We start from the raw sequence: 56,602 nt of genomic DNA, 5'->3' as shown, positions 1-56,602 counted from the left end.
CATGAGTGAATATGCCTACGGCCTCGGCGCTTCGCTCTTCTTCATCGGCTACTTTCTTTTCGAGGTGCCGAGCAACCTTTTTCTCGACAGGTTCGGCGCACGCGTCTGGTTCGCGCGTATTCTCGTCTCCTGGGGCATCGTCACCATTCTGCTTTCCTATACGCAGAATGCGACGATGTTCTACATCCTACGGTTTTTGCTCGGCGTCTGCGAGGCAGGGTTCTTCCCCGGCGTTCTGTATCTTTTGACGCTCTGGTTTCCCTCGGCCTATCGCGGCCGCATGGTCGGGCTCTTCATGATCTTCAGTGCACTTGCCAATGCGGTCGGCGCACCTGTTGGAGGCATGCTTCTCGATCTCGATGGGCTCTACGGCCATGCCGGCTGGCAGTGGGTCTTCCTGGCAACGGGTATTCCAGCCGTCATCGCTGGCATCGTCACCTTCTTCTATCTCTATGACCGGCCGGAAACAGCAGGTTTCCTCAGCAACGAGGAGAAGCGCTGGCTGGCGAACCGCCTCGCGTCCGAAAATGCCGGCATGGACCGGAACGCGGAAAATGGCTTCAAGGCGCTTCTGGATCCTCGCGTGCTGCTAATGGCGCTGTGCTACATCGCTTTTCCGCTTGCTGCCTATGGCCTCAGCTATTGGCTGCCGACGATCGTCCATGCCTTCGGCGTTAGTAACACGGTGAACGGCCTGATTAACATCATCCCATGGGTGGTTGTCGCAATTGCGCTTTGGGCGGTGCCGGCGGCAGCCGACAAAGCCAAATCGAAGACGCCTTATATCGTCATCCCGGCTTTCATCGGTGCGGCCTGCCTGCTCTTATCCGCACTCGTTCCGAACCATGTGTTGCAGTTCGCCTTCCTCTGCATTGCTGCTGCCGGTATTTTTGCGCCTCAGCCGGTCTTCTGGAGCCTGCCGTCACGCTTCCTGAAGGGCGCAGGGGCTGCCGCCGGCCTCGCCGGCATCAATTCCGTCGGCAATCTCGGCGGCTTCGTCGCCCAAAACGTCGTGCCCTGGATCAAGGACGAGACCGGAAGCACGATTGCGCCGATGTTCTTTCTGGCGGCGTGTCTCGCTATCGGTGGCCTGCTCGTCTTCGTCGTTGCCTTCATGATGGCCCGCAAGGAGCAGGCGGCAGTGCCGCACGGCGCGTGATCCTCTCAAAAACAAGGGACCCCTTTCCACGTGCGCTATCAAGCGGGGGCGCTGCGCCTAGGAGGAAATTTCCTCGAGCTTGCGTCCACCGGTCTCGATCATCTGCGTTTCGGCCAGTGCACCGATGACGGCGACGATCCCGAGCATGATGAAGACGGAATTGATATCCTGCGCGCCAGCCATATAGCCGACTATCGTCCGACCAACGCGTCGTTATTTCAATGTTGAAAACTAGCCAATGAATCCGCCCTATCGGCCGCGTCCTCCAACCCCGCGTAGGGCATCCTGTTTCCTGGACGGCCTTCTGTGGCGGTTCCATTGAGCGAGTTGGCATGCCAGGCGATTCCGGAAGCTTTCATCGCGCATAGCGAAAGCCGGGAGCTGTACCCGCCTTGGCCCTCAAGAAAGAGACCGATGGATTGGATGTGCGCGGTTGAAGCGCGAGCTCCTTATGTACCGAGGCTGCTTGCAATATTCCGCTTCAAGTTGAGCGCAGCGAAAGCGTAGCCACCGGAAGCACCATCAACGACATGCACGTGATTAGCTTGGGTGGGCAATGGCACAAAGCACGTAAGATTTGCGGCCGACTGTCGATGCGTTCCAAAAAAGCATGCGCCTCGTCGCCGGCCTCTTCCAACCGTGCGTTTATGACGTCGGCGAGTTCAGATGAGCAATCCACTGTCATGCGTAGGCCGTCATCGAATTTCGCGCTAAACAGACTCTGCGCGGTTACGAGGCCGATCTCGATCCTCCTCCCTCAAACCCCCATCGCGAACTGCGCGCAGCAGCCATGGAGACATGGCGTCAAATCGCCCGCCTGCACGCCTGACCAAGCTGCCGCCCACAGAAATTGATTTCGGTCCGTTAAGTTTACGGTTCCAACCGCGCTCCTCGACTGCCGCACACATTATTACCGCATCGTTCAAACTCGAAAGGATGGCTTCCGCTTCAAGCACAGCTCCCCGCGTTTCATATTCCAAATTTATATAGAAACATAATTGACATAATTGGTATACCAACGGTATGGTACCACCATGCCAGTCACCCCAGCCATTCAACCAGATACGACAACCGCCTACGATCGCCTCAAGCTTCTGATCCTTGATGGCCAGATCGCATTGGGCGAATCTCTCGTCGAAAGAACCATCGCAGCACGCCTGGGGGTAAGCAGGACGCCCATTCGGGAAGCGATCATGCGGCTTGAGCGGGAAGGGCTGGTCCGGATCGTTGACGGGCGTGGTGCTTATGTCGCCTCGTATACGGTCGAGGACGTTATCGAAATCTACCATGTACGAATGGGGTTGGAGCCGCTGGCCGCTCGGTTGAGTTGTCCGGTGATATCGCTGCAGGCGCTTGACGATTTTGAGCACGAGCTGAAGCGGTTTCATCGCGATCCAGACAGCCGGAAGGACGATCCGGACGCATGGAGGCGTGTCGGACGCGATTTCCACGAGTTGTTCATTCGGGCTTCAGGGAGCGGTCGCCTGATCCAGATACTGGAGGGGATGCACTATCAGATCGAACTGGTTCGCGGTCTCGGTCGGATTGTGAATCCGGATGCGGGGCACCGCAGCACGATAGAGGAGCATCTTGAGATTCTCTATGCGTTGCGCGAACGGGATGCCGACCGTGCGGAGGCGGCGGTACGAATTCATTTGCAGAATGGTCTGCGATACCGCTTGAGCGGATTGCAGATACATCGATAGCTTTTCGTTTTCAGGCGGAATTCTGAAAGCGGATAAATAGCCCGGACTCCAGGAGTCGGGGTGTTTTCTCGCATTTGTGAGGGCGAGTGAAATCTCCGGGAGGGCATGCTTCCCGGAGCGTGAGGAGATGTGCGCAAGCGCAGGGTGTGGGTCGATTTGGAGGTCGACCAATACCTGGATTTCAGATGATTCAGATCAATCGGCCCGAGCTTGCGAAAGCTCGGGGAGGGCAGTCGTTTGCCTTGCTTAGACGACGTGGAGGAAATTATGAAATTCAATTGGATTGGCATCTTTGTCGGTGCGGCTGCTGCCGCCCTGACGGCGTTTTCGTCGGCCGCTGCGGAGGATTTCGCCCCGAATACGACCGTGTCCATCGTTACGCAGTCCGGACCGGGCGGTGGCAACGACGTCTTCGGGCGTGCACTGATCGCGGCTATGGAGAAGGAAAAGCTCGCGACAGTTCGCTACCTCATTCTAAACAAGGTTGGCGGCGGCAGCACGAACGCGATGAACTACATCAAGGAAAAAGCCGGGGATTCTCATACCCTCGGCCTGTTCGCGAGCGTGTTTGTCAGCGACCCCCTGGTGCAGAAGGAAGCCACTACCTCCCTGCAGGATTTGACCCCCATCGCCAACCTCATTCTTGAGCCGGCGCTGATCGTGGTCAATGCAGACTCGCCCTACAAGACCCTGAAGGATTTCATCGACGCGGCCAAGGCCGACCCGAATAAATTCAAACAGTCCGGCGGTTCTCCGCTCGCTCGCGACGCAGTCGTCCGCCATGTGTTGATGTCCGCTACGAACGCGCAGTGGTCGCTGATTTCCTTTGCCACGGGCGGCGAGCGCATCTCCGCGGTACTCGGCGGTCATACCGACCTGATGATCATCGAGGCCAGTGAAGCCGGCCAACTCATTCAGGCCGGCAAGTTGCGGCCCCTCGCTGCGGTTTCCGACACGCACATTGATGGCTTTACGGACGTGCCGACCATCAAGGAAGCTGGTTACGACGTGAAGCTGCCGCCGCAGGCTCGTGGCATCGTCGGTCCTCCCGGTATGCCCAAGGAGGCGGTCGCCTACTATCAGGATCTTCTTCAGAGGACCACGCAGACCCCGACATGGAAGCAGTATCTCGCCGACAACCATCTGCAGGATGCCTTCCTGCCCGCTGACAAGCTGGGCCCGTTCCTGAAGGATTATGCCGACCTGATGCGTCAGATCTTCATCGACGCCGGTATCGAAGTGGTCCGTTGATCGGGCTGATTTTCTGAAAATGCGGATCTCGGGAGGAGTATCCATGACTATCAGGTTCAAGACATTTTCGATCGCCGCCATGCTGGTTGCCTTGGCAACCGGCGCGGTCGCCGAGGACTTCAAGCCAACCGGCCTCGTATCGGTCGTTGTCCACGCAGGCGCAGGCGGAGGCAATGATACATTCGGGCGCGCCCTGCTGGCCGTCATGGAGAAGGAAAATCTTCTGCCGGTGCGGTTCCAGGTCATTAACAAGGTTGGCGGCGGAAGCGCCAACGCAATGAATTACATGGCCGAAAAAGCGGGCGACAATAATACGATCGGCTTGTTCACCAGCGTCTACATGATCAATCCGCTCGTCCAGGAAGAAGCGACGACGACGATGGGCGATCTCACGCCGATCGCCAACCTCATATTCGAGCCGGCGCTTGTCGTCGTCCGTACGGACTCGCCCTTCAAGACGCTGAAGGAGTTCATCGACGCGGCGAAAGCCGAGCCGAACAAGTACTCCCAATCCGGCGGATCTGTCCTCTCGCGGGAAGCCATCGTGCGCCAGTTGATCATGTCGAAGACGGGCGCCCAGTGGTCGTTCATCTCCTTTCCGACGGCAGGAGAGCGAATCTCCGCCGTTCTCGGCGGCCATACCGATCTCATGATGATCGAGCCCAGTGAAGAAGCAGGTCTCGTCAAGGGAGGGAAACTGCGTGTGCTTGCCCAGATCGCCACCAAGCGACTTGAGGATTATCCCGATGTGCCGACGCTCAAGGAGGCCGGCTACGACATCGTGGATGTACCTCAAGCCCGTGGAGTCATCGGCCCGCCCGGCATGTCGAAAGAGGCGATGGCCTATTATCAGGACCTCTTCGAACGGGCTTCAAAGTCTGAGGGCTGGAAGAAATACCTCCGGCAGATGCAGCTTGAAAGCGCCTACATGCCGGCGGGCGAGCTTGCCGATTTCGTCAAGACCTACACGAGCCAGATTCGCGAGATCCTCACGTCTCTCGATGTCAAGGTCGTCCGGTAAATCAAGACCGTTCGACGAATGCAGCAATAACCCGCTCCCCCGGTTCGGAGCGGGACCCATACATGTTGTTACAAGGAAATCAGAATGCAATCGAACATGCAAAAGACCCTGTTGCTCGTCGGTGATATCTTCGTCCAGCGAGATAATCCGCCGAGCGTATTCCAGCATGTCGGAGATACGTTGCGGAATGCTGATTTCACTTTCGGCAATCTCGAAGGCTCCACGTCCGATGCGGGCGAGCCCTGGTCCATCAAGGAAACGAACTGGAAAGCCGACGGACGACAGGTGGAAGCCGTTGGATCGGCCGGTTTCGACGCCCTAAACGTCGCCAACAATCACATGCTGGATTTCGGCCATGCGGCGATGTTCGAGACGCTTGGCCATCTCGACAGGCTTGGCATCGCCCACACGGGCGGTGGCCGCAACAAGGCCGAAGCGCACCAACCGGCAATCGTGGAGAAGGACGGATGCCGGATCGCAATGCTCGGCTACACATCCGTCTTCATTCCGGAATGGGCGGCAGGTGAAGATACGCCGGGTCTGGCGGTCATGCGGGCGCGCACGTCCTACGAGGCGCCGCCCCGTGTTTTCGAAGTGCCGGGAACGCCGCCTCTGATCCGCACCCAGCTTGTGCCGGAAGACAAGGCGCAGCTCGAACACGACATAAAGGTGGCGCGTGAGCGCGCCGATATCGTCGTCTGCGCCTTCCATTGGGGGGTCTCCCGCGGCTTCATGAAGATAGCAGAATACCAGACCGAGCTTGGCCGACATGCCATCGATGTCGGTGCGGACATCGTCTTCGGGCATCATCCGCACGTCATCCAGGGCGTCGAAGTCTACAAGAGCAAGGCAATCTTCTATTCCCTCGGGAACTTCACCTTCGCCCAGCACAATCCGGCGAAGGGTCATGAGGCCGAAACGATGATCGTTCGTTGCGGCATTGCGAATGGGCGGATCGAAACGGTCGAATATCTTCCCGTGCGCTGCGACGAGCAAATCGATCCGCACATTCTGGACCTGACGGAAGGTCAGGACGTCATCGACATGATCGCCCGGCGTTCGGCTTCCTTCAGTACGCGGTTCGAACCGGCGGAGGACGCAATCCGTCTGATCGATGCGTGTGTCGCTGCGCCGGCTTTCGAAGGGAACCGTAACTGATGACGATACTGATCCCACCAGATCGCAGATTGCCGGACAAGCAGATGGCATCCCTGCTTGATCTGGCGTGGGTTCATGGGAAAATCGGCTTGCTCAGCTTTGGGGGCGGCATGTCCGGCCTCGTCTACCAGGAAGTCGTCGTCAAGCGGCGCTGGATGGGTGAAGAGGAGTTCTTCAGCGGCCTCGCCGTCTGCCAGGTTCTGCCCGGCGTCAATGTCGGCAATCTCGCGGTCTATGTCGGCCAGAACCTTCGCGGCGCTCCGGGGGCGGCAGTCGCGCTGGGGGGAATGTTGGCGGGGCCGTTCTTCATCGTGATCGCCATCGCCTCGATCTTCGATCGAATCTCCGGCATCGCCTGGATATCCGCAATGCTCGACGGCGTTGCGGCCGCCGCTGTCGGACTTTTGATCATGATCTCGATCAAGGGGGCAAAGCAGGCTGCCCGAACCGTCTTCGGATTGCCTGTTCTTCTGCTGACGGCGGTTGGCGTCGCTATCTTTCATTGGCCGATCATTCCCGTCGTCCTGGTGCTGACGCCGATCAGCGTCGCCCTTGCCTGGATCGGGATGCGGCGCGATGTCTGAAAATTCCTATCTCGCGCTGATCAAGGTGATCGTGCCGCTTTCGCTGGTGACGATCGGCGGCGGTGCCAGCATCTTCCCGGCCCTGCAGCATCAGACGGTCGATATCCGCCAATGGATGAGCGCCAGCGATTTTATCGATCTGTTCGCCATCGCCCGCAGCGCACCTGGCCCCGGCTCGATGCTTGTGACGCTGATCGGCTGGAAAGTCGCCGGTTGGAGTGGCGCATTGATCGCCACGATCGCGATGTTCCTGCCCTGCCTCATTCTCTGCATGGCGGTGTCGCGAACATGGATCCGGCACAAGGGAAGCCCATGGCATGCGGCGCTCGAAATGGGTCTCGCACCGATCGGGACGGGTCTGGTGACCGCCGGGATCATTTCGATTGTGGAGATTCTCGGCAGCGGATGGCTGTCGGGGACCGTAGCTGCGGCAACGGCTGCGCTGCTTCTCGTGAAGCCGAAAATGCAGCCGTTGATACCTCTTTTGCTGGCAGGCGGACTTTTCGCTTTTGTCAGCTTCCTGTGACGCGCCGGAACCGAGGAGCATGAGCGCGTGCCGTCAAGATCGAGACCAACAGCGCCGATCAGGCGCAGAACATCGAGGCTAACATGACAAGACAGTATTGGAAGGATGGCGAGTTGATCGCCGGTCTTACGCTGGCCGTCCTGGGCGGCTACGTCCTCCTGGAGGCGAGCAAATGGGTGATCTTCAACGTTGAAGGCCCAGGCCCGGGTTTCTTTCCCTTGGGATACGGCGTGCTGATGCTGGGGCTGGCGCTGGCACTGGTCTTTCAGCGTCTGACCGCCGAACCGCCCGCAGCTCCGGCAGAGCCGATCGATCCGGGCGAGAAGCGCGGTCTCATCGACGCCGCCCTGACCTGGATCGCCATTGCCCTCAGCATTCCGCTCATGTCGGCGCTGGGCTTCGTCGTAGGCTTCGGCCTTGCCGTGTTTTTCATCGTCAAGGTTGTTTTCCGGCGCTCATTCGTGACCAGCTTCGTGATGGCGGCAGCCATCGGCGGTGGGCTTCATTTCATTTTCCCCGTCATGCTGAGCGCGCCTCTGCCGGTCGGGAAGTTCTGGAGTTTCTAAGATGGATGCATTTTTCGGACTTGCGCATGGCTTCGGCGTAGCGCTTCAACCGATGAACATCGTGTGGTGCTTTGCTGGCTGCTTTCTCGGAACGGTCATTGGTATCCTGCCGGGCCTCGGGCCGGCCGCGACGATCGCGATCCTCCTGCCAGTGACCTACAACATGGATCCGGTCGGCGGTATCATCATGCTGTCGGGGATCTATTACGGCGCAAAATATGGTGGTTCCACGACATCGATCCTGCTCAATATGCCCGGCGAAGCCTCGTCGGTCGTAAGCTGCATCGACGGCTACCAGATGGCCCGCAAGGGCCGAGCCGGCCCCGCTCTGGGCATCGCGGCCATCGCCTCCTTCATCGCGGGAACAATCGGTGTCGTCGCGCTTTCGCTGATCGCACCGCCGATCGCACAGTTTGCGCTGTCGTTCAGTTCGCCGGAATATTTCGCGCTGATGATCCTCGGCCTGTCGCTCGTGGTGCTTCTCGGTGGCAATTCCATCGTGAAGGCAATGCTGTCGCTTGTCCTGGGACTATCGCTGGCAAGCATCGGCACGGACCTTTTCACCGCACAATCGCGCTTTACCTTTGGACAAAGCTCGCTGCTTGACGGCATCGATTTCATGACCGTCGCGATCGGTCTCTTTGCGATCACCGAAATTCTCCTGAGCATCGCGGCGCGGGAGAAAAGCGAACTTCTCGACGTTCCCAAAGGAATCCGCAACCTTCTGCCAAGCTGGGAAGAGCTGAAGGCATGCCGTTTTGCCTTCATCAACGGTTCCATCACAGGATTCTTCATCGGTCTGCTTCCCGGCGCCGGTTCGTCTATCGCCTCATTCGTCTCCTACGGTATCGAGAAGGCTGTATCGAAACACCCCGAACGCTTCGGTCATGGCGCGCCGGAAGGTCTTGCCGCGCCGGAAGGCGCTAACAATGCCGACACGGGCGGGGCACTTCTGCCGCTGCTCACCCTGGGCATTCCCGGAGGCACGTCGACAGCCATCCTGCTTTCGGCGCTCGTCCTCTGGGGTGTCAAGCCAGGCCCGCTCATGATGCAGGAATCTCCGGATATCTTCTGGGGGCTCGTGGCCAGCATGTATGTCGGCAACGTCGTGCTGCTCATCATGAATCTGCCGCTGGTTGGCGTCTTCGCCCAGATACTGCGCGTTCCGATCTTCGTCCTTCATCCGGTCATCCTCGGCGTTTCGATCGCCGGCGCCTACGGGATTTCCGGAAGCCTGTTCGACGTCGGCCTGCTCGTCGGCTTCGGTCTGCTCGGCTGGGTGATGTCGAAGCTTTCCTTCCCGACAGCCCCGCTCATCCTGGGCTTCGTGTTGGGCGACGCGCTCGAGCGGGCGCTGCGGCAATCCCTCACCATGTCGAACGGCGATGTGAAGATCCTCTTTGACCGGCCAATTTCCGCCGTCCTGCTCATCCTCGCCGCCCTGATCCTCGTTTCGCCGCTGCTGCGCCGGTTCAACACCTTCAGGATGCAAGCGCTCAAGGAAGACGGCGTGTGATCATTCGCCGCCCTGATCATGAATCAATTGAAAGGAAGTAAAATGACGTCGCCGACCCGCACACTTGCCGCCTTCGGCCGGGATCTTTCGTTCGGGCAAATCCCCGAGGCCGTTATAGAACAGGCACGCAAGGCGATTCTCGATACCGTTGGCGTATCTATATTCGGTGCGGATCTTCCGTGGAGCCGCATGATCATCGACTATGCGACCCATTACGGAAGCGGTGGCACAAGCACGATCATCGGCACCGAACACCGCGTCGCAGCGCCATTGGCCGCCCTTGCCAATGGCGCGCTGGCACACGGGTTCGAAATGGACAACCTCCGTCAGCCGAGCGCGGGCGTCCATCACGGCTCCACTCTCATGCCGGCGGCATTCGCCGTCGGCGAAGAAGTCGGGGCCAGCGGTCGTGATGTCCTCGCGGCCTTCGTCGCAGGCTCTGAAGTCATGTCGCGGATCGGTCTTGCGGCGGATAACACCGCCGAGAAGCTCGGCTTCCACTCGCCTGGCGTCACCGGAACGTTCGGAGCCACCGTCGTCGCGGGCCGGTTGCTAGGCCTGAATTCGGAGCAGATGGTCAATGCCTTCGGCATTGCCGGCTCGCTCTGCTCCGGCCTTCTTGCCTTTACCAAGGCCGGGAACGGCGGCATGGTCAAGCGCCTTCACATGGGCCGGGCATCCGAAGGAGGCGTGCTCGCCGCCCGTCTCGCCAAGAGCGGTTTTGCCGGCCCCGATGTTATCTTGGAGGGCAAATACGGCGTCTTCCAGAGCTTCACCCGCGAGCCGAAAATGGACAGGCTGCTTCATGGCCTCGGAAGCCACTGGGAAACGCTGCGGATATGCGTTAAGTGCTATGCTTGCCACATCACCGCCCATACGCCGGTCAATTTGCTCGAAGGCCTGAAGAAAGAGCATGGCTTCACGAGTGCTGACATAGCCGAGATCCATGTCGCGACCAGCGAGAAGGTGTTGAGCCACCACGACAACACGGAACCGAACGACATCGCGTCGGCACAATACAGCCTTCCCTTCTGCCTCGCCATCGCCGCAAGCCGCGATCCGAGAGAGCCGCGCTCCTTCCGTGACAACCCTCACGAAGATGTCGCAATCAGAAATCTTGCGAAGAAGGTGCACATGACGCTCAACGAGGAGAGCGTGGCGCCCGGCAAGGCCTGGGCGACGCGCATGACGGTTGTCCTCAGCGACGGCCGGACGTTGAACGCGGCCGGACACGACTTCCGCGGCGCGCCCAGCAATCCGATGAGCGCGGCCGAGCTCGACGGAAAGTTTTCTGCGCTTTCCTCCGGGTTTGGCAACGACAGAAGCGCAGCCTTGCTCGAAAAATTGCACCGGCTCGGCGAACTGGACGACATCCGCACGCTCTTCCTGTCCTGACGTCGTTTCTCGTCCTGAACCGCCAAGGCGGGTGCCGGTCATCGAACCGGCACCGCTCATCCATGCCGCATCGACGGAAAACATCCCCACGCCATGTCCCGGACCACTATGATCGTCGGACATGGGAGGCGCTCATGCGCTAAGCTCTTTGTGGAAGGGATTCGTCCGGCGACGACACTTCACGGATCCTATCGGAATGCCGAACGGGAAGGGGACATCATGAACACGCGCAAACGTCGCGAACACTTCCGCGGAATCCTTGAGGGCGACATCTGCGTCCATCCGGCCTCGGTCTTCGATGCCCTGTCGGCGCGGGCCGCGTCCGAGCTTGGCTTCGAATTGACGATGCTGGCAGGATCGATCGCCTCCATGGCCGTCTTGGGCGATCCCGATATCTGCCTAATTTCCATGACGGAATTCGTCGATCTCGCGAACCGCATCTGCAGAGCAGCGGAAACCCCACTTCTCGTTGATGCGGATCACGGATATGGCAATGCGCTCAACGTCATGCGCACGGTAGAGGAGCTGGAAACGGCCGGTGTTGCGGCCCTCACGATCGAAGATACGGAATTACCCCGGGCCTTCGCTTGCGAAGGGGCCGCGCGTTTGATCTCGCGCGAAGAAGGCATTGGCAAGATGTGCGCTGCGCTGGAAGCTCGCCAAGACCCGGCACTTGCCATTATCGGACGTACGAGTGCGGTCGCGCTGAGCGGGTTGGACGATGCGATCCTCCGGCTCAAAGCCTATGAGCGCGCAGGGGTGGACGCGCTCTTTCTGACGGGGGTGAAACAACGGGCGCAAGTCGATGCCATTGCCGAAGCTGTCAGCATCCCGCTCATTCTTGGAGCCGCAGCGCCCGAACTGAAGGACAGCGCCTATCTCCGGGAACGGAGGGTCAAGATATCGCTTCAGGGACACCAGCCGTTTCTCGCGGCCGTCCAGGCGATGTATGGCTCGCTTCGAGCACTGCGTGAAGGAACACCGCCCTCCGAAATAACGGGTCTCCCGTCGGACGACCTGATGGCCGGCCTAACGCGGCGCCCGGCGTTCGAGCACTGGTTGACCGATTTCCTCTCATCGCCCCTGCCGGACCGCGATTGATGGACTACGCACGAGGAAACGGCTGCGTGGGAGGCGCTAACAGGCCCTCTATCGTTTCCAGAAAACAAACCTGGCTATATAAAGGGAAATGAAGATGCGGTATTTCTGTGCAGTTCTCGATGACTATCAGGATGTGTCGAGGCGGTTGGCAGACTGGTCCGCATGTGGTCCTGATGTCGATATCACAGTGTTCAATAACAGACTCGATGGCGACGAGGCGGTCTCGCGGGCGCTTGCCGATTTTCATATCGTCTGCCTCATGCGCGAACGCACGCCGTTTCCACGCACTGTCATCGAAGCCCTGCCGAACCTCCGACTGATCGTGACGACCGGTATGCGCAACGCGGCCATCGACCTTGTCGCAGCCAGGGATTGCGGAGTAATGGTCTGCGGTACGCAGACATCAGGCCAGGCCACAGCCGAGCTGGTTTTTGCCCATATGCTCGAATTCGCCCGCAAGGTCGGGTTTGAGAACGCGCAGCTCAAGAAGGGCCAGCCATGGCAGACGACAGTGGGGATCGACCTTGCCGGGAAAACGCTCGGAGTGGTCGGTCTCGGCCGTCTCGGTCGGCGGGTCGCCCAGATCGGCGCCGCCTTCGGCATGAACGTCATAGCCTGGAGCGAGAACCTCACCCGTGCCAAATGCGAGGGAACAGCGGCGAAATGCGTCAGCAAGGAAGAACTGCTGTCGACGGCGGACTTTGTCAGCATTCACCTGCAACTAAGCGACCGCACCCGCGGTCTGTTTCAGGCCGCAGACCTGGCGCTCCTGAAACCTGCCGCCTTCCTGATCAACACCTCGCGCGGGCCGATCATCGATGAGGCCGCGCTGATCGAAATCCTGCGTGATGGCCGCATCGCAGGCGCGGGGATCGATGTGTTCGACGCCGAGCCGCTTGCCCGCGACCACCCCTTCCGCAGCATCGCCCGCGCGCAGATCACGCCGCATCTCGGCTATGTAACGACGGACGGCTACCGCCTCGGCTACGGTCAAACCGTCGAGGATATAGCTGCTTTCATCGCCGGAAAACCTGTCAGGATCATCGAGGCATAGACGGCTTTCCAGCCAGGTATTCCTCACAGGCGCGACGTTTTATCCGGCAACAACACGTTGGAGGGAGGCGTCACGTTTTGGCTTAATGGCTTGACGTTAATTGATCGGGATGAGCACCCGGTCGTCAGCTACAAGAACACAAGAACCACCATTTTCCGCCACAGATCGTTTCTCGGGCAGTGTGGCTACCGCCGACAAGACGCCTGCGAAGTGTCGAAGTGCACCTGGCGATCGAAACCGTTGCATCGCACGCTCCCGCTTTCGCAGGGGCAGATGCGAGTTTTCGGCGCGGTTGTTCAAGCCCTTGTGCGATCGATGCTCAACCGTGGCATCACCTGACGCAGTGCTGCGCCGTAGGAACGAAGCTTGTCGCTGACGAAGCGCTTCGGCACGCATCCCTGCCTCTTCATTAGTCGGATCAGTGGATTGATGATATAGGGCGTCGGTGGTTTGTTCTCGCCGCGACCGGTTTGATCAATTACCGCTGAGCTCATAAACCACCGCCTCGTCCTGCTCTTCTCGCAACCCTTATAAGACGGATGCGCAGCTTTCCGTCGTGCGTCCAGGCGCGTATTCGATCTCAGCAATCAGCGTCGGCTCAACGAAAACCGCGTTCTTGCGCCTCTTGCCGGTGTCGACGCCTGGAGGTCGAGCGCTGGCCAGAAGAGAGTCAGAGAGACGGACCGGGCATTCTGCGCCTGGTCCGTCTGGGGAAATGATGCCAGAGTTATGCCTGGGCCAGCATCTGGACAACTTCTTCCGTCGTCCAAAGACCGTTAGCCATGTAGCGGAAATTGATCAGCGCCGAGAGGTAGCCGTCGCCCTCCGGGAGCTTCGGCGCGGCAACCGCGTCGCGAACCACGCCGACCTCGAATCCAAGTTCGAGGAAATCGCGGCAATGGGACTCGACGCACATGTTGGCGAGCATTCCTGCGAGGATGATCTGGTCAACGCGCTGCTTTCGCAATTGCATGGCAGGTCGTTGGCTGCGGGACTGTACAGCTTGTGCGGCGAGCAAATGATCGTCTTACCGTCCTCGATGTACTTTTTAAGGTCCGGAAGGCGCGGGCTTATCAGCATTTCGAATGCACGAGCCCAAGGTCGGATGATATAAGTGGCATGGTTGCGCTGAAACCTCTGCTTAACTTGCCGCCGGACCCTGCGATTTGCCCCGTATTCGGAAGGAGGGCGCCTTGCCGAAATCTCATTCACCCAGGGAAGCTACGTCGATGAAAAGGATTAGCTTTATTCTCCCAGCGCTCATGTTAGCTGTCGAGCCTGCCTTCGCAATCGAGCGGCTAAATACCGATTCAACGACCTGCGCTACCGCTCAGCAGATGATCGCTCGCGATGGAGCTGTCATCCTGCGTTATCCATCTCAGAGAGTACCTGGTCTGACGCTTTACAAACGTTATGTTCGCAATAAGTTCCAGTGTGACAGCGATGATCAAACCGCGATGACATCCGTCAAGACCGCTGACGAGCCACAATGCCGGCTGGCGCTTTGCCGATCATCGTCACACAATGAATCGCGAACGTCAGGTTCGCGTTGAAGGTATGAGAGAACCATCCGAACTTGGCGCGATTGACACCAACAACCTTTGTGCGACTGTGAGCGGATCGCAATCACCGGCCTACCCACATCATGACCCCAGAACGATTTTCCGAATGCCTCCTGCATATCCGACGGACGCCGATGCGATTAAGAGAGACGGATAGCCGGTATTTGCGTCGGATCTGGTGTGGTGGTGAGATATTTGCAAGCCTCTACCGCAACCACAGCGAACAAAGCAGCGCAAGCTGTCGAATAATCCTTGGCGATGACGCGTTTGACGTTGAATTCCATGCCTGAAAGCAATCGTAGTAACGGACTAGGCTGCGGGAACGGCCGGGATGAAGCTGACGGAGCGGCCCGAGCCGCAGGCAGCGATAAACGACGTCATCGTTCAGGTTCATGCGTGGGGATTCGTCCCGACCGAGCTGACGTGGCCCTCGACCTGGACCGATCGCCGCGGCCATGACCGGACACCGTCGATCCCCGGTCACGAGCTGGCCGGAGTGGTCACCGCCCTCGGCTATGGCACGACGGGACTGTCGGTGGGACAGCGGGTGTTCGGCCTCGCCGACTGGCATCGCGACGGCACCCTGGCCGAGTTTGTGGCGATCGAGGCACGCAACCTTGCGGCGCTGCCGGGCGACGTCGAGTTCACGGTGGGCGCCAGCCTGCCGATCTCGGGACTGACCGCCTGGCAGGGACTGTTCCAGCACGGCCGCCTTCAGGCGGGGCAGAGCGTCCTTGCGCACGGCGCGGCCGGCGCGGTCGGGACGATGGTGACGCAGCTCGCACGAGAGGCCGGTGCCTATGTCATCGGCACCGGGCGCGCCGCCGACCGTCAGAAGGTCCTCGACTTCGGCGCGCAGGAGCTCGTCGACCTCGACAGCGATGTCCTCGAAGACGTCGGCACAGCCGATCTGGTGTTCGATGTCATCGGCGGTGACATCCAGAAGCGGTCCGCGGGCTTGATTCGAGCCGGAGGAACGCTGGTGACCATCGTCGGGCCAGCCGAGGCGCGGCCTGCCGACGGCCTTGCGGTCGACTTCGTTGTCGAGTCGGCGTGCTCAACTGGGTGAGATCGTCCAGCGGGTGCGGGGTTGAATAAATTGCTCCCCGGTTCACGCTTCTCAGGCTTCCAGTATGTTGCGCCAGCTTGTTTCGGCAGAGCAAGGACTGCCGACATCCGTCTCAGGCATCGGGCTGTGACGCCCGGCGATTGTTCAATTCTGACTTCTGTCAAAGAGCTCTTTCATCCGCAGCGAGTGATGATGCTCTCGAAAATCAGCGTGAGTTCTTTGCCGGGCGCGTGACGCCGAGTAAAACACACAGCGAGCCTCGCGAAGAGCAGTGGCACTTTTCTTGTCGCGCTCACCCGGAAGATCGCTCGCATTGCCGATACCGCGCTGATTTGCGGTTTCGGGGACCAGCCCGGGTACGTGGCGCAGGAACAACTCAGATTGACAATCAGCGCGTTTGTTACGCGGGCTTGATCATATCCCGTGCATAGGCGGCCGATACCGTATCCGCCGCCGTGAGCCTCTATGATCGCTCGCGTCCCGTCATGGGTCTCATGCCGGGTCCAGTTGCGCTGGAGTTCCAGAAGGACCTCGATCCAGGACGTCGGCTTCGCCCCCGCCGCTTCCATCCGTCGCAGCCTCAGATCGTGACTGACCGGAGTGAGCTCGCCGCAAGCGTCGCCGACGACGTGTACCTCATACCCCGCCGCGAGAGCGGACAGCGCCGGAAAAGTCACGCACGCTTCCGTCAACAGTCCCGAGAAGATCAGCTTCTGTCGCCCGGTTGCCACGATTGCGCCGCGCGCCGCGTCGTCCTCCCAAATGTTCATATTGCGGCGGTCGATAGCGACCATTTCGTCATGATTTCGCTAGCTCCAGACATCGGGGATTTATCACCGCGGCTTCGCTTCCGCTCCCGACAACACAGCCTTGAAGGTGATTTCGATGAGCTGTTCAGGAAAAGCTAGTCTCGTCACACCAATCAGGTTGCTGGCGCACCGAGGTCTTTCCGTAACGTAAGCCTCCTTGCGCACTTTCCCCGCGGCGGCGAATGCGGCGTCGACATCGAGGACATAGAGCGTCTCCTCGACGACGTTGTCCAGCGTTGCCCCGAAGCGCGCTAAAAGCTTGACGGCATTGGCGTAGGTCGCCCGCATCTGCTGTTCCATCATCGAGAACTCGGTCGGCTTGCCGGATTCATCGAGAGAAGCAGGCGCGATCAGGTTCCCCTTCTCATCGTGGCTGAGCTGGCCGGAGACATGAATCGTGTCACCAACCTTGATTGCCTGTGCGTATCCGTAGGCATCTTCCCACGGCACACCGAAATAGGCGGCCTCTTTACCATTCACTGGGACCGCGTTTACGTCGTTGCTTTGCATATCGAGCCTCCTGGCTTCTTAATCTGGCGTCGCGTCTGGGTGGCGACCCTGAAAGTTTCGGTACGTCGATGCTTTGGAGAATGACCTTGCAACTCCGGCCAAGGAAATCACCTCTCGCCATAGAGTCGATAGACGATCGTTATCGCCGCTCACCGCGCGGCTTGATGCTGTCGCAGCCGGCACGACTCCGTGCAGGTCCAGGCCTACGCTGCTCGTGCGCGTGCGCTTTGGGGCGAGATTGACGGCTTCGTCAACAATGCTGGCATCAAGACCGCTGTCCGTCCGATCATCGAGTTTCCCGAAGAGGACTTTGACCGGTTGATGGCGATCAACGTCCGAGGCGTCTTCCTTGGCATGAAATATGCTTCCAATCATCCTGAACCGCGGTTCGGTCGTAAATATGTCCAGTTCACTTAGCGTCGTAGGCGGTGCGGGCATCGTTGCCTATGTCGGCTCCAAGCACGCCATCATCGGCATGACGAAGACCACTGCTGTCGAGGTCGGCGGACGTGGTATCCGGGTCAACGCTGCCGCCCCCGGGCCTATTGCTGGCACTACGACTTTTAAGCTTGCGGAGCAGGCTTCACGGGCGACGACAAGACGTTCGCGGAGACTGTTCCCCTCGGCCGCCATGAAACGTCTGACGATGTAGCTGGCCTCGTGGCTTTCTTGCTCTCGGATGACTCCCGCTATACGACCGGCACGGTGCATGCCGTCGACGGTGGCTTTACGACTGCGCAAATTTATCCATTGCCCATAGCCCCTGGCATGAAGTGTCAAACGGGCTTTCCAACCGGCAAGATCGCTCGCTGCGCGGCGTGATACCGTCGTGGCCTGAATGGCACTGAAGACGGTCGCGGCGTTATTCCCCACCGCTATGGAAACTATACGCACTCGCCATTAGAAAATTTCGTCGCGCGCTGCGATCAATCCCAACCACCGCGGCAGATTTCATCGAGTAACGCCCGGTGCAACGCGGGATGCGAGCCAGAGTCACAGTTTCCGTCATTCCTTGAAACACACCACCAAACGAGATGGCCAATGAAGCGTCGAGAGTTCTTGAAAGTATCAGGGGTTGGGTCCGCCGCTGCTGCGGTGACTTCGCCGGCCGTTGCCCAATCGTCGTCCGAGGTCAAGCGGGCTGAGCCAAGCAAAACGACGAGATTGGCGAAGTCATTTTTCACAACCGAGGACCAGACCACCATCTTCTACAAGGATTGGGGCCCGCTGGATGCCCAACCGATTTGCTTCCGCCACGGCTGGCCGACCAGTTCGGACGATTGGGACAACCAGATGTTGTTCTTCCTCAACCAGGGATTCCGCTGCATCGCCCACGATCGCCGGGGTCACGGCCGGTCGGGCGAGACGCAATACGGCAACGATATGGACTCCTATGTCGCCGACGTCATCGCACTTGCCGCCCATCTCGATCTGCGCAACGCGGTTCATATCGGCCATTCAACCGGTGGCGGCGAGGTCGCGCGCTATGCGGCGCCTACGGAGAAGGGACGCATCGCAAAAGCCGTGCTGATCGGGGCGGTACCGCCGATCATGCTCAAGACGGACAAGAATCCCGGCGGGCTGCCGATGGAGGCGTTCGACGATTTCCGCGAGCAATTCGCCGCCAATCGCGCCCAATTCCTACACGAATTCGCCTCTGGCCCCGTATACGGCTTCAACCGCCCGGGTGTGGCGCCAATTCAAGGCACCATCGACAATTGGTGGCGTCAGGGCATGATGGGCAGCGCCAAGGCGCAGTATGAGGGCATCAAGGCTTTTTCCGAGACCGATTTCACCGAAGATCTGAAGGCAATCACGGTCCCTGTCCTCATCATGCACAGCGACGACGACCAGGTCGTGCCGGTCGCGGATTCGGCCTTGCTGTAAGCCAAACTGGTGAAGAATGCCACGCTGAAGGTCTACAAGGGCTATTCGCACGGCATGGCGCTCACCCATGCTGACGTGATCAACGCCGATCTGCTCGCCTTCATCCGAAGCTGATCGCGCCTGGCGCATGAAGGGCGACTGATGCGGCAGCGGGTCGAAGAAGCGCGAGATCCCGTGGCGACTTCTTCGGCCGAGCGTTCTCACGCTCCAGACCCTTCGTCCGCCGGCCTGATCAACCTTTAAGCCTCCATAATCCTTGCGCGACCGAGAAAGCCCACGAATATCGGTTCAGGATTGGATAGCCGCAGCTATAGATCCAGTCTGATTGTTGCGCGGGCAGGTGACAGGACTGACAGTCCGTTACCGATAGGCGGTTCGATAGTCGAAAGGCACGCGCAGATTTCCTTTATCGTCGACAACGGTCGCGGCCGAACCCTCGTACTGTGAGCGCTTATCCATTTGCGCGTAAGCGGAGACGGCGCCGATCAGGGCCAATCCAGTCAAGGCGACGCGCAATGTATTGACGATTCTCATGCCGTTGCTCCTCATTTCAGCGAACCGGTAGTGTTCGTTGACCATTTCAGTCGTCCAGCAGCGGATAGAATTGGGTCCAGACGTCGTCTTTCTTGGCGCTCGCCATGTGGCAGAAGGCGCACTCGGATTTGGGCTGCAGTTTGGCTGTCGCTGCCTTCGGCTCATGGTGGTTGAAGTTGTAGTAACCCCAGCCTCCGGTTTCAGCATAGCGCTTGGTATCCTTGACCGTCACGTCGGCGCCGTTCAGCTTTCCGGGGAAGAAGCCTCGCCCAGAAAGCTCAGTGCGCGATCCGTCCGGGTTTTCCGCCGGGAGCGTCAGTTGCAGTTCCTTGAAGAACATCGTTCTCTCCGGAAACTCACCTGTCTTCTTGTAGATCTCGTATGAGCCTGGTTCGATGTAGACGTTGTGAAACTCAGGAAAATTAGCCTTCCCGTCGTTGAGCGCGTTGGGCGTGAGCGGTGAACCGACGAACACCCACTCATTGAAATTCTTCGGCAGGATCAGATCGCCGGATTCGGTGTATTCGGGGAGTTGGCGCTTGATCGTCGAGGCACCGCCGTCATTGGACGCGGATTGTGCGAATGCGGCTGTTACAGCAACCGCGCCGAAAACCACTCCGGTGATCAATAGGGTAGTACGCATGCCTTTTTTCTCCACGATCGTACCTTTTTCCCCCAGTGACTGATATCCGTCCCAGGTCACCCTCGGCCTTGCTCGATGAGGTCTGCGACAGTGGTACCTATTGAGCGCAGCCGGGGACGAAATTTTCCAATAGCCGGTTCGTATCATTTCAATAGCAGCGGGGAATATTGCCCCAACGGTCGTCTCTGCCATTCGTAAAGGAAGGCAAGAAATGCGGGCCGCGATGGCATTACGCCCGCAACGAGGGGTAATAACGATCGACCATCGACTCTATGGCGAGAGGTGATTTCCTAACCATTTCGTGCGCTCATTGAGCGTTATGCGCGGTCGTTAATCCTGTGGGGGGCGCAGCAGCGTATGGTGCGTCGCAGGAGACCGCGGGGCCGAAGCAAATCTACGGCCGAGCTAGGGAGGAGCTGCGATCACACATATGGAAACACAAATGCGCGGCACCGGCGTACATCCCGACGGTAATTGAACCTATCCTTGCGGCGAATTGGACAGCTTCGGATCAGGTCTCCATGCTCCTAGGCAAGAAGCGGTGCCGCTGGCTAGCAATCCAACGGCACCCGGCACAACGTCGCGAGCCACGAATGGAGGATTCATGGAGACGGGGATTATGGGCCTGCCTGCGCCACCGCTAGAGTGTGTCCGGTGGATCGATGAAAATGGCGACGAGCGTAGCCCTTTGACCTTGATCGAGCTGGGGCAGGGTTTCAGGATATTGTACTTCTTTCAGCATTGGTGTGCGGTCTGTCATAAACATGGCTTCCCCACATTCGTGACACTTGCTGAGGAACTTTGCGACAAGGGAGTTGGCTTGGCTGCCATCCAGACTGTGTTCGAGGGTTCGGAAGTCAACACCTTCGATCGTCTGCGGGAAAATCAACTGCGATATGGACTGCGTTTTCCCTTCGGGCACGCTGTCGCTGACTCGGCCTCCATGGAGGCCGTGCCCGCAATCATAAAGACATATCGCTCCGGCGGAGTTCCCTGGTTTGTCGTGATCGCGCCCGATGGTCGCGTGGTGTACGACGGGTTTCTGCTCGCGGCGGATGGCCTCATCCAGGCGCTCCGTCCGCTCGCCAGCTGACTGAAAGGGATACCTCGAGGCGGCTCTCCGGATCGCTGCAAATGACAACTTTCTAGTCCGGCAACGCCATGGCTCGCGCTGTTGGCTCGAGGACGAACAGGATCTTGTCGTGGCACAGCATCAGAGACTGAAAGCGTGCAGACTTCCGGCAGATGAAACGACACGTCGCAGGTGAGAACCGCCCTGGCTGACAAGATCGAAATGGTGCCAGGGCAATTGCCAGTGCACTTTGACATTAGCGTGCTTGAAACGGTCAAACAACGTTCAGCGCCGCTGCGCCAGGAAGCGAATGGCCCCGAGCCGATCTGATGTGGTGCCTTTCGAACCGAAACAGCCGAAAATCCAATATCCGCACGGCATCGGGCCCATTCCTCAAGGTGGCTAAGTCGTTAGCTTTTTAGCTTCTTAGCAAAACCGGTAAGAGGCACATCCGTCTGCATCTGCATGACTGCGGCGTTTGTGATCACAACATGCGCCAAACGTCCACGCGTGAACGCCGCAAGAAAACGTTGATACGTCTTCGTGTGACCAGCGATGATGATAGTGCACTGCGCGCCATTGTCAGCGAATTTGCATTCTTGAGTGGTCAGAAGGCGGGAAAGCAACGGGCTGGTACTTTTATCAATAGATACAGACAGTTTTGCACCCGGGTTTCCAACCCGGTGGGTGCTAATTCGAAGCGCGGATTTTCTTGGATTATCTGCGTTTTCGAACGAAAACAAAACGTGCCGATCTGGCGCGCTGCCGGCCATCACCTCGACCAGCTGTTTTGCCTCGGTAGCATGAGGCAACGTGCTCGACAGAGCTACGGCAAGCACGATGGGGAGAAGGAGTTTTAGCATTGTTGGGCTTCCTTTGGGCTTAAGCCGCCAAGGCGATTGCCTTGGCGGCATGTCGATGACCTCAGTTCACCCGATAGACGACTGGGCAGTTGACAACAAAGCCAACTGGCTTCGGTTTGCCTCCGGCGATGCTTTCAATGATCCCTCTTTCACCGGCATCTTCGATTGCAATCGCATCCGTCATCTTGGTGCGATAACCCTTTTCGATGGCATCGGCCGTCCACTTTACCGGGAAGACCCGCCACATCGGACTGTAGTCGAGATTGATAGTCGGGATTCCGCCGAGAACGTTCAGAGGACCATGACTTCCCTTGTCGGAGAGGGCGCTGTCGAGGCCCTGGCGGAAGGGATTGTCAATTCCGGTCGGCCCGTTGACGAACGCGTAAAGACGCTCGGCAGCCTCGCCTTGAGACGCATCCTCCAAGGCAAATGGAAGATCCTTCAGCGCGGGCGTATAAGTTGCCCCCTCCAAAGCTGCCAAGCCCTCATCGTTCGCTTCGGTTGAAAGATAGAAGATCGGCTTGCCGAACGTATAGCCAAGCGTCAGCTTCAGCGTCACCGTCCCGTCGCGCGGGCAAATTTTAACGACCTTGTCTTCCACCTTGCCGTAATTGAGATTGCCATCACACATTTTGTCGAGCTCGTCGGCCGAGACGTCGAAGGCGACCATCGGCATGTTGAAGACGACGCCCGGTGCGTTATCAAGGGCAACGAGAGGTGAATAGTCGGCATCGCCCACAGAGCCGGGCTTTGCAGATTTCGGTGGGAAGAAATCTGGCGCATCTCCGGGCATCACGACGTGTTCCGGAGAGAAATTGACCTTGCCAGCTTGAAAGACGATCGATCCGTCCTGTTCAACATGCCCCCTCCGCGTCGCTTTGCCGGTCATGCCGTAGGCAAGCTTTGGGGAAAACGGAACTCCGTGCAACTTCGCAAGATTTTCATCTGTGACGTCGGTCAGAATTGACCAGACTGTTTCACCGGATGCGAGCTTGCCCTTGCGAAGGGGCAGCGTTGCTGTACCCGTTTCAAGATCGACCACCGCCGACTTCATCAGCAGAACGGGGCCGAGAAACGCGGAGTCGACTTCCGATGGCGATGGCTGTGCTGTGATCGCGTATTGATCGGGATAGATCGACTTGGGAGCAGGGCGAATTTCGGAGAGGGGAGATCCCTCCGACCCGCGATTGATAACTTCGGCCGACACGACACTTGGGAGGATGCAAAGGCCGGCGAGAAAGAGTATGGAGGCAGGAATGGTGCTAATATGCAAATGATCTTTCATGGTATTTCTCCGTTGGAGAGATCGTCGCTATGGCAGGGGGTTGCCAGTAACGACGAAACACTGCCCCGGAAGAAGATTTATTAAAAATTCCGTCTAACCATGGTTTTGATAGCTGCGGGCTATGAAAGCAGCGGGAGCTTATTAGTCGCGGAGGACTGAAATATCTGACGGTGCGCTCAAGACTCGGCGGAATCCTACGAGGGGCTACTCCGACGAACACAGATCGAGCATTCTGAGGCCGGGCTGGACGCAACTCAATCACGATGCTCGGCCGTTTCCTTGAGCTGATACATGGTCCATGTCGTAACTGCGTGGACATCTCCGTCCTCGTCACGCATGAAATCGAGATCCGTCAAGGGGGACCGCGCCTGGCGTCGTTCCAATCCCAAGAAACCGTCAGATGTTTGCGGCGACGATGGAACAAGTTGGCGATCCAGCCATGACTTGAAACGAAGCGCTGGCATTGCCGTGCCCACCTGAGCTGCCTGAAGCCTCGTTCTCGTCGTGGTACGGCCAGATGCGAGTTTTCGGCTCGATTGTTCAGTCCTTGTGTGAACGATGCTCAACGCTTGGTATCAACTCAGCCGCTTGCATCGGTCAGGTGCGACATCCGGCGAAGAGTGCTTGGTCATGCCCGCAAATACCGCCGTAGCGAAAACGTACGCAGTCACTCGATCCAGATCACTCTGTCGTCCCAGCCCGCTGGCAGCGGCATCGGACGCTCGATTTTGACGCGCTCGAGCGCAAGGTCTGCAACGCCGTGAGCAAAGAGCCCCGGCATACCTCCGGGATAGTCGACAAGACCGATGATCTTCCCGTCCGCTCCACGCAGCCACGCATTGCCACGACCCTCCATCGCCATGGGTGGAGACAGATCGGCTTTCGTGGGGCGAAGATCATATTGCTTGGCTGTTCCCGGAGCTCCTTCCTGCATAGTTAGTTGCACATTGCAGAGGACTATTCCCGTGATCCCACCACTTCGCTCTGCGAAGAGATTTAAAGGACCGTGGCAACGGCCGGAAATGTTCTCAACGCTGACATTCCTGACGACACCGGCAGGCAGCTCCGGACGCCGGTCGAGTTGAGTGATCGTCAACGGTTCACCCGAACCCCAGAATCCGTCCGGCGTCTCGTGGCAGTCCAACTCTATGTCTGAGAAGACAACGTTCTCAATGATCCCGCCGTCGCGCGAGAAGATGCCGAGGCCCCGGTTCGAATCCCGGACCTTGGAACGCATGAAGCGAACATCGCGGATGTCGCCAAAACTCTCCGTGCCGATCTTCAATGCGCAACTATTGCTCTCGATGGTGCAATTCGAGACTTCTATCCTCTCGCAGCGTCCGATGCCCTTTTCGCTCCGGCTCGTCTTCAAGCAAATACCATCGTCAGCCGTGCTGATGGCGACATGGCTGACCGCGACGTCGGTGCAACTATCGATAACAATCCCGTCCGTATTCGGGAGCTGGCGATTGTTGAGCACCTTCGTGTCCTTGATGATCACGTCATGGCAGCGGACCAGGTGGATCGTCCACATGGGAGAATCCTCGATGGCAAAGCCTTCCAGCCTGACATTGCGGCAATCCTCGAGCACAAGGACTCTCGGGCGCCTCTCGCTTGGCGTATAGGTGCCCACCGTTGCATCAAAACCGGTGCTGAAGGCGCATCCCGCGGCAGCGATCTTTCCTTTGCCGACGACCGCGACGTCGTGCGCGTCTTGTGCGACGATATAGGCCCGGTCTGATCCCTCGGCGATCACACTGACCGAATTTGCGGCGTAGAGCCCGTAGTCGGGAACGAACTCGAGTGTGGCGCCCTCTGCGATTGATAGGGTTATGCCGCTCCCAAGCCGGATGGGCCCCGATACGTGTCGTCCCGCCCGCAGCAGAAGAGTTCCACCACCTCCGCCAACCAGCTTGTCGATCGATTGCTGCAGATCAGCGCCATTTGCTTCAACGGAAATGTCCACTTGCGTCCCTTTCGCTTTCCCGAGAGTTACGCCGCTCCTTTTTATTCGTCAACAGGACGAACTAATTGGATTTGCTCTGTCGGGTTTATATTGACACCCTCGAAAACTCGTATTTAATTCGTCATGGTTACGAACAATTGGTCGGCTTGAGGAGCATAGGGCCGACGTCAGCATCGTTCGAAAATGAGGAGCAAAAAGGGGAACCCTATGAAACCGCTCAAGACAATTATGATGGCTGCAACCGCCATGGCGATGACGATCTCGGTTGCTGCGGCATCCGAGCTCAAGATCGCGTGGTACGTCGACAATGATCAGGAAGAGACGAATACTCGCGCCCTTCTCGACCAGTACACCAAGCTGCACCCCGACACGACCTTTGACCTTGAGATCACGCCCTATGACGGAATGGTTCAGAAATTCCAGCAATATGCGGCGTCCGGGATCATGCCGGACCTGTCTCTGACGTCTTCGATGGAGCCAGTCATTCGTCCTTTCCTCGTCGATCTCGGCAAGGAGATCGGACCTGACTGGATTAACGACTTCGTCAAGGGTTGGGGCGACGGCGCCAAGCTTGGCGACAAGGTCATTGCTGCTCCCCTTCGTGTGACCTCAACAGGCATCTTTCTGAACGCCGACGCCTTCAAGAAGGCCGGGGTTACCATCCCGGATCAGACGACCGGCTGGACCTGGGAAGAATTCATCCCGAAGATCAAGGAAGTCGCCGAGAAGTCGGGTACCCGCTATCCGCTGGTCTGGGATGTGTCGGCGAGCCGCTGGATCGTCCACGAATATCAGTACGGCAACCACATCTACACCGAGAAGGAGCCGGTGAAGGTGGTCATGGACGAGGCGGCCTGGACGAGCACGCTCGACAAGTTCGTGGACATTACCAAGGCTGCGATGCCGCCCGGGCTGTGGTCTGGCGCGAGCTCGGACAACCCGAAGGAAATCTTCACCGCAGGCCAGGCTGTCGCCTATCTGTCGGGCAGCTGGCAGATCGCCGGACTGGCAGACAATGCACAGTTCGCGTGGCAGGCCGGCCCCACGCCGCGCGGCACCGTTGCGTCTTCTATCTACGGCGGCGACTATATTGTGGCCTTCAACACGAGTCAGCACCTTCCTGAAGCCGTCGACTTCATCAAGTGGATTACCTCGCCGGAGATCCAGGCCCAATATGCCAAGACCTTTGGTACGATCCCGGCCAATCTGAAAGCGCCGGCCGTCAAGTATGACAATCCTGCGGCGACCGAAGCGATCAAGGCCATGCAAAACGAGTTGAATGTCAGTCCCGTCTATGCGGCGACCGACCAGGCTTGGCCGCAGATGCAAGCTGTTTGGGGTACGGTCAAGACCGCAGTTACTCAGGCGGTGGCTGGCCAGATATCCTCGGCAGAAGCCATCTCCCAGATCAAGAAGGCGGCTGACGCCTCGCTTGAGGCTGGCAAGTGACGGCGCTCATGGTGGAAGAGGGGCGTTCGGCACTGGGTCCTCACCCGGTGCCGAAAGGCCGCCGGAGCAGCCTTACAAGCCTTGGCTGGCCCTATCTGCTGATGCTCCCCACGATGGCGCTACTCGTCACCTTTACGCTTTATCCGCTGTTCCAGGGCTTGCTCATGGCCTTCTTCAAGCGGGGCGTCGTTGTCGTTCCGCAGGTGCCGAGTACCCTGCCGCAATATGTGGGGCTGGAAAATTTCATAGGGCTCCTAAGCAATGCCGACTTTCAGACTTCCCTGCTCAAGACCGTCGTGTTCGTTGTCATCGCCGTTCCGCTGAACATCGTCGTCTCGCTGGCGCTGGCCCTTCTTCTGTCGCCCCAGACGAAGCTCTTTGCCGTGGTTCGCACGATCGTCTTCTTCCCCTCGATGATCAGCCTGCTGATCATCGGTGTTTCCTGGCGCTGGCTCTTCGGTCTTAATAACGGCCTGGTCAACTACCTGCTTTCGCTTGCAGGAATTGCGCCGGTACCCTGGCTGGAGCAGGACACGATGGCACAGATCGCCATGGTCATCGCATGGATATGGGCGCAAGCCGGTTTCAACATGATGATCTTCATTGCCGGGCTCACCGCAATCTCCACCGATTATTACGAGGCCGCATCGATTGATGGCACCAGCAAATGGCGGCAGTTCACCCACATCACGCTGCCGCTGTTGAGACCGACGATGGCCGTTGTTCTCGTGCTGTCGTCGATAGAAGCGTTCAAGGTCTACGAACTCGTCGTATCGCTGACCGGAGGGGGTCCAGGCAAGGCGACGGTCTACCTGATCCAGACAATCTACGATACCGCGTTCCAGAAGCCGATGCAGGCCGGCGTAGCCGCCGCGCAGTCGATGGTCCTTTTCGTCATTCTGCTGTTGCTGACGATCTTTCAGCTTCGTGTATCGCGGGGTGAAAGATGACACGAATCTACTCCCCCTGGCGACTGGCCCTTGTCGCACTGACGCTGTTCGTCTTCCTGATGCCCCCGGTATGGCTCTTCCTCTCGTCGTTGAAGTCGCAGCAGGAGATCTTCCAGTGGCCGCCAACGATTTTACCCGCGCAGCCCACCCTGCAGAACTTCATCGATACTGTCTCGCGCGCGAAGTTCCTTATTTTCTTCCGCAATTCAGCCGTGGTGTCCGTGCTCTCGGCGCTTCTTTCCGTGACGATCAGCGTGATGGCGGGCTATGCGCTGGCGAAATTCAGGTTCAAGGGTGACACGCTTTTCTTCCTGCTCATCATGTCGTCGCTGATGGTGCCGCTGCAGATCATCATGATCCCCGTCTTTCTGGTGCTGCGGGATCTCAATCTTCTCGACACGCTCGCAGGGATCATCATCGCGCCGGCTGCGACACCGACCGGTGTCTTCCTGATGCGACAGTACATCACCAACATTCCTGACAGCCTGCTAGAGGCGGCACGTCTCGACGGAACGCCGGAGTGGCGCATCCTGTGGCGGATCATCGTACCGCTCGCGATTCCGGCGATCGGCACCCTGCTTGCCTTTAATCTCGTTTGGCGCTGGAACGATTATCTCTGGCCGTTCTTGATCATCAACGATCAGGACAAATGGACTGTCCAGGTTGCCCTGGCGAATACCGTTGGGCGTTTCGGCATCAACTGGCCGCGGCTGCTGTCCATGTCGGTGCTTTCGGTGCTGCCTGTGCTGGTGATGTTCACCGCGCTGCAGCGCATGCTCATGAGCGGCCTGATGGCGGGCGCGACCAAGGAATAGAGCAGGGTGCCCCACCTGGACCGCAAAGCCGCCTTCCGACGGCCTTTTCGTTGACAGTAGTTCTGCAGGTGGCAGGAAAGGGCCGCTTGTTTGCGGCCAATCGGGGAAAACTCAGCGGATCGCCGCCGCCAGCTTATCCTTGAAGGCAAGGGCTGCGGCTGCCGGCATGCTGCTCCATCCCTGGAGCAGGCAACCACGCCCCCAGGGCGGCGAGAAATATTCGACCGCCCCCATCCAACCTTCTTCGAGACAGGACTTCCACCAGCGCAGGAGCGGATAGTCCGCGCCATCGAGCCCGTAGGCAAGGCGCTGCTCCGCATAAAGACCGGAAAGATACGGCCAGTCGGAGCCATTGTGGTAGCGGTAGGCAAAGTAGGATTTTTCGCGCGTGTCCTTGGGCCGCTTGAACGGCGGGAAGGCGCAGAGCACGCCCCAGTCGCCATAGGGCTGCGCGGCGTTGTTACGGCTTTCCAGAACCTTCTCCATTCTGGCAAGGACGGCCTTTGCCCTTTCCGCCGGCACCGCCTTGAAGCGAAGCAGGGTCAGGCTGTCCAGCGTCACGTGGTCCTCGACGAAATCGGTCTTTGTTCCGTAGTCGGCGTAGGTACCGCCCGGTTGCAGCAGCGCCTCGTCGAGCGATGTGCGCGCTTTGTGCGCTACCGCCGCCGCCTTTGATGCAACGGTTTGGTCGAGTGCCGCACCAAACTTCGCTATGATATCGAGCGCGCCGATCCACAGGCCGAGATCGTAGGCAACATAGCCATGGCGGTAGACGTTGTCGGCCCAGTCGCGGTCGTGGCGCGGCTTTACCGGCAATCCGTTTCCGGCCTCGTCGAACCCGCGATAGCGCTCGAAGATCGTCACGACCTTGTCCCAGTAAAGGGAGAGCGGAGAACTGTCGCCGGTTGCCCGGATGTAGTCGCCGATCGTCAGGATGAAGAAGAGCGGGCTGTCGAAGTGATCGCTCCACCAGTCGCCGGGGCGCAGGTGCTCCTCCTTGATCCGGGGGTGCGAACTGCGTACCTTTTCCCATTCCTCGGCCTGAGCCGGACCTGTGAGGATGACGCCGCTCGGCGCCTCTCCGTTCGGCTGGATGCCGCGTGCGAGGAGATCGATCTGCGAGCGTACGGCGCCCGGCTCCCGATCAAGCAGCGCCTGCAGCGTCCAATAGCCGTCGCGGTAGTAGGTCCGCGCCGGCGCGCTGTAGGCCTGGCCGGCGGCAAGGCCGGCGAAGGCGCCATGCTCATCCTGCCGGATACTGGAGAGGGCGGCATGAAGGCTCTGCGAGATCATGCTGCGCATCAGCGGAGCCGCCTCCGGCATCGCATCGCAGCGAGCCACATAGGCATTTGCCTCCGCGATCAGCTCCGCCTGGTCAAGGTCGAGGGCCGCCTGCGCTTCCTCGATCGTCGCGCCGGCGGTCACGAATATCCCGTCAGGTCGTTGTTCGGCGATCACCACTCCCCATGCTGTGCGGACAATCCGGCGACTGCCCTGCCGTTCGACCGGTTCGGGCTTGGTTGTGCTACCCCACCAGGCGCAGCGGCGAGCGGGGATAAGGGTACGCAATTTCGCGCCCTTCAAGAACAGCGCAGGAGACGATTGCCCGACATAGAGACCACCGCTATGCGCCTCCACCCGGTTCGGAGCATAGGTGAACGGAGCACTCCAGCCGGTGAAGGTCAGGTTTGCCAGCTTGCCTGAGCCCCAAAGCGAGAGCTCGATCTTGCCTTCCGGCCGGCAATCGCCCTGCAGGCGTGGCGCCATGAAGGGCATGAGGACCGGCTCCGCGGAACGAAGCTGCCCGTCTTCGAGTGGTGTCAGAACCTGTGGTTTCGGCTGTGGAGCGGTCATTGGGCGATCTCCTGCTCTCCGATAGCTTCGAAAGTTGAAAGCTCACTGAGCCCGAGCATCAGGGCTCCAACCATACCGGCTTCACGACCGATGCCGGTAGCCTCGATCCGAGCCGCAAAAGGCAGCAATGCTGACATGTGGCGTGTCACCGCATCGACGAATTCTTTCCGCGAGCCGATGCCGCCGCCGAGCACGATGAGAGCCGGGTCGAAAATCGTCTGAACGGAGGCTATGCCGACCGAGGCGGATCTTGCGAGCGTTTCGATCACGCCAGAGGCTTCCGCATCCCCTTTAGCGGCATGGGCGAAGATCTCGCTAACCGGCCACCTGCCATCGCCGTAGAGGCTGCGTACCGCAGGCGAGTCGACCTGGTCCTCAAACAAACCGGCACGAGCCCTCGGAGCGGTCCGATGCGGGTCGGCGCCAAGGGGCAGCAAGCCGAGTTCTCCCGCCCGGCCATGATGGCCGCGGAAGAGACGGCCGCCGATAACGAGCCCCATCCCGACGCCAGTCCCGAACGCAATGAATGCCAGGGAACCGAGGTTGCGGCCCTTGCCAAGGGTAGCCTCCGCAAATGCTGCGAGGTTCACGTCGTTTTCGACGACAACGGGGCAGGGCAGGCTCCGAGCGAGCAGCGCCGCAAGCGGCTGATCGGCGGGAACAGCCAGATGCGGAGAGAGGGAAGCCAGCCCCGTCGACGGCGAGACGGCGCTCGGTATGCCGATAACGGCCTTATGCAGCGGACCGCGGTCGTGATGTCGCTTAAGCAGCGACAGGACCATGCGCGGAATCTGCTTGAGGACGGGCGCGCCGGCGCCGTGTTCCGTGGGTTCCTCCACCGTTGCCAGAACCCGGCCCTGAAGGTCGGCTAGACCCGCAAGGACCTTGGTGCCGCCGAGGTCGACGCCAGCCACGATCCCTCGAGCGGCACTCGTCGGGTCTGCCCGGTAGCTGCGATTTGATCGTCGCAAGTCTGACGCAATGGTTGAAATATTTGACAAATGCAGTCCCTTGCGATATTTGTTCGGCAGGTTGACGAATTTATTATTGCCGCCTCCGCAAGCTGTCAACAACCAGTTTGAAATTGGCGGGCTTTCATGAAAAAGCAAAAACACCAGTGCAAGGAAAAGACAGATTCTGCGGGACAGTTCGAATATGGCCTTAACCGAAAATGCGCCTCCTGTATTGCGGCAGATATCCGTTCGCGCCGTCATGGATGTCCTGCTTCACGCTGGGCCCACCTCGCGTGCCGAGCTTTCGAAGTTGACCGGCCTGTCCAAGCAGACAATGTCCGAAGTCATCCGGACGCTTGAGGAAGGCGGCTGGGTTCGGGAAAAAGGCGTTACCAGCGGTCGCATTGGTCGCACAGCGATCACCTACGAGGTCAACGGCGATGCCGGCTTTGCGGTCGGTATCGATATGGGTGCGTCGACATCACGCATCGTGGTCGGCAATATTGTCGGAAGCATCGTTGCCGAAGTCGACTATCCGTCCGACCATCGCGGCGGATATCACCTGATCGACCAGGCAGAAGCCATGCTTTCGAAGACGCTTGCGGACATAGGCATCGCCCGGGAGCGTGTCCTTGTGACGGCGATAGCAACGCCAGGCGTCGTCGATCCAGCGACCGGTGCGCTTTCCATGGCGCCGAACCTCGATATCGGCGGGATCGATATCGGCAGCACACTCAGCGAACGGCTTGGTTGCCCTGTCGTCCTGGAAAACGATGTGAATGCAGCTGTGATCGGCGAGTCGTGGCAAGGATGTGCGATTGCTGTGGACAGCGTGGCCTTCATATCATTGGGGACCGGTATTGGCCTTGGCGTGCTGCAGGACGGCAAGCTGATGCGGGGCGCAAACGGGGCCGCCGGCGAAATTTCTTACATGCCGTTCGGCGCGGATCCCTATGCTGAGGACAGCCTCGAACGCGGGGCCCTGGAATGTGCAATCGGGGCCCAAGGGATAAGCGCGCTCTATGCCCGTTCGGGTGGAACAAAGCATATCTCCGTTCGAGACATTCTGGCGCTTGCCGAGAAGAACGACCCGGTTGCGATCGAAGTCATCGGCAAAATATCCGACATCGCCGCGCTCCTTGTCGTTTCCGTCAATGCGATCGTCGATCCGAAGACCGTCGTTCTGGGGGGCAGCATCGGGCGACATCCGCTCATTGCCGAACGTGTGCGGCAGGGCATTATGAAGGCAAGCCGCCGCGCCATCGACGTCAAGGCTACCGTTCTTGGCAGTCGGGCGACGCTGCTGGGGGCGCTTGCGATTGGCCTGAACCATGTTCACAATCTCCTCTTCTCCCCCCAGACGCTGCCAGAGCAGCGCCGACTCCCGCCGCCGCGCTTTGACTGTCAGACAGTTCCTACGGACGCAGCGCGACCCATGGGACAAGATGACCGGATGCGCATCAACGAGAGCAGAAAGTCACGTTCGTCATCTTGACGAACTAATTAGTTCCACGCAAACTGCCCCGATTGGAGGCACGGGCCGCACATTCGGCGAGACTACACTGCCTCTGAATTGCGACATTGAGGGAGTGGAGTCATGGCTGGTCTCAAGTTGAACGACATAAAAAAGAGCTTCGGCCATCATCAGATCCTCCACGGTGTTGATCTTGAAGTACGCGAGGGCGAGTTTGTTGTGCTCGTCGGCCCTTCCGGTTGCGGCAAGTCTACATTACTTCGCCTCATCGCTGGCCTTGAAAGCGCAAGTTCCGGACAAATCTTCATTGGCGAGGATGATGTCACGACCGCGCCCCCCGGCGATCGCGGGATCGCGATGGTGTTTCAGTCCTACGCGTTGTACCCTCACATGACGGTTGCGAAGAATCTCTCCTTCGGCCTCGAGAACCTCAAAATGAGCCGCGCCGAGATCGATCAACGCGTCTTGGAAGCTGCGCGGATGCTCGCGATCGAACTTCTTCTCGACCGACGTCCGAAACAGCTCTCGGGGGGCCAGAGGCAGCGTGTTGCGATCGGCCGCGCGATCGTCAGGAACCCGAAGCTGTTCCTGTTCGACGAGCCATTGTCAAATCTGGATGCTGCCCTTCGCGTGCAGACTCGCGGCGAGATCAGCCGCCTGCACAAGCGGCTGGGTGCGACGATGGTCTATGTGACGCATGACCAGATCGAGGCCATGACAATGGCCGACCGCATCGTCGTCCTCAATGCCGGCCGCGTCGAACAGATCGGTACCCCGCTGGAACTCTTCGAGGGGCCAGCCAACAAGTTCGTAGCGGGTTTCATCGGTTCACCCCAAATGAACTTCTTCGAGGGCACGCTGCTTCGCTCGGTGCCAGGCGGCGTTCTGGTGGAGGTATCAGGCTTTGGGATGGTAAATCTGCCGATCAAAGCGGCAAATGTGGCCCCTGGACAGGCCGTCATTCTCGGGGTGCGGCCGAGTCACTTCGAACTTGCCAAGGATGGTGTGGCAAGCGACTTTACGGTTCGTTTCAAGGTGGATTACGCCGAGAGCATTGGAACGGACACATATGTCTATGGCAAGCTCGAAGGTAGTGATATTCCGGCGATCGCCCATCTGCCGGATCATCTCGCGATCGAAGATCACTCGTCTGTCAACTTGGTCGTCCGGTCTCGGCGCGTTCACCTCTTCGATAGGAAGAGTGGCGCCAACATGGACAAGACGATTGTCAAAGACAGTGCTAAGGCGGCTTGATGGCGACGATCTCGCGGGCAGATGCCCGCAAGGATTCTCTCCCCTGATATTGCCTCGGAAGAGCTCTCTTCTCCGTGCCGTTACCGGCCAGCATCCGTTGTCGGCCGGCGGTGTCAGCTTCTACGATGTGAAACTGAACGGACTGCCGCCGTTTGCCCGCGCCAAGCAGGGCATCGGCTATGTGAAGATCGCTACGGCCGGCACGCGGTTTAACCGCTTCGAGCCTTTCTGCGGCGATAGCGTCGTCATTCACGGTGAGTGCTTGGTCGGTGCACGGCGACGTCTGTGACAATGTAGTCCATTGGAATATCGTGGTGCAGTGGATGGATCGTTTCTATTTTTTGCAGTTCAAACCCCACCCCGACAACTAGCGGGGAGGGCTGCAAGAGAGCGAGGGTCCGGTCGAAGAAACCGCCGCCATACCCGAGCCTGAATCCATCCGCGTCGAAGCCAACGACAGGAGCGATGACGATATCGGGTCGAACCTCCTTTCCCTGCGAAGGCACCGGGATATTCCACACACCACGTTCCAGCGGTTCCCCGAACCTCCAAGTCCGAAAGACGAGGGGCTGGCCCTTCCCGACAACTACTGGAAGCGAGCAGGTAGCGCCCCGCGTCGCCGCCGCGGACATCCAGCCGCGCAAGTCAGGCTCTCCCAGAAACGGCCAATACAGGCTGATGACCTTTCTCGTGACGTCGCCCAGTACATCATCAAGATTGAGAGCGATCGAACGGGACAAGTTCTCCCGGTTCACTGAAGAAAGGCACTTTCGCTCCTCGATAAGGCGCTTGCGTTCATTAAGTCGCCATGCGGCCACATCCGCAACAGGTCGATCGTCCGGCGAAAAGCCCATGTATGAGGGGTCGACCTCATGCATCAGACAAGCGGGCGAAGCAAAAGCGAGTCTGAATCTTGTTTCATCGACATGTGGCTGGTCCTTTCAAATAGCCACCGAGATTTTCCAAGGCGGCACATCCGGGCACGCTCCGGCGCTTCTAAAAGTTTAGCTGGATCGCACGGCGCCGGGCGACAATCGCGCGCTGAAGGAGGGCGCTGAAAATGAAGCCTTGCCGCTTGGTCCCATCATAGTGATCTGCACCAGGAGCGTCCTCCTCAATTATCGCGCCCATATTCTTATTTCGCGGACTGAGCCTCGGCTATCGCTGTCTGAGAGAGCTGTTCGAACGTATTTTACCGCAGTTGCCTCGGCGACCTCCCTGTCCGGGAACTTCTCGGCAAGGATAAGCTCTACATTGTCCCAGCAGGCTCGAGCGCGGTGAGACCGGAAGTCGTAGAATAGATCGAGATTTATCGCTTCCATCGGTGGCAGCCTTTTCAAGGGTAAAATCAGACACCCGCTCTCGCATCCAGTCGTTCCTTCGCGGTTCCAAGCGCGTCCCAAATCTTTGAAGGGTAATAGACGCCATTCTCTCGGTCATTCGGGCGCTTGAATTATATCGTAATACGATATATTTTCAATCAGGACACAAAAAGTGGACGATCCAAATGACAATCGATCTCGAAACACTCAGGGCAGAACTTAATGAATTTGAGCGCCGGCTCGAGACTTTCGGACGTCGTCAAAGACGTCGTGCTATTCACGCTTCCGGCCTGCCGGATAAACAATCCGAGCGTTATACGCGCCTTCGCCAGCGGCTTGATCTGCAGCATGTCGACGCGAAACTTCTGTGGTTGGAATGGGAATACGACATTTGGCTGCTAGTGGACGGTTTTCGTCGTTGGCTAGGACGAGTGGATCGCGACTTCCAACAGAAAAGCTAAAACCCGCTCCGATCCACGGCCCTCACCGTGGGCAAACGCTGCGAACGATAGAAGGGTTTCCCAGCTTCTTTCAGTCGCTACTCCTGAATTTGCATGGTATCTCGTGATTGTTGATGAGATTCTCAACCGCTAGCCGTCCGTGCGGCCGCGCGTGCCGCCGAGGCGGTGGCCATCCAGGTGCGGCCGGAGCCTGGCTAATAAAACCTGGAACGGGTAGCCATCTGCCACGCTACCCCTGCAAGCGGCGCAAAAGCACGCCCAACCGCTCTTCTGACGGGCAATCCTCAAGATCCAGTCGAATTGGGATGCCGCCTCCGCCTCGGTTCCTCACTTCGCTCGGGCTGTCGCCGAACGCTCGCTTGAACGCGCGGCTAAACTCCGCGCCGTCGCTGAAACCGCATTCCTCTGCGATCTGGAATATCAGGCGCCGATCCTTTGGATCCGCGAGCGCTGCATAGGCACTGAGCAGCCGGCGGTGCTGAATATAGTGCATCACTCCGCCAAAGGGCTCGAAGAGGTTGTAAAGCCGGGTGCGCGAGATACCGAGCTCCCGCCGTACCAGCTCAGACCCAAGTTTCGGATCGAGCAACCGGTTCCGCACCAGCTGCCGCGCCCTTTCGAGAAGCACATTGGCGATCGGACCCTCGGCCGCTTCGATATGGTCTGCCGATGGCGACACGCACGCAAGGATCATCGCGCGTGTGGCTGCCGCGAGGCCAGGCAGATCGGCCTGGGTGAGCATCGGCAAACGGTTCGCCACATCAACAAGGTAGTCGGAGAACAATCGTCCCATGCCGGTGCTCAACGTGGAGAATTCTGCCGAGCCCAGCGTGGCCGCGGTTTCCAGGGAGAGGTCCCGCGGCACAAAGAGGATGAGCATCTCGCTCCTGTCGACAACGCCGGTAAAGCAGCCACCAAGGGAATGGATCTGAACCTCACCGGGACCCGCGGTATACGCACGTCTTGCGGCATCAGTCCGGATCTGTCCGGACAGCAAGACAGTCATTGTCCAGTGATCGACCGGATCCCGCCGAACATGTCCCGGCAGGCTGGAAAATTCGAGGCTGTCAGTACTGATTTGGGCAAGGACAAGACTGCCAAGATCCCAAAGCTTCTGTCGGCCCCTGAAGTCGGTTGTCGTTGGTTCGACCTCGGTTAGTTCAAGCATGGCCGCGAAGCTATTGCGCCACGCGGCAAACTGGTCCGATCGCGCCAGCCCCTCGGTCGAAAATTCAAAGGATGGCAAATACGATGCCCTCCCCATGACCGGCATCGTGCCCGCTGCTTCGTAAGCCGAGGTCTCGAGCCTCACATCGTCGAGTTGTCTCTCAAGCAACGTGGCATGCGTCAGGACATCTTCGGTTGTCATCGCATCACCTCCAGTTGGCCGAGGGCAACACGCGATCGGCCCGCTTGTTATGCTGGGGTCGTTGAGTAAGCGATTTATTTTCCGCAGGTGTCTGAGGCGGCCTTTCTTTTGCCCGGGGCAGATATTATTCCACCGGGGACCCCTCAGCAGTCGGCTCAGTATGTTACGACGTGCCCTCTCCGGCAGTCGCTTTGCCTCCTATCCGCAATTTAACCTTTTCGACCGCTCTTCTCAACTGTCAGATGCACGAAGGTCTGGTGACCTACCTTGCAGGGGCCTCCCGTTGTCCTCGTGCCAAAATAGATCACGCGCTCGCTGCTGACGCTGCTTCACGATCCGCGGTCTGCCTCAGCCTTTGAACTGTCCGACAGCAGCGTCGCGACCCACTTTCCCGACGGTGAGCCCGCGCAATACACAATGAACGCAATAAGGATGGGTACGCCGATGAAGGCGCCCGAAATGCCCCACATGAAGCTCCAGAAAAATACCGCAAAGATAACGGCAAAGGGGGATATTGCCAGCGACGCTCCAGTTAGCCGCGGTTCCAGGTAACTGCCGATGATGAATTGGATCACGTTAAGGCTCGCGAAAATGACGACCGCCGCCTGCCACGAGTCGAATTGGGCGATGGCAAACAGCGTCGGGAGCGCGGTCGCGACGAACGGCCCGAGAAAAGGGATGTAGTTAAGCGCGAATGCGATTGCGCCCCAAGCTGCAGCAAGTTCAAGTCCCGCGCCCAGCGCAAACAGCCAAACGACCAATCCAGTGAGGATACTGGCGAACGTTCGCACGATCATGAAGCGGCGCAGTTTTGCACCAATCACCCGATTGGCCGTCAGGATGCGCATTCCGTGAGGCTGGGCTGCGGGCGCGATAAGGCGTGCATTGAAATCTTCCACCTCGAGCAGGCCGAGCATGATGAAAATGAAGACCAAGACGGCGAAACCGGCGAAGCTGTTCACCCGGAGAGCCATCCCCTGGACAAAGCGAACCAGCCAGGCAACATCGAAGCGGTCTGCCAAGGGGCCGGCGACAGCGAGGCCGTGCCCTTCCAGCCAGTTTGCCCAGTCGATATAGATCGTCTGGAAACGGTCGGCGTTGACGAAGAGCCATTGCGCAAGCTTGCCGAAGCCCCACGCGACCGCAGACCCGATGGCGACAATAGCAACCATGGTCAGGATCAGTGTGATCAGAAGTGCCAGGAGTTTCGGCAGCCAGCGCTGCAAGGTGGTCTGGCACGGCCAGACCAGCGCAATAACGAATAAGGAAAAGATAAGCGGTGCGAAGATCGATTGCGCGACATAAAGCAAAGCGAGCACAAGGATACCGGTCGTGACCGAACCGATCATGCGACTGCCGCCTACTTCTTGCATATTCGCCCCTAGAACATTGCCTCCATTTTCCAAGCTCCGCGCCATAGAATCAGAGCTTGACTCCGCCGCTGCACGAAACAGCCGGACACCATCGCCACGCCGAACAGCGGATTGAGAAACAGAACGCCAATCAGCTGACGCAGCACCGACGTCAAATCATAGCCGGGAATTTACCGATGAAATTAGCGAGGAATCCCGCGGCTTTGCATTGCGTCTCTTTCTGTCGTCCGAAATCCATCACCTCCCAGCCGTAGCCGGCTCCGGCGCGGTAACCTCTGCCTTGGCGGTCTCGGCCTCGGCGGGAATGCGGAACCACAGCACATAGAGCACCGGCAGGAAGATCAGTGTCAGCGCTGCGGCGACCACCAGACCGCCGATGACGGTAAAGGCAAGGGGCGACCAGAACGGATCGCGGATGATCGGCAGCATACCGAGGACGGTCGATCCCGCTGTCAGAAAAACCGGCCGCAGGCGCCGTGCGGTGACGTCGATAACGCTCCGCCATTCCCGGCCGTTTTCTTCGATCGCAAGGTCGATCTGATCGATCAGCACCACAGAGTTTCGGGTTATCATGCCAATCAGCGCGATCATCCCGAGAACGGCGATGAATCCCACCGGCGTATTGGTAATCAGCATGATTACCACCACGCCGATCAGCCCAAGGGGCACGACGCTGATGACGAGCAGCAGCCGCTGGACGCTCTGCAGTTGGAACATGAGCACGATCAGGATGATGACCGCCATCACCGGAAGCATCTCGACGACAGCGGCGAGCCCATCTTCGGCGCCTTCGACCGCACCGCCGACCTCGATCGGGTAGAGCGGGTTGGCCTGGCGCAACTCATCGATCTTGCTGGCCGCAGCCTCGACGGCACTGGCAGCCGTCACACCTTCGGCCGTATCCGCCTGGACAGTGATGGTGGTTGAGCTATCACGACGCCAGATGACGGGCTGTGTCGTCTGGTAGTCGATCGTGGCGATGCTGGAGAGCGGCACCGTATGATTGGGGCCGACCGGGATCTGCAACGAGCGGATCGTGCTGATATCGACGCGCTCCTCTGCCGTTGCCCTGGCAACGACATTGATGAGGTAAATCGAGTCCCGGACCTGCGTGATGGGAAGGCCCGAGGCCGTGGCAAACAGCGTCTGGGCAATCACGGAGGAATTGAGCCCTACCAGCCGGGCGCGGTCCTGGTCGACGTTGATGATGATTTTGCGGACCGGTTCATTCCAGTCGAGGTTAGGTTGAACGACGCCAGGCACCTTGCTGATCGCATCGGCCACCTGCCAAGCGGCATTGCGGACACCTGGAATATCCGGCCCACTCACGCGGTATTGGACGGGCCAGCCGACCGGCGGCCCCATTTCGAGCGGCGAGACGCGCACGATGTCGTCGGGAAGCCTTTCGTCGAGCGCCTTCTGCAGGCGTGCCTGCAGCGCGTCGCGTGCGCCGACGCTCTTGGCGATCACCACCGCCTGCGCGCGAGACGGCGCGGGAGCCTGAAGATCCATCGACAGATAGAAGCGTACCGGATCGGAGCCTATGTAGAAGCTCCAGTCGGCCACATCCTCGTCGGCGGCGAGGACCTCTTCGACTTTCGACACATCGGCAGCAGTGGCTTCCTGCGATGCGCTCTGCGGCAGGGTCAGCTGCAAGATAAGCTCCGGCCGGTCGGAAGCCGGAAAGAACTGCCGCTTCATGGCGGACGACCCGATAAGCGCTGCCACAAACATCGCTACGGTGGCAAGGACCACCACGACGCGCATCCGCATGCAGGCACGGAGGAAATTCTTGAAGCTACGGATCAACGCGCCATCCTGTTTCTCACCCGTTGCAGTTCCCGATTTGAGGACGGCAAGACCGACGATCGGGGTCAGGAGCACGGCCACCAGCCAGGACACGATAAGCGCGAAGCCGATCACCAGGAACAGCGACCGCGCATATTCGCCCGAAGAGCTGCTTGCGAAGCCCACCGGAATGAAGCCGGCAATCGTCACCAGCGTGCCTGCGAGCATCGGAAATGCGGTTGACGTATAGGCATGCGAGGCCGCCTGGATGCGATCGTAGCCCTGTTCGAGCTTCGCCATCATCGTCTCGACGGTCACCATCGTGTCATCGATCATAAGCGTCAGCGCGATGATCAGCGCGCCGAGCGAGACGCGCTGCAGGGCGATGCCGGTGATGTTCATGAACAGGAAGGTCAATGCAAGGACAAGCGGAATGGAGACGGCCACCGCAATGCCGGCGCGCACCCCGAGAGCCAGGAAACTGACACCAAGAACGATGACCACCGCCTGACCCAGCGATGTCGTGAACCCGCGAATCGCAGTCTTGACCACCGCCGGCTGGCTCGCCACATGCGTCAGGTTGATGCCGATCGGCAGGTCGTCCTCCAGCCTCTGCATCGTCGCGTCGATGTTTTGGCCGAGTTGCAGGATGTCGCCGCCCGACGCCATGGAAATGGCGATGCCGATCGCCGGCTTGCCCCTGACGCGGAAGCGTGGCTGGGGGGGATCCACCGTTCCCCGTACCACGCCGGCTATATCGCCCAGGCGCACGAAACCGGATGCTGTGGGAATGTTCAACTGTCGGATCGTGGTCTCGTCGGAAAGGCTGCCGGACACTTGCAGGATGGTCCGATCCTGCGCGGAGGTTATGAGACCCGCCGGCAAGACGGCATTCTGCGCCTGTATCGTGCCAATCACGGTCGCAAAGCTGAGGCCGAGGCTTGCCAGCCGCTCGGTAGAGAATTCGATATAGATCGTCTCATCCTGCGTGCCGAGCAGCTGAACCTTGCCGATATTGTCGAGTTTAAGCAGGCGGTTGCGCGCCTCGTAGACCCAATCGCGCACCTCGCGATCACTAAACCCGTCGGAGGTAAAAGCGTAGATAATGCCGAATGTGTCGCCGAAATCGTCGTTGAAGAACGGCCCACGCACGCCCGCGGGCAGCGTCGACACCATATCACCAACTTTCTTGCGGGCCTGATACCAGGATTCGCCCACCTGATCGGGCGGCGTCGCATCGTCGAGCGTGACGTAGATGACCGATTGCCCCGCTGTTGTCAGGCTGCGCAGGCTGTCGAGGTTTGGCACCTCCTCGAGCGTCCGCTCGAGACGGTCGGTAATCTGATCGGTCGTCTGCTCGATCGTCCCGCCCGGCCATCCGGCGGAGACGATCATCGTCTTGAAGGTGAACTCCGGGTCTTCGTCGCGCCCCAGATTGATATAGGCAAGAATGCCCGCAACGGCGCTCAGAAGCACGAGGAAGATGATAAGGCTCTGCCGCTGGATCGCCCAGCCCGATAGGTTGAAGCCCTCGTTCATTCTGCGCTTCCTTCGAGCAAGCGAACAGGCATGCCGGGACGGAGCTGCTGTACCCCGGCGACGACGACGTTGTCTCCACTTGAAAGACCCTTGGTCACGAGGAAATCCTTCGCGTCGAAGCGATGCACCTCCACCGGCACGAGCTTGGTCGTCTTGCTGGCCGCATCGACGATCCATACGGCGCTCTGGCTGCCCTGGCTGAATAACGCCGTGATCGGCAGCCGCGCCGTGGGCTCGCCGGAAAGCCGGATCGTACCGCGTACGGCACTGCCGAAACGGAATTCGTCCGGCGCCGTGTCAAGCCCGACGCGGACCGTGAAGTTGCGCGTGATCGGGTCTGCGGTCGGCGAGATCTCGCGAACCGTTCCCGTCGCCTTGATGTTGGCGTTGCTGAGGAGTTGCACGTCGACGCGCGCGTCGCCGCCGGTGGTCTGGATCGTCGCTTCGGGAACCTGGAAGACGGCATCGCGCGTCCCAAGCTGCGCAACGCGCACCACCATCTGACCACCGCCGACAACCTGTCCAACTTCGCCACCGATCGCGGTGACGACTCCGGCAGCGTTTGCCTTCAGGACGCGATTGTCGAGATTGGTCTGGGCGATCCGCAAGCTGGCTTGGGCCGCATCGACACCAGCCTGCGCCATGTTCGCCTGAGCGATGGCCGCCTCGAATGCCTGACGCGTCGATGTACGCGGGTAAAGCTGCTGCTGCCGTGCCCGCTCCGTCTCGGCGTTCCGGAACTGGGTCTGGGCCGAAAACACATTCGCTTCCGCCTTGCGCACCGCGTCCTGCGCGTCCTCGGCGTCAAGGCGGGCGAGAACGGTTCCAACCTCCACGAGGTCGCCGACCTCGACGTCGCGTTCCCGGATCTCACCGCCCTGCCGGAAACTCAAGCTGGTTTCGGTGCGTGGCCGAATCTCTCCGACAAGCGACCCGTACGTATCCTCGGGATTGAACGAAACAGCAACGGTCTTGACGGGCCTGGGCGGCCGCTCCTCGGCCTCATCCTCGCGTTGGCAGCCAACCAGGAAAAAGGCAGCCAGTACTGCGGCACACACGCCGAACGTTGCGCGGGATCTCGATGCAGCAAGGTGTCTTTTCATGTGCGATTTCCCCCCAACATGCGCCCGTCATCAATCCGTCCGTCATGGTGATCAGCGCGAGCGGTGGAAGCCATGAGCAGGAACGCGACGATGATGCTCTCTTAAGCGCCCTGATCGACCAGCGGCTGTCCCAGAACCCGAAGGCGCAGTTCTCCGCCTAGAACTATAGTGCGCTTCAAGAAGCGAAGTGATCAGCATAGAATCCCGCGACAAGGCCTGACGTCCAGATTTTCGCAGTCGATTGCGGAGTGAAGCTCTCTCCCTGCAGGATTGAAACGCCGTAGTTCTATCGTCTGTACCACGCGAAACTCGGGATGCGGTGAGTACGCCAATAACTGATCTTCCGCACCTGCCGCGAATAGCTTAGAACTGCGGGGGTACTTCGCCCGGTACGGGTGCACGGGTGAAAAGCCCGAACCGATTGTCCGCGCGCTTTGCTCTGCAGAGAACTGAAGAGCTTGCCAGGGAATTGAGCCTAGCCATGTCCTCGATGCGATTGTCCGTCATTGTGATCATGCTGCTGGCTCTCGTCGGCTGCGGCGGACCACGGGCAGTGCTCGGCCTTCCTACTGCGGCATCATCAGATGCGGACCCACGGGCGATCGTTCCGATCTACGTCGCGACCACGCGCGCGCGATCAGACAGTCTTTCACTGCCTTACTCGGCCGAACGGTCGAAAACACTGAATTTTGCGAAGCTCGACATCGGAATCCCGCAAAACCATGTCACCGGGCGCGTCGAGAAAACCGGCCGCGTCCCGGATCCGAGCAGGCATTTTTCGGCAAGAACGTTCCAACCGATCGACCAGCGGCAAGAGTTCATCAGGCAGCTGAACGCGGCCTTGGCACGGCGCGCGCCCGAGAATCGCGAGATCTTCATCTTCGTCCACGGATACAATAACAACTTCGCCGACAGCGTCTTCCGTAATGCTCAGATCACCTACGACTACGACATCAAGTCCGTCTCGCTGCACTACGCCTGGCCGTCGGGAGCGTCGGTCCCTCTCTACGTCTTCGACCGCGATAGTGCCCTGGTCGGCCGGCGGGGACTTGCGGAGACGATCGAGATCGCCGCACAGACCAACGCGAAGAGAATCGTCGTGGTCGGTCATTCGATGGGTGCTTATGTCGTCACCGAAGCCTTGCGGGATCTGGCTCTCAGAGGCCGCACCAGCACTCTGAAGCGCCTGGGTGGCGTGGTTCTCGCGGCACCGGACATCGACGTTGACGTCTTCCTGAGCCAGCTTGACGACATCGGCGATATCCCGCGACCCTTCACGATCGTCGTTTCACGCCGCGATCGCGCTCTCGGGATTTCCCGGCGATTGGCGGGGGGGCATCCGCGCGTCGGCAGCGGCTCCGAGATCGCCATCCTTCAAAAGAATGAGATCGCCGTTATCGATGTTTCGGACATCGATGGCGGGCGCCACAGCGTCTTTGCCAGTTCGCAGACGCTGATGGATGTCGTGAACAACGATGCCTTGATGCGCAGCGTGCTCAGAGAAGATGAAGCCCCATTGGGACAGACCATGCTCGCCGACGGTGCATCCGTTATCGAGGGAGCGGCAAGGCTGGTGATCTTTCTTCCAAGCCGTATTCTGGAGGGGATGGCGCAAGCCGTCGCCAGCCAATAACCGGACCTCGCGCAACTGGTCCGACGCAGTCTTCACTCTACGGCAGCGATGCCTCGCCTCCACCCTCAGCCTGCGGCGAGTCCCAATGTGCCGAGCAGATACAATGCAAACACATAATAGAGCACGTAGAGCGCATAGGTCTGGCCGTTGCCGGTGTAGATTCTGCGTACGAGTCCCGCCGCGCCGAGGGTTAGATCGCAGACGCCGTCCCAGACGAAATTCGCAACTGGTGTGACGAGCGGCGCAAAGACAGATCGATAGAAGCTGTAGAAATGCGCGGTGCTCCCCGGAAGGGAGCGGCCCCGGCCGGTTCTGTAGACCAGCAGGAACAGGCCGAGCAGAACGCCGGCGGACGCTACGCTGAAGGCCATGACGGGAACGGGGTTCCAGTAGCCATAGATGGTTTCGAGCGACATGCCCTGCCAAACCAGCGTCGAGGCGAAATAGGGGTCGATCGCGGCGGAAACGGGATCCATCACCAGCTTCGGGAAGAAGGACAGCACAAGAATTGCCAGGACCAGGACGAACTGCGGGACGAGCAAGGGCAGGGGGGCCTCGCTCACCGCTTCGTCGGACGGCTTTCGCGGCCCCAGGAAAATAGAATAGCCCAGGCGAAACATGTAGAGGAAGCCGATGAACGTCGCCAGCACGCCGACGACAGCAAGGCCGTACCAACCCCTGTCCGTCATCGCACTCAACAGCAACCACTTGCCGCCGAAGCCCGCGAGTGGCGGCAGGCCGGACATCGAGATCAGGGCAATGACAACGGCCGCAAAGGTAAGCGGCATCCTTCCGGCAAGGCCGCCAGTCTCATCGAACAACCTGGTGCCGGTTCGCAGGATGACGCCGGCTACGGCGAGAAACAGGATACCCTTTACCAACAGATGATTGGCGACGAGATAGAACGCCGTCACCCAGCCGAGATGGCTCATCAGTGCGATCGCCGTGATGATGTAGCCGATCTGGCTCATGCTGGAATAGCCGAGCATGCGCTTGATGTCGCTCTGCTGAAACGCCATCACGGCACCGGCGATCGTCGTCAGAAGGCCGATCCAGCCCATCACATGCGCCATCTCGAGCCCGACTTCGGAGCGAATGGCGAGATAGGTGACCATGAATAACCCGAAGACCGCGACCTTGCTGATGACGGCGGAGAGCATCGCCGACAGATCATCGTCGGCCTCGGCATAGGCACCCGGTAGCCAGACATGAACACCGACGGCGCCGGTCTTGATCAGAAAGCCGATCGCCAGGAACATTAAGGCCGGAGCTGCATCGGGGCCGGCTGTGGCAAATGCCGAAAGCGCAGTTGTGCCGTTGGCGCTGGTGGCAATGCCGAAGCCTGCAAGCATGCAGAAGGCCGACACCAGCGAAAACAGCAGGAACTGCAGCACATAGGGATGGGCGCCGGGCCGCTGCGCTATCAGAAAGTAGGAAGAAAGGGTGATGATCTCCCAGTGGAAGAAGAACTCCAGGCTGGTGGCGGCGCGTAGCAGACTGTCGATCGACAGCAGCAGGATCGCCATCATCGGGTAGAAGCCGCGGCGAGGATCGGAGCGATAGAAGCTGGCGAATGCAACGACCAGCCCGCCGGAAAGCAGGAGCACGGCAAACAGCCGGCGCAAACCTTCGATATCGTGAATGATCCAAAGACCGGCAACCAGCACCGCCCCCAGCATCAGCACGCACTTGATCCGCCCAGGCAGCCAATCGAGAACGTAGAGACCCGCGCCAACGACAAGCGGCGCGACCAGCAGCAGCGATGCCGCGCCAGCCAGGCTCGCCGCGGCATAGCCGCTCGCAAACAGCAGAGCGGCGCAGGCAACCACAGGCACCAGCCTACCCGGCGCCGCCGGGCTGATCGTCGTTTCATCGGGCAGCGGGCGCGTTGCATGCTTGAACCAGCTGAACATATAGGCTGCCTCAAGCAGCGACCCGACCAGGATGACAGCAATCCAGATGTATCGTCCACCCGCCGCAGCCTGCATCACCAGTTCCCATTTCGCCCAGAAGCCGGGAAAAGGCGGCAGGCCGGCAATCGCGACCAGGAACGTCGCAAGGATGGAAAGCACGAAGGGATTGCCCGCGACATCGGACCAGCCGTCGATCTCGCGGCGCTCGACGATCCCGGCGAGCCAGAACAGACCGGCCTTTGCAACGAGATGGTTGATGAACAGCCCACCGACGACCAGCGGCAGCGCCTGCTCGGCGTCAAGCTGGTGCAGCAGCGCAAGCGCGAGCATGAGAAGCCCCATCTGCGCGATCGAGGAATAGCCGAGCATCCGCTGCACGTTGGTCTGCCTCAAGCCGACAAGATTGGAGAAGAGGAAGGTTGTCCCGCCCGAGATGGCAAGGATGCTGAGATGATCTTCAAAAAGCGGCAGCAGCTTGAAGAGCGCGAAGAATACGCCGGCCGAAACCCCGACGGAGACAAGCGCCGCAATCCCGCTGTTGGCGGTCTCGTAGACGTCGAGCCCCCAGCCGTTTGCCGGAAAGGGTTTCAGCTCGAGCACAAGGCAGGAGAGAACAAACAGCAATGCCGTCACGCCGACCGGGCCTGTAATCAGCGCGCGATTTGTGATCATATCGTCGATATTGAGCGTGCCGGTCACCTGATAGAGCAGGCCCGCGCCAAGCAGGAAGAAAGACGATGCAAGTACTGTGGCCATGATGTATTTGAAGCTCGCCGCAAGCGCGGCCGGCGCCCGCTCAAACCCGAGAAGCCCATAGGTGCCGATCGAGACGATCTCCAGGAAAACGAACTGGTTGAACAGATCGCGGGTCATGACCATGCCGTTGATGCCCATGATCAGGATCAGGTACAGCAACAGGGCCGGATAGCTCGGGCGCAGCCGCTCCCAAAGATGCCAGGCACCGAGCACCGCGACGACATTGACGCAGACGGCGAAAAAGCCCTCCCAGCGGCCGAAACGCATGTTGATCGAAAACGGCGGCACGCTGCCCGCGGTCAGCACCTCAATGGTCGATCCGCCATGATGGACTCGCCAGAGGCAGACGCCTGAAATGACGGTCATTCCCACAAGGGCGATGATAAATCCCGCCGCTGGCAGCGGCTTGGCGATTTTAGACAGCAAGGGAATGAGGAAGCCGCCACCGAGGCCAAGCAGAAAAATGTTCAGCGGCTGAAGAAGGCTGTCTACCATCTCGACTCCGTCAGCGCGTCGATCGAAAGGGTTTTTCGCACAGCGTGGAGCCGGATCGCGAAGGACAGCATGATCGCCGTCACCGAAAAGCCGATGACGATGGCGGTGACGACCAGGGCCGCGGGAATTGGATCGACCGCACGCGCGGCCGCCTCCGTGATATCGAGCGCCTCATCGATGATCGGCGCGGTGCCCCCGGTGACGTAGCCGGTCGCCACCAGAACAATGTGCATGCCGGTATCGATCAGCGAAAAGCCGATGATGATGCGCAGGATGTTGCGATGCCTCAGCATGCCCCAGAAGCCGATGAGCACGAGGAGAAATCCTGTCGTGAGAAGTATTTGTGAGATCGGCAGTCCCATGGTGATCCCTTGCCTCCGCGCGGCTCAGCTGCGGAAGCGGTCGATGACGACACTCAATTCCGCGCCGACCTTGATGCCGAGCAGGGTCGATATCAGTGGGATGGCCCCGGCGCTGAAGAGTGTCCCGAAGTTGCCGCGCGGCAGAATATGACTGTCGAGAAAGCCACCGGCGAAGACCATGCCCAGGATGCCGATGGAGACATAGAAAACGCCGGCAAGCGTTTCCGTGATGGTTAGAAAACCGTGGTGAATCGGCCCGGTGGGATAGGCGAGCATCATAAGCATCACACCCGAGGCGACGACCGCGCCCCCCTGGAAGCCTCCGCCAGCCGAAAGGTGGCCATTGATGATCACATAGATGCCAAAAAGGAAGATGAGTGGAAGCACCACCTCCGCGCCGTTCCGCACCAACTCGCTCGGCCGCTGCTCTTTGCCGCGGACAACGGGACGGGAAAGCGGCTTCTCATCCGCTTCACTCGCCAGGAGCAGGCCGACACTTGCCGCCACCATGAACAGCACCGTGACCTCTCCCAGCGTATCGAAGCCGCGAAATGAGATCAGAATTCCGGTCACGACATTGGAGGCCCCGAGATCAGCCGGAACTTCAGTCAGATAATGTATTGCCAAGGCGGAGAGCGTCTGACGCTCGCCATATCCGCTGACAAGTTCAGCAAAGATGACGCCGAATGCCAGCACGGCGAGGAAGCTGAACGCGCGCCTCATCTAAAGCCCTCTTCAGCAGCGTCGTCCTTCTCCTCCCGCAGAGCGTCAACGATGGTCGTCGCCGCCATCGGTGTGCGGATTGCATGCGCGGCCCGCGACAACGCATGTGAGGACAGCGGATTGGTCATCAGAACGAAATACGCGACGATGAGCAATTTGAGGGACCAGTCCGGATGATAGATACCGAGGCCGGCAAGAACCAGAATGTTGCCCAGGGTCGAGGCCTTGGTCCCCGCCTGTATGCGGGTGAAGACGTCAGGCATGCGCAAGAGGCCGAGGCCTGCGGAAAACAGGAAGAAGGCGCCGACAAGAATGACGAGACTGCCGATCAGCTCACTCATCGACAGGTCCTCCGCCTCTGGTCTTGCGGATCGCGTAAAGGAAGATCAGCGTCGCCAGCCCTGATCCGATCGCAGCCTCGGCCATGGCGACATCGGGCGCCGCCAAGAGCACGTAAGACGCCGCCGCAAACAGGCTTGCCAGCCCGGCGCTGACCATCGCCGCCATGAGGTTATCGAGCATCACTGCAAGGACGCCACTCACCAGAATGCTGCCGCACATCAATAGGATCAGCAATTCCAGCATGACGGTTACGGCCCCTTTTCCAGAAAGCGGGCGATGGCGAGGACCGCCAGAAAGCTCAGCAACCCATAGACAAGGGCGACGTCGAGATAGACGAAGCGTCCTGAAATATGAGCGTAAAGAGCAATCAGCGAGATCGTCACCACCGTCAGCATATCGATGGCCACCGCCCGATCGATCGCCATCCGGCCGATCACCAGCCGCAACACGCCGAAGACGATGCCGAAGAAGATCAGGACGACGGCGATCTGCAGAATGATCTCAGCCAAAGACCGCCTCCAAGTGCTTTTCGAATGGGCCGATGATCACCCGCGTCGCCTCCTCCGGATCGGTGGTCCCGACATCAAGCCAATGAACGAAGAGGGTATCGCCCCTGAGGTCCATGACCAGCGAGCCGGGCGTCAGCGCGATCGAATTCGCCAAAGCCAGCCGCCCAATCGGCGATTTGAGCGGCATCCTGACCTTGACGATGCCGGGGCGAATATCGATGCGCGGCGCATAGACGTAGCGCAGCATGTTGATGTTCGCCTTCACCAGCTCGACCAGGAAGACGCCGGTATAGGCGAGGAAATGGAAGACCTTGCGCGGAGTCAGCCTGATCCGCCAGACATCGCCGCGGCGCACGAATATCGCGGCCACCGCTAGTGAGGCCAGCGCGCCGGTTGCGAGGATTGGCGGCTCCACCGACGAATTGACTATCAGCCAGACAACAAACAAAAATCCCCAGAGAAGAATTAGGCTCTGCGGCAATCCCGCTACGCGTCGTTGCGTTGTTCCATGGTGATCTGGCATCGCCCAGGCTTTCGGCAGGTGATGAAGGAATGATAGCGCGCACTCAAGGCAGGCAAACCTGACTCGTGCCCCGACTGACCTCATTCCGATGCGGCGCAAGAGCCGGTCCGGATGGGCACTGATACATGTAGCGATATCTTAGCATCGCATGCGTCGGGCTGTGATCGGCATCGAATCCAGAAACTTTGCTGCCGGTCCGACATGTCGTGGCATCTTCGCGCTTTTCGACGCCAAAAGCCCTTGCGACAGGCGACAGCTATTGACCCGTCTTGAAAACGGCAAAATCAATCACTCACAATACTGACCATCGAACGGGACATTCGCCGCGTGATCGAATTGTCCTACCGTCGAAGCGGGCACCGTTGGAAAGCATGCTCGCGGCATCGGCTGTTTGGATTGCCTGCCTGAGCGCGATCGCAGGGAAAAATAGTATGAGCAGACCCGCCTCTATCGCCTCCCAACCGGAACGGGGGTCTGGGAAGACCTCAAGGCCAACCGGTCGGCGAAAGTCTGCAACCGGGGCCAACCGGATGCCGGGCTTATGAACGAGAAAGCACCGGCCACCGGATCTGCCGTTCCCGTCGCCTCCAGCCTTGCCGGTTTCCATCCTCTCAGCGCCGCCGAGGCCAAGGTTGTTGCGCATCTGCAGTTGGGCGATTTCGACAGGTTAGGTGACGGCTTGCGTCCGGAGCAGGAAGACCCCGAACGAACCGTGCGCGCCGAGCTTCTGCGCCTTCTCATTCTTGGCAACGACAGCTACCGCTCCCATGAGAAGGGGGTGAGGCTGAGCGGAGCCTGGATAACCGGTATTCTCGACCTCGAGGGGTGCCGGGTTCCGCGCGATATCGGGCTCAAGGACTGCCATTTCGAAGCCTCACCGGTGCTGCGCTCCGCCATCATCGACAATTTGTTCCTGGACGGCTCGGCTTTGCCCGGATTGCAGGCCGAACGGCTCGAAGCGCGTGGTTGCCTCTCATTGCGCAGCGCAATGGTAAGCGGCGAAGTCCGGCTTCCGGGCGCGCGCCTAGGCGGCAGCCTCGAGGCGGATGGCGTGTCGATCGCCTCACCTGGCGGCCTCGCGCTTGATGCCAATGGATTGGAAACCCGAGGCGGCATTCTATTGCGCGGCGCAGATGTGCGCGGCGGCATCGATCTTTCAGCGGTTCGCCTTAGTCGCGACGTCAATGCAGTCGGCGCGCGCATCGAGCGCCCGGGCGAAGTTGCCTTGAACGGCGACGGGATCGTGGCAGGAGGCGACCTTGCCTTGCGCGGGGCGACCATTGTCGGAGAGGTCCGCGTGCTGGGCGCCCGCTTCGGCGGGGACGTCGATTGCACTTCGGCATCGCTCTCGCAGCCCGGCGGCTATGCACTGAGGCTCAACCGCACCACGATCGATGGTGCCTTCTTCCTGCGGCAGAACGCGTCGGTTATCGGTACGCTCGATCTCACGGCCACAACGATGGGGGCGATCGACGATGACCAGGCAAGCTGGCCGCAAATCGGCGATCTGTTGCTGAACCGTTGCCAATATGGTGCCTTCATCGGTGGGCCGGTCGATGCGGAAAGCCGGCTCGACTGGTTGTCCCGCCAAACGCCGGACCGCTGGAAAGCGGATTTCTGGCCGCAGCCTTATGAACATCTTTCAACGGTGCTGCGGCAGATGGGCCATGATGAGGATGCCCGCGCGGTCCTGATTACCAAGGAACGGTTGCAGCGGCGGGCACGGCGCGCTCGGGCAAAAAGTCCGCTGCTTCGCGTCGCCCTTGCGACCATGGACGGCGTTCTCGCAATAACCCTTCGCTACGGGCGCCAGCCCCTTCTGGCGCTGGTCTGGCTCATGCTGTTCTGGGCAATGGGCACGGTCGTATTCGCCATAGCCTATCGGAGTGGAGCGATGAAACCGAACAGTCCTGTGGTCCTGCGTTCACCTGAATGGACGATGTGCGATCTTGAACGGACCGAAAGCCGCTTCATGCCGTCGAGCGGACAGGTCCTGACCGGACGCGCGGACGCCGGAGAGAACCAACTTTCCTGCTTTCGCAATCAGCCGGAAGCAGCCAGCTATCCGGAGTTCAACGCGCTGATGTATTCGCTGGACGTTCTCCTGCCGGTGGCATCCATCGGACAAAGGGAATATTGGCGACCGGACTCGATCAAGCCTAACGGAACATTCACCTTGAATTACTATTTCCTCCAATCCGTCATCGGCTGGGCCTTGAGCCTGCTGGCGGTCGCCGGGTTCTCGGGGCTCGTCAAATCGAAATAGCCCAGCGGCTTGAGCGTCGGCCGTCCCCTCAGAAGCGCCAGATCAGCGGCACGATGAACACGGCAATGACAAAAAACCAGATCAGCACTGACGTGGATCCATGCAGCCATTCGGCTAGGAGAGGTTCCAGGTACTGTGATTGCACCAACCAAGCGCTGCGGCTTCACGATAATTGCTCAAGAAGGCTTGGAGAACGATCCGGAGATCCTTCGGAATGTCATGAAATTCGGCAATCGGAACATGGGCGTCTACTGCGCTCCGAAGCGGAACGGCATGCTCCGGATCGGTGACGCAGTTTTCATAGACATCTGAGCCGGGCCAAGACGGACCAACGCAGGTTGCGATCGCAGGTTTCGCGAGATTGGCTACGATATCTCGCGACTGTGCTCCTGCAATTTGACTTTCGATGACGAGGTCGCTCAGCCGCTTGGAGCAGCACGGCAGGACGAAAGCCGGCATCGATTTCTCGCTGGCGAGTTCCCCCCTTGCATGCCAACCGCAATAACGAAGGCGGATCATGTGGATCTGAGTTTTCTAACCTGAAAATAATAGTTGTGCTCTTATCGAAATACTGGAAGATCACCGATATTCATATCGCAACTCACCGTGAGAGCCAGCGCTCACGAGGCGCTCTAGAACCGCCGCCCTTGGCGGGCCGCTAGACGGATCGTGAAAGCGTCCTAGTTCTTTCGGATGCACAGCTTTGCATCGGGAGCTTTTCGCTTTCGGCAGAAAAGGGCAGACAGGATTTCCGAGACGATCGAGGAGGGTCGCGCGGGAGGCTTGTCAATCTTTGGCAACGGACAAACACAGGGAGGAACCATGTCCAAACGTTTACTTTTCGCTTCCGTCGCAGCCATCACGCTTTCGGCCGGCACACCGCATGCCTTCGCGGCTACCGAACTACAGTGGTGGCACGCCATGGCCGGCGCCAACAACGAGGTCGTCGAGCAGCTTTCCAAGGAATTCAACGAGAGCCAGAGCGAATACAAGATCGTGCCCGTTTTCAAGGGCACCTATCCGGAAGCGCTCAATGCCGGCATCGCGGCATTCCGATCCAAGCAGCCGCCGGCGATCCTGCAGGTCTTTGACGCTGGCAGCGGCCTGATGATGGCCGCCGAGGGCGCCGTCATGCCGGCGGCCGAGATCCTGAAGAAAGGCGGCTACACATTCGATAAGTCGCAATATTTGCCGGGCATCGTCGCTTATTATTCGAAGCCGGACGGCACGATGCTGTCCTTCCCCTACAACTCTTCTTCTCCAATCCTCTTCTACAACAAGGATATCTTCACGAAGGCAGGGCTCGATGCCGAGGCCCCGCCGAAGACCTGGCCCGAAGTCTTCGAGGCGGCGAAGAAGATCAAGTCGAGCGGTGCGGCCCCTTGCGGGTTTACCTCGACCTGGCTGACCTGGATTCAGACCGAGAACTTCGCCGCCTGGAACAATGTCGCCTACGGGGCCAACGAGAACGGCCTTGGCGGTACTGACGTAAAGCTTGAGTTCAACTCGCCGCTTTTCGTCCAGCACTTCCAGGCAATCGCCGATCTCGCAAAGGACGGCACTTTCCGCTATGGTGGCAGGACCTCGGAAGCCAAGCAACTCTTCACCTCGGGCGAATGCGGGATCATGACCGAATCTTCCGGCGGGCTTGGCGACATCATCAAGTCGAAGATGAACTACGGTATCGGCCAGCTTCCCTATTACGAGGGCGAAGGCCGGCCGCAGAACACGATTCCGGGCGGCGCAAGCCTTTGGGTGTTCGCCGGAAAGTCGGATGCCGAATATAAGGGCATCGCCGAATTCTTCCACTTCCTCTCGCAGACCAAGATCCAGGCGCGCCTGCATCAGGTTTCCGGCTACATGCCGGTAACGATGGCAGCCTACGAGGAGACGAAGAAGTCGGGCTTCTACGACAAGAACCCCGGCCGCGAAACGCCGATCCTGCAGATGATGGGCAAGGCTCCGACGGAAAATTCCAAGGGCGTTCGCCTGATCAACCTGCCACAGGTGCGTGACATCATGAACGAAGAGTTCGAAGCCATGCTTGCCGGCAAGCAGGACGCCAAGACGGCGCTCGATAAGGCAGTCGAACGCGGCAACGCGGCGATCCAGCAGGCGCTCGGCAACTAAAATCTCCTGTCGCCCGCGGCCTCTTGGTCGCGGGCGTTCCGTCCGCTTTACAGGAGGCCGCATTGCAGCGTGTCGTCTTTCCCAACAAGATCCTTCCGTATTTCCTGGTGGCGCCGCAGATCGCGCTTACCGTCATCTTTTTCTTCTGGCCTGCGAGCCAGGCGCTTTATCAATCGACACAGCGCGAGGACCCCTTCGGGCTGAAGAGCAGCTTCGCGGGGCTCTTCAATTTCAGGTCGGTGCTTGGCGACGAAAACTATCTTCACTCCTTGCAGGTAACGATCATCTTCAGCGTAGCGACCGCCCTGCTGGCGATGGTCATGGCGCTCGCGCTCGCGACCGCGGCCGACAAGGTCGTGCGTGGACAGGGTTTCTATCGTACCCTGCTAATCTGGCCCTATGCCGTCGCGCCCGCCGTGGCCGGCATGCTGTGGCTCTTCATGTTCAATCCGGCCATGGGCACCTTCGCCTATCTCCTGCGGCGCAACGGATTCCTTTGGGACCCGCTGCTCAACGGCAACCAGGCTATGGCGCTGGTGATAGTCGCGGCTGCCTGGAAGCAGATAAGCTACAATTTTCTCTTCTTCGTCGCCGGGCTGCAGGCAATCCCGAAATCCCTGATCGAAGCGGCGGCCATCGACGGCGCGCGCGGCAACCGGCGCTTCTGGACCATCGTCTTTCCGCTGCTGGCGCCGACGACCTTCTTCCTGCTTGTCGTCAATACCGTTTATGCCTTCTTCGATACCTTCGGCATCATCCATTCCGTGACCGGCGGTGGCCCCGCCAGGGCGACCGAGACATTGGTCTACAAGGTTTACAACGACGGCTTCGTGAACCTCAACCTCGGCTCCTCGGCGGCACAGTCGGTTATCTTGATGGTGATCGTCATCGCGCTCACCGCCTTCCAGTTCCGCTTCGTGGAACGCCGGGTCCACTACGCGTGAGGTCGGTCGATGATTGAAAAGCGCCCCCTCGCCACCCTTTTCGGCCACTTGATGCTGATCCTCGGGATCATTATTGTCGCCTTCCCGATCTATTACACCTTCGTTGCCTCCACGATGACCTCGGCGGAGATCCTGCGCCCGCCGATCACGCTGCTGCCGGGCGGGCATTTCGCGGAGAATTACACTGAGGCACTGTCCGGCGGCGTCGAGCGCGTCGTCGGCGTCAGCCTCGAACGGATGCTGTGGAACACGTTCGTGGTCTCGCTGGCAATTGCGGTCGGCAAGATCGCGATCTCGTTCCTCTCGGCCTTCGCGATCGTCTTCTTCCGCTTTCCCTTCCGGATGGGCTTCTTCTGGATGATCTTCATCACCCTGATGCTGCCGGTCGAGGTGCGCATCCTGCCGACCTACAAGGTGATCGTCGATCTCGGCATGATCGATACCTATGCCGGGCTGACGTTGCCGCTCATGGCCTCGGCGACGGCAACCTTCCTCTTCCGTCAGTTCTTCCTGACGATCCCCGGAGAGCTGGTGGAAGCCGCGCGCATCGACAATGCCGGTCCGTTCCGCTTCATGCGCGATATCCTGCTGCCGCTGTCGCGCACGAACATCGCAGCCCTCTTCGTCATCCTCTTCATTTACGGGTGGACGCAATATCTCTGGCCGCTCCTCGTCACGAATGACGCGCAGATGACGACGATCATCATTGGACTGCGCAAGATGGTGGATTTTGCCGACGCGGCGACGCCGTGGAATTTCGTAATGGTGACGGCGATCGTCGCAATCATCCCGCCGATCGTCATCGTCGTGCTCATGCAGCGCTGGTTTGTCAAAGGTCTTGTGGAGACGGAGAAGTAATGGCCGGTATCAAGCTCAAGGACGTCCGCAAGACTTATGGCGGCGGCACGGAAATCATCAAGGGCATCTCGCTCGACATAGGCGATGGCGAACTTGTCGTTCTTGTCGGCCCGTCAGGCTGTGGGAAGTCCACGCTGCTTCGCATGATCGCAGGGTTGGAAGGCATCACCTCGGGGGACATCATGATCGGCGAGCGCACGGTCAACC

Annotated in this window: 49 protein-coding genes and 9 pseudogenes (1 of these 58 cut by a window edge); 31 read left to right on the top strand and 27 right to left on the bottom strand. The window is 59.5% G+C overall.

Annotated elements, in window-relative coordinates:
- Positions 1-1,159 carry the 3' portion of an MFS transporter gene (locus tag HGP14_RS30405; RefSeq protein ID WP_168833568.1) on the top strand. Its footprint begins 134 nt before the window's first position, so only the last 1,159 of its 1,293 coding nucleotides appear in the window; its start codon lies beyond the left edge, outside the window; its stop codon occupies positions 1,157-1,159.
- 57 nt (positions 1,160-1,216) lie between these two features.
- Here HGP14_RS30405 and HGP14_RS36355 read toward each other — a convergent pair whose 3' ends face one another.
- Together HGP14_RS36355 and HGP14_RS36840 are read right to left on the bottom strand one after the other, a co-directional pair.
- Entirely contained in the window at positions 1,217-1,342 is a 126-nt protein-coding gene (locus tag HGP14_RS36355) for a hypothetical protein (protein ID WP_281408142.1), read from the bottom strand.
- Positions 1,343-1,608: 266 nt separating this feature from the next.
- A pseudogene (locus HGP14_RS36840) lies at positions 1,609-1,794 on the bottom strand (DUF3095 family protein); the annotation flags it as partial.
- 399 nt (positions 1,795-2,193) lie between these two features.
- Between HGP14_RS36840 and HGP14_RS30395 the strand changes: the two are divergent.
- From HGP14_RS30395 to HGP14_RS30345, 11 genes are all read left to right on the top strand, one after another.
- Complete coding sequence (locus HGP14_RS30395) at positions 2,194-2,865, top strand: GntR family transcriptional regulator (protein ID WP_168833567.1); 672 nt, start codon at positions 2,194-2,196, stop codon at positions 2,863-2,865.
- Positions 2,866-3,132: 267 nt separating this feature from the next.
- On the top strand, positions 3,133-4,116 hold the full coding sequence (locus tag HGP14_RS30390; protein ID WP_168833566.1) for a tripartite tricarboxylate transporter substrate binding protein: 984 nt from the start codon (positions 3,133-3,135) through the stop codon (positions 4,114-4,116).
- Positions 4,117-4,159: 43 nt separating this feature from the next.
- Positions 4,160-5,137, top strand: a complete 978-nt coding sequence (locus HGP14_RS30385) for a Bug family tripartite tricarboxylate transporter substrate binding protein (RefSeq protein WP_168833565.1) — start codon at positions 4,160-4,162, stop codon at positions 5,135-5,137.
- A gap of 84 nt (positions 5,138-5,221) precedes the next feature.
- Entirely contained in the window at positions 5,222-6,295 is a 1,074-nt protein-coding gene (locus HGP14_RS30380; protein WP_168833564.1) for a CapA family protein, read from the top strand.
- Positions 6,295-6,879, top strand: a complete 585-nt coding sequence (locus tag HGP14_RS30375) for a chromate transporter (RefSeq protein ID WP_168833563.1) — start codon at positions 6,295-6,297, stop codon at positions 6,877-6,879. Before HGP14_RS30380 ends, HGP14_RS30375 begins: the two co-directional genes overlap by 1 nt.
- On the top strand, positions 6,872-7,405 hold the full coding sequence (locus HGP14_RS30370) for a chromate transporter (RefSeq protein ID WP_168833562.1): 534 nt from the start codon (positions 6,872-6,874) through the stop codon (positions 7,403-7,405). Before HGP14_RS30375 ends, HGP14_RS30370 begins: the two co-directional genes overlap by 8 nt.
- A gap of 83 nt (positions 7,406-7,488) precedes the next feature.
- Positions 7,489-7,971, top strand: coding sequence for a tripartite tricarboxylate transporter TctB family protein (locus HGP14_RS30365; RefSeq protein ID WP_168833561.1), 483 nt, complete (start codon positions 7,489-7,491; stop codon positions 7,969-7,971).
- A 1-nt stretch (position 7,972) separates the two neighbouring features.
- Positions 7,973-9,487, top strand: a complete 1,515-nt coding sequence (locus HGP14_RS30360) for a tripartite tricarboxylate transporter permease (protein WP_168833560.1) — start codon at positions 7,973-7,975, stop codon at positions 9,485-9,487.
- A 42-nt stretch (positions 9,488-9,529) separates the two neighbouring features.
- Positions 9,530-10,882: an MmgE/PrpD family protein gene (locus HGP14_RS30355; protein ID WP_168833559.1), complete on the top strand. Its 1,353-nt coding sequence runs from the start codon at positions 9,530-9,532 to the stop codon at positions 10,880-10,882.
- A gap of 219 nt (positions 10,883-11,101) precedes the next feature.
- Positions 11,102-11,983: an oxaloacetate decarboxylase gene (locus HGP14_RS30350; protein WP_168833558.1), complete on the top strand. Its 882-nt coding sequence runs from the start codon at positions 11,102-11,104 to the stop codon at positions 11,981-11,983.
- A 94-nt stretch (positions 11,984-12,077) separates the two neighbouring features.
- A complete protein-coding gene (locus HGP14_RS30345) occupies positions 12,078-13,037 on the top strand; it encodes a D-2-hydroxyacid dehydrogenase family protein (RefSeq protein WP_168833557.1) in 960 nt (319 codons plus the stop codon).
- Positions 13,038-13,214: 177 nt separating this feature from the next.
- Here the strand turns inward: HGP14_RS30345 and HGP14_RS30340 are convergent.
- Both HGP14_RS30340 and HGP14_RS30335 read right to left on the bottom strand, forming a co-directional pair.
- Positions 13,215-13,459: pseudogene (locus HGP14_RS30340) on the bottom strand (DDE-type integrase/transposase/recombinase); the annotation flags it as partial.
- A gap of 305 nt (positions 13,460-13,764) precedes the next feature.
- Complete coding sequence (locus HGP14_RS30335) at positions 13,765-14,010, bottom strand: isochorismatase family protein (RefSeq protein ID WP_246704680.1); 246 nt, start codon at positions 14,008-14,010, stop codon at positions 13,765-13,767.
- 920 nt (positions 14,011-14,930) lie between these two features.
- Here HGP14_RS30335 and HGP14_RS30330 point away from each other — a divergent pair.
- A pseudogene (locus tag HGP14_RS30330) lies at positions 14,931-15,687 on the top strand (NADP-dependent oxidoreductase); the annotation flags it as partial.
- Between the two features lie 154 nt (positions 15,688-15,841).
- Here HGP14_RS30330 and HGP14_RS35890 read toward each other — a convergent pair.
- Together HGP14_RS35890 and HGP14_RS30320 are read right to left on the bottom strand one after the other, a co-directional pair.
- Positions 15,842-16,462, bottom strand: a complete 621-nt coding sequence (locus HGP14_RS35890; RefSeq protein ID WP_246704679.1) for an isochorismatase family protein — start codon at positions 16,460-16,462, stop codon at positions 15,842-15,844.
- Positions 16,463-16,501: 39 nt separating this feature from the next.
- Positions 16,502-16,987, bottom strand: coding sequence for a Rid family hydrolase (locus HGP14_RS30320; protein ID WP_168833556.1), 486 nt, complete (start codon positions 16,985-16,987; stop codon positions 16,502-16,504).
- 189 nt (positions 16,988-17,176) lie between these two features.
- On the opposite strand from HGP14_RS30320, the pseudogene HGP14_RS36835 reads away from it, so the two are divergent.
- The 3 pseudogenes from HGP14_RS36835 (at position 17,177) to HGP14_RS30300 (ending at position 18,988) form a co-directional block, all read left to right on the top strand.
- Positions 17,177-17,639 (top strand): annotated as a pseudogene (locus HGP14_RS36835) (SDR family NAD(P)-dependent oxidoreductase).
- Positions 17,640-17,641: 2 nt separating this feature from the next.
- Positions 17,642-17,809 (top strand): annotated as a pseudogene (locus tag HGP14_RS36830) (SDR family oxidoreductase); the annotation flags it as partial.
- Positions 17,810-18,028: 219 nt separating this feature from the next.
- Positions 18,029-18,988: pseudogene (locus tag HGP14_RS30300) on the top strand (alpha/beta fold hydrolase).
- 246 nt (positions 18,989-19,234) lie between these two features.
- Here the strand turns inward: HGP14_RS30300 and HGP14_RS30295 are convergent.
- Together HGP14_RS30295 and HGP14_RS30290 are read right to left on the bottom strand one after the other, a co-directional pair.
- Positions 19,235-19,408, bottom strand: coding sequence for a hypothetical protein (locus HGP14_RS30295; RefSeq protein WP_168833553.1), 174 nt, complete (start codon positions 19,406-19,408; stop codon positions 19,235-19,237).
- 46 nt (positions 19,409-19,454) lie between these two features.
- Positions 19,455-20,111, bottom strand: coding sequence for a cytochrome P460 family protein (locus HGP14_RS30290; RefSeq protein ID WP_312862227.1), 657 nt, complete (start codon positions 20,109-20,111; stop codon positions 19,455-19,457).
- Positions 20,112-20,655: 544 nt separating this feature from the next.
- Between HGP14_RS30290 and HGP14_RS30285 the strand changes: the two genes are divergently transcribed.
- Entirely contained in the window at positions 20,656-21,144 is a 489-nt protein-coding gene (locus HGP14_RS30285; protein ID WP_168833552.1) for a peroxiredoxin family protein, read from the top strand.
- A gap of 389 nt (positions 21,145-21,533) precedes the next feature.
- Here the strand turns inward: HGP14_RS30285 and HGP14_RS30280 are convergent, their stop codons facing one another.
- From HGP14_RS30280 to HGP14_RS30270, 5 genes and pseudogenes are all read right to left on the bottom strand, one after another.
- Positions 21,534-21,986, bottom strand: coding sequence for a hypothetical protein (locus HGP14_RS30280; protein WP_168833551.1), 453 nt, complete (start codon positions 21,984-21,986; stop codon positions 21,534-21,536).
- Positions 21,987-22,047: 61 nt separating this feature from the next.
- Entirely contained in the window at positions 22,048-23,271 is a 1,224-nt protein-coding gene (locus tag HGP14_RS30275; RefSeq protein WP_168833550.1) for a hypothetical protein, read from the bottom strand.
- A 254-nt stretch (positions 23,272-23,525) separates the two neighbouring features.
- Positions 23,526-23,666: pseudogene (locus HGP14_RS36825) on the bottom strand (PRC-barrel domain containing protein); the annotation flags it as partial.
- Positions 23,624-23,853: pseudogene (locus HGP14_RS35880) on the bottom strand (IS6 family transposase); the annotation flags it as partial. The pseudogenes HGP14_RS36825 and HGP14_RS35880, both read right to left, overlap by 43 nt.
- A gap of 85 nt (positions 23,854-23,938) precedes the next feature.
- A complete protein-coding gene (locus HGP14_RS30270; RefSeq protein ID WP_168833549.1) occupies positions 23,939-25,237 on the bottom strand; it encodes a glycosyl hydrolase family 28 protein in 1,299 nt (432 codons plus the stop codon).
- Positions 25,238-25,444: 207 nt separating this feature from the next.
- On the opposite strand from HGP14_RS30270, the gene HGP14_RS30265 reads away from it, so the two are divergent.
- The 3 genes from HGP14_RS30265 to HGP14_RS30255 are packed head-to-tail and all read left to right on the top strand — an operon-like array spanning position 25,445 to position 28,451.
- Positions 25,445-26,686, top strand: a complete 1,242-nt coding sequence (locus HGP14_RS30265; RefSeq protein ID WP_168833548.1) for an ABC transporter substrate-binding protein — start codon at positions 25,445-25,447, stop codon at positions 26,684-26,686.
- Entirely contained in the window at positions 26,683-27,636 is a 954-nt protein-coding gene (locus HGP14_RS30260; protein ID WP_168833547.1) for a carbohydrate ABC transporter permease, read from the top strand. Before HGP14_RS30265 ends, HGP14_RS30260 begins: the two co-directional genes overlap by 4 nt.
- Entirely contained in the window at positions 27,633-28,451 is an 819-nt protein-coding gene (locus HGP14_RS30255; protein WP_168833546.1) for a carbohydrate ABC transporter permease, read from the top strand. The genes HGP14_RS30260 and HGP14_RS30255 overlap by 4 nt, the downstream gene beginning before the upstream one ends.
- A 111-nt stretch (positions 28,452-28,562) precedes the next feature.
- Here HGP14_RS30255 and HGP14_RS30250 read toward each other — a convergent pair whose 3' ends face one another.
- A complete protein-coding gene (locus tag HGP14_RS30250) occupies positions 28,563-30,305 on the bottom strand; it encodes an amylo-alpha-1,6-glucosidase (protein WP_168833545.1) in 1,743 nt (580 codons plus the stop codon).
- Positions 30,302-31,219, bottom strand: coding sequence for an ROK family protein (locus HGP14_RS30245; RefSeq protein ID WP_312862226.1), 918 nt, complete (start codon positions 31,217-31,219; stop codon positions 30,302-30,304). The genes HGP14_RS30250 and HGP14_RS30245 overlap by 4 nt, the downstream gene beginning before the upstream one ends.
- Positions 31,220-31,460: 241 nt before the next feature.
- Between HGP14_RS30245 and HGP14_RS30240 the strand changes: the two genes are divergently transcribed.
- The 3 genes and pseudogenes from HGP14_RS30240 to HGP14_RS30230 form a co-directional block, all read left to right on the top strand.
- On the top strand, positions 31,461-32,753 hold the full coding sequence (locus HGP14_RS30240) for an ROK family transcriptional regulator (RefSeq protein WP_246704677.1): 1,293 nt from the start codon (positions 31,461-31,463) through the stop codon (positions 32,751-32,753).
- 102 nt (positions 32,754-32,855) lie between these two features.
- Positions 32,856-33,986, top strand: coding sequence for an ABC transporter ATP-binding protein (locus tag HGP14_RS30235; RefSeq protein ID WP_168833544.1), 1,131 nt, complete (start codon positions 32,856-32,858; stop codon positions 33,984-33,986).
- Positions 33,987-34,044: 58 nt separating this feature from the next.
- A pseudogene (locus HGP14_RS30230) lies at positions 34,045-34,170 on the top strand (ABC transporter ATP-binding protein); the annotation flags it as partial.
- 61 nt (positions 34,171-34,231) lie between these two features.
- Here HGP14_RS30230 and HGP14_RS30225 read toward each other — a convergent pair.
- On the bottom strand, positions 34,232-34,864 hold the full coding sequence (locus HGP14_RS30225) for a 5-formyltetrahydrofolate cyclo-ligase (protein WP_168833543.1): 633 nt from the start codon (positions 34,862-34,864) through the stop codon (positions 34,232-34,234).
- A gap of 629 nt (positions 34,865-35,493) precedes the next feature.
- Here HGP14_RS30225 and HGP14_RS30220 point away from each other — a divergent pair.
- Positions 35,494-35,769, top strand: coding sequence for a hypothetical protein (locus tag HGP14_RS30220; protein ID WP_168833542.1), 276 nt, complete (start codon positions 35,494-35,496; stop codon positions 35,767-35,769).
- A 229-nt stretch (positions 35,770-35,998) separates the two neighbouring features.
- Here HGP14_RS30220 and HGP14_RS30215 read toward each other — a convergent pair whose 3' ends face one another.
- The 4 genes from HGP14_RS30215 to HGP14_RS30200 all read right to left on the bottom strand — a co-directional run bounded on the left by HGP14_RS30215 (position 35,999) and on the right by HGP14_RS30200 (position 42,941).
- Complete coding sequence (locus HGP14_RS30215) at positions 35,999-37,138, bottom strand: helix-turn-helix domain-containing protein (RefSeq protein WP_168833541.1); 1,140 nt, start codon at positions 37,136-37,138, stop codon at positions 35,999-36,001.
- 329 nt (positions 37,139-37,467) lie between these two features.
- Complete coding sequence (locus HGP14_RS30210; protein ID WP_168833540.1) at positions 37,468-38,511, bottom strand: AI-2E family transporter; 1,044 nt, start codon at positions 38,509-38,511, stop codon at positions 37,468-37,470.
- A gap of 237 nt (positions 38,512-38,748) precedes the next feature.
- The gene (locus HGP14_RS30205) at positions 38,749-41,838 is read right to left on the bottom strand and encodes an efflux RND transporter permease subunit (RefSeq protein WP_168833539.1); all 3,090 of its coding nucleotides are present in this window, start codon (positions 41,836-41,838) and stop codon (positions 38,749-38,751) included.
- Positions 41,835-42,941, bottom strand: coding sequence for an efflux RND transporter periplasmic adaptor subunit (locus HGP14_RS30200; RefSeq protein ID WP_168833538.1), 1,107 nt, complete (start codon positions 42,939-42,941; stop codon positions 41,835-41,837). The genes HGP14_RS30205 and HGP14_RS30200 overlap by 4 nt, the downstream gene beginning before the upstream one ends.
- 481 nt (positions 42,942-43,422) lie before the next feature.
- Between HGP14_RS30200 and HGP14_RS30195 the strand changes: the two genes are divergently transcribed.
- The gene (locus HGP14_RS30195; protein WP_168833537.1) at positions 43,423-44,574 is read left to right on the top strand and encodes an alpha/beta hydrolase; all 1,152 of its coding nucleotides are present in this window, start codon (positions 43,423-43,425) and stop codon (positions 44,572-44,574) included.
- 65 nt (positions 44,575-44,639) lie between these two features.
- On the opposite strand, the gene HGP14_RS30190 is transcribed toward HGP14_RS30195, so the two are convergent.
- From HGP14_RS30190 to HGP14_RS30160, 7 genes are read right to left on the bottom strand one after another with little or no spacing between them, the layout of a single operon-like run.
- The gene (locus HGP14_RS30190) at positions 44,640-47,738 is read right to left on the bottom strand and encodes a complex I subunit 5 family protein (protein ID WP_168833536.1); all 3,099 of its coding nucleotides are present in this window, start codon (positions 47,736-47,738) and stop codon (positions 44,640-44,642) included.
- Entirely contained in the window at positions 47,732-48,100 is a 369-nt protein-coding gene (locus HGP14_RS30185; RefSeq protein WP_205927411.1) for a sodium:proton antiporter, read from the bottom strand. The genes HGP14_RS30190 and HGP14_RS30185 overlap by 7 nt, the downstream gene beginning before the upstream one ends.
- Positions 48,101-48,124: 24 nt before the next feature.
- Positions 48,125-48,823: a hydrogen gas-evolving membrane-bound hydrogenase subunit E gene (mbhE, locus tag HGP14_RS30180; RefSeq protein WP_168833535.1), complete on the bottom strand. Its 699-nt coding sequence runs from the start codon at positions 48,821-48,823 to the stop codon at positions 48,125-48,127.
- Complete coding sequence (gene mnhG / locus HGP14_RS30175) at positions 48,820-49,164, bottom strand: monovalent cation/H(+) antiporter subunit G (protein ID WP_168833534.1); 345 nt, start codon at positions 49,162-49,164, stop codon at positions 48,820-48,822. The genes mbhE and mnhG overlap by 4 nt, the downstream gene beginning before the upstream one ends.
- Entirely contained in the window at positions 49,157-49,408 is a 252-nt protein-coding gene (locus tag HGP14_RS30170; RefSeq protein WP_168833533.1) for a hydrogenase subunit MbhD domain-containing protein, read from the bottom strand. The genes mnhG and HGP14_RS30170 overlap by 8 nt, the downstream gene beginning before the upstream one ends.
- A gap of 5 nt (positions 49,409-49,413) precedes the next feature.
- Positions 49,414-49,674 (bottom strand): monovalent cation/H+ antiporter complex subunit F, encoded by a 261-nt coding sequence (locus tag HGP14_RS30165; RefSeq protein ID WP_168833532.1) that lies wholly within the window; start codon positions 49,672-49,674, stop codon positions 49,414-49,416.
- Positions 49,667-50,122 (bottom strand): Na+/H+ antiporter subunit E, encoded by a 456-nt coding sequence (locus HGP14_RS30160; protein ID WP_246704675.1) that lies wholly within the window; start codon positions 50,120-50,122, stop codon positions 49,667-49,669. The genes HGP14_RS30165 and HGP14_RS30160 overlap by 8 nt, the downstream gene beginning before the upstream one ends.
- Before the next feature lie 616 nt (positions 50,123-50,738).
- Here HGP14_RS30160 and HGP14_RS30155 point away from each other — a divergent pair.
- From HGP14_RS30155 to HGP14_RS30130, 6 genes are all read left to right on the top strand, one after another.
- Positions 50,739-52,463: a hypothetical protein gene (locus HGP14_RS30155; RefSeq protein ID WP_168833530.1), complete on the top strand. Its 1,725-nt coding sequence runs from the start codon at positions 50,739-50,741 to the stop codon at positions 52,461-52,463.
- A 135-nt stretch (positions 52,464-52,598) separates the two neighbouring features.
- The gene (locus tag HGP14_RS36820; RefSeq protein WP_409527114.1) at positions 52,599-52,775 is read left to right on the top strand and encodes a hypothetical protein; all 177 of its coding nucleotides are present in this window, start codon (positions 52,599-52,601) and stop codon (positions 52,773-52,775) included.
- Positions 52,776-53,285: 510 nt separating this feature from the next.
- Positions 53,286-54,593, top strand: a complete 1,308-nt coding sequence (gene ugpB / locus HGP14_RS30145) for a sn-glycerol-3-phosphate ABC transporter substrate-binding protein UgpB (protein ID WP_168833528.1) — start codon at positions 53,286-53,288, stop codon at positions 54,591-54,593.
- Positions 54,594-54,655: 62 nt separating this feature from the next.
- Positions 54,656-55,537 (top strand): sn-glycerol-3-phosphate ABC transporter permease UgpA, encoded by an 882-nt coding sequence (gene ugpA, locus HGP14_RS30140; RefSeq protein WP_168833527.1) that lies wholly within the window; start codon positions 54,656-54,658, stop codon positions 55,535-55,537.
- A gap of 9 nt (positions 55,538-55,546) precedes the next feature.
- Positions 55,547-56,395: a sn-glycerol-3-phosphate ABC transporter permease UgpE gene (gene ugpE, locus HGP14_RS30135; protein ID WP_168833526.1), complete on the top strand. Its 849-nt coding sequence runs from the start codon at positions 55,547-55,549 to the stop codon at positions 56,393-56,395.
- Positions 56,395-56,602 (top strand): ATP-binding cassette domain-containing protein (locus HGP14_RS30130; RefSeq protein ID WP_168833525.1); only part of this gene is annotated, 208 nt, incomplete at its 3' end. The genes ugpE and HGP14_RS30130, both read left to right, overlap by 1 nt.

The sequence above is a fragment of the Rhizobium sp. P32RR-XVIII genome (genome assembly GCF_012641395.1).
Lineage (GTDB): Bacteria > Pseudomonadota > Alphaproteobacteria > Rhizobiales > Rhizobiaceae > Rhizobium.
The sequence above is the reverse complement of the archived record's forward strand: the minus strand, read 5'-3'. Positions and strand labels throughout refer to the sequence as shown.

What these genes read in the sequence shown, in the direction of transcription:
- HGP14_RS36355 (WP_281408142.1), bottom strand. Translation starts at nt 1,342, where the DNA reads ATGGCTGGCGCGCAGGATATCAATTCCGTCTTCATCATGCTCGGGATC.
- HGP14_RS30395 (WP_168833567.1), top strand. Translation starts at nt 2,194, where the DNA reads ATGCCAGTCACCCCAGCCATTCAACCAGATACGACAACCGCCTACGAT.
- HGP14_RS30390 (WP_168833566.1), top strand. Translation starts at nt 3,133, where the DNA reads ATGAAATTCAATTGGATTGGCATCTTTGTCGGTGCGGCTGCTGCCGCC.
- HGP14_RS30385 (WP_168833565.1), top strand. Translation starts at nt 4,160, where the DNA reads ATGACTATCAGGTTCAAGACATTTTCGATCGCCGCCATGCTGGTTGCC.
- HGP14_RS30380 (WP_168833564.1), top strand. Translation starts at nt 5,222, where the DNA reads ATGCAATCGAACATGCAAAAGACCCTGTTGCTCGTCGGTGATATCTTC.
- HGP14_RS30375 (WP_168833563.1), top strand. Translation starts at nt 6,295, where the DNA reads ATGACGATACTGATCCCACCAGATCGCAGATTGCCGGACAAGCAGATG.
- HGP14_RS30370 (WP_168833562.1), top strand. Translation starts at nt 6,872, where the DNA reads ATGTCTGAAAATTCCTATCTCGCGCTGATCAAGGTGATCGTGCCGCTT.
- HGP14_RS30365 (WP_168833561.1), top strand. Translation starts at nt 7,489, where the DNA reads ATGACAAGACAGTATTGGAAGGATGGCGAGTTGATCGCCGGTCTTACG.
- HGP14_RS30360 (WP_168833560.1), top strand. Translation starts at nt 7,973, where the DNA reads ATGGATGCATTTTTCGGACTTGCGCATGGCTTCGGCGTAGCGCTTCAA.
- HGP14_RS30355 (WP_168833559.1), top strand. Translation starts at nt 9,530, where the DNA reads ATGACGTCGCCGACCCGCACACTTGCCGCCTTCGGCCGGGATCTTTCG.
- HGP14_RS30350 (WP_168833558.1), top strand. Translation starts at nt 11,102, where the DNA reads ATGAACACGCGCAAACGTCGCGAACACTTCCGCGGAATCCTTGAGGGC.
- HGP14_RS30345 (WP_168833557.1), top strand. Translation starts at nt 12,078, where the DNA reads ATGCGGTATTTCTGTGCAGTTCTCGATGACTATCAGGATGTGTCGAGG.
- HGP14_RS30335 (WP_246704680.1), bottom strand. Translation starts at nt 14,010, where the DNA reads ATGCAATTGCGAAAGCAGCGCGTTGACCAGATCATCCTCGCAGGAATG.
- HGP14_RS35890 (WP_246704679.1), bottom strand. Translation starts at nt 16,462, where the DNA reads ATGGTCGCTATCGACCGCCGCAATATGAACATTTGGGAGGACGACGCG.
- HGP14_RS30320 (WP_168833556.1), bottom strand. Translation starts at nt 16,987, where the DNA reads ATGCAAAGCAACGACGTAAACGCGGTCCCAGTGAATGGTAAAGAGGCC.
- HGP14_RS30295 (WP_168833553.1), bottom strand. Translation starts at nt 19,408, where the DNA reads ATGAGAATCGTCAATACATTGCGCGTCGCCTTGACTGGATTGGCCCTG.
- HGP14_RS30285 (WP_168833552.1), top strand. Translation starts at nt 20,656, where the DNA reads ATGGAGACGGGGATTATGGGCCTGCCTGCGCCACCGCTAGAGTGTGTC.
- HGP14_RS30280 (WP_168833551.1), bottom strand. Translation starts at nt 21,986, where the DNA reads ATGCTAAAACTCCTTCTCCCCATCGTGCTTGCCGTAGCTCTGTCGAGC.
- HGP14_RS30275 (WP_168833550.1), bottom strand. Translation starts at nt 23,271, where the DNA reads ATGAAAGATCATTTGCATATTAGCACCATTCCTGCCTCCATACTCTTT.
- HGP14_RS30265 (WP_168833548.1), top strand. Translation starts at nt 25,445, where the DNA reads ATGAAACCGCTCAAGACAATTATGATGGCTGCAACCGCCATGGCGATG.
- HGP14_RS30255 (WP_168833546.1), top strand. Translation starts at nt 27,633, where the DNA reads ATGACACGAATCTACTCCCCCTGGCGACTGGCCCTTGTCGCACTGACG.
- HGP14_RS30250 (WP_168833545.1), bottom strand. Translation starts at nt 30,305, where the DNA reads ATGACCGCTCCACAGCCGAAACCACAGGTTCTGACACCACTCGAAGAC.
- HGP14_RS30240 (WP_246704677.1), top strand. Translation starts at nt 31,461, where the DNA reads ATGGCCTTAACCGAAAATGCGCCTCCTGTATTGCGGCAGATATCCGTT.
- HGP14_RS30235 (WP_168833544.1), top strand. Translation starts at nt 32,856, where the DNA reads ATGGCTGGTCTCAAGTTGAACGACATAAAAAAGAGCTTCGGCCATCAT.
- HGP14_RS30225 (WP_168833543.1), bottom strand. Translation starts at nt 34,864, where the DNA reads ATGCATGAGGTCGACCCCTCATACATGGGCTTTTCGCCGGACGATCGA.
- HGP14_RS30220 (WP_168833542.1), top strand. Translation starts at nt 35,494, where the DNA reads ATGACAATCGATCTCGAAACACTCAGGGCAGAACTTAATGAATTTGAG.
- HGP14_RS30215 (WP_168833541.1), bottom strand. Translation starts at nt 37,138, where the DNA reads ATGACAACCGAAGATGTCCTGACGCATGCCACGTTGCTTGAGAGACAA.
- HGP14_RS30210 (WP_168833540.1), bottom strand. Translation starts at nt 38,511, where the DNA reads ATGCAAGAAGTAGGCGGCAGTCGCATGATCGGTTCGGTCACGACCGGT.
- HGP14_RS30205 (WP_168833539.1), bottom strand. Translation starts at nt 41,838, where the DNA reads ATGAACGAGGGCTTCAACCTATCGGGCTGGGCGATCCAGCGGCAGAGC.
- HGP14_RS30200 (WP_168833538.1), bottom strand. Translation starts at nt 42,941, where the DNA reads ATGAAAAGACACCTTGCTGCATCGAGATCCCGCGCAACGTTCGGCGTG.
- HGP14_RS30195 (WP_168833537.1), top strand. Translation starts at nt 43,423, where the DNA reads ATGTCCTCGATGCGATTGTCCGTCATTGTGATCATGCTGCTGGCTCTC.
- HGP14_RS30190 (WP_168833536.1), bottom strand. Translation starts at nt 47,738, where the DNA reads ATGGTAGACAGCCTTCTTCAGCCGCTGAACATTTTTCTGCTTGGCCTC.
- HGP14_RS30185 (WP_205927411.1), bottom strand. Translation starts at nt 48,100, where the DNA reads ATGGGACTGCCGATCTCACAAATACTTCTCACGACAGGATTTCTCCTC.
- mbhE (WP_168833535.1), bottom strand. Translation starts at nt 48,823, where the DNA reads ATGAGGCGCGCGTTCAGCTTCCTCGCCGTGCTGGCATTCGGCGTCATC.
- mnhG (WP_168833534.1), bottom strand. Translation starts at nt 49,164, where the DNA reads ATGAGTGAGCTGATCGGCAGTCTCGTCATTCTTGTCGGCGCCTTCTTC.
- HGP14_RS30170 (WP_168833533.1), bottom strand. Translation starts at nt 49,408, where the DNA reads ATGCTGGAATTGCTGATCCTATTGATGTGCGGCAGCATTCTGGTGAGT.
- HGP14_RS30155 (WP_168833530.1), top strand. Translation starts at nt 50,739, where the DNA reads ATGAACGAGAAAGCACCGGCCACCGGATCTGCCGTTCCCGTCGCCTCC.
- ugpB (WP_168833528.1), top strand. Translation starts at nt 53,286, where the DNA reads ATGTCCAAACGTTTACTTTTCGCTTCCGTCGCAGCCATCACGCTTTCG.
- ugpE (WP_168833526.1), top strand. Translation starts at nt 55,547, where the DNA reads ATGATTGAAAAGCGCCCCCTCGCCACCCTTTTCGGCCACTTGATGCTG.